Origin of the sequence: Microbacterium sp. Root166 (assembly GCF_001427145.1) — a bacterium.
Classification (GTDB): Bacteria; Actinomycetota; Actinomycetes; order Actinomycetales; family Microbacteriaceae; genus Microbacterium.
Window position 1 is genome coordinate 286,503 of sequence record NZ_LMGL01000002.1, and the last position, 56,658, is coordinate 343,160.

Annotated in this window: 54 protein-coding genes, 3 tRNA genes and 1 other RNA gene (2 of these 58 running past the window's edge); 37 read left to right on the forward strand and 21 right to left on the reverse strand. The window is 69.9% G+C overall.

The window, feature by feature from the left end; translation table 11 throughout:
• From leuS to holA, 4 genes are all read left to right on the forward strand, one after another.
• On the forward strand, window positions 1-627 hold the end of the coding sequence (gene leuS / locus ASD56_RS09105) for a leucine--tRNA ligase (RefSeq protein ID WP_055964560.1). The gene continues 1,965 nt to the left of window position 1, outside the view; 627 of the gene's 2,592 nt are visible here — the last part of the coding sequence; the start codon falls outside the window, past its left edge; its stop codon occupies window positions 625-627.
• 102 nt (window positions 628-729) lie between these two features.
• Entirely contained in the window at window positions 730-1,347 is a 618-nt protein-coding gene (locus ASD56_RS09110) for a ComEA family DNA-binding protein (RefSeq protein ID WP_055964562.1), read from the forward strand.
• Between the two features lie 15 nt (window positions 1,348-1,362).
• On the forward strand, window positions 1,363-3,684 hold the full coding sequence (locus tag ASD56_RS09115; protein ID WP_055964565.1) for a ComEC/Rec2 family competence protein: 2,322 nt from the start codon (window positions 1,363-1,365) through the stop codon (window positions 3,682-3,684).
• Window positions 3,685-3,711: 27 nt separating this feature from the next.
• Entirely contained in the window at window positions 3,712-4,749 is a 1,038-nt protein-coding gene (gene holA, locus ASD56_RS09120) for a DNA polymerase III subunit delta (RefSeq protein WP_055964568.1), read from the forward strand.
• A 63-nt stretch (window positions 4,750-4,812) separates the two neighbouring features.
• On the opposite strand, the gene rpsT is transcribed toward holA, so the two are convergent.
• Window positions 4,813-5,073, reverse strand: a complete 261-nt coding sequence (gene rpsT, locus ASD56_RS09125) for a 30S ribosomal protein S20 (RefSeq protein ID WP_055964571.1) — start codon at window positions 5,071-5,073, stop codon at window positions 4,813-4,815.
• A 113-nt stretch (window positions 5,074-5,186) separates the two neighbouring features.
• Window positions 5,187-5,906, reverse strand: coding sequence for an alpha/beta fold hydrolase (locus ASD56_RS09130; protein WP_055964575.1), 720 nt, complete (start codon window positions 5,904-5,906; stop codon window positions 5,187-5,189).
• 84 nt (window positions 5,907-5,990) lie between these two features.
• On the opposite strand from ASD56_RS09130, the gene lepA reads away from it, so the two are divergent.
• From lepA to era, 11 genes are all read left to right on the forward strand, one after another.
• Entirely contained in the window at window positions 5,991-7,844 is a 1,854-nt protein-coding gene (gene lepA, locus ASD56_RS09135) for a translation elongation factor 4 (RefSeq protein ID WP_055964578.1), read from the forward strand.
• A 10-nt stretch (window positions 7,845-7,854) separates the two neighbouring features.
• Window positions 7,855-8,505 (forward strand): DUF1990 family protein, encoded by a 651-nt coding sequence (locus ASD56_RS09140; RefSeq protein WP_055964582.1) that lies wholly within the window; start codon window positions 7,855-7,857, stop codon window positions 8,503-8,505.
• 7 nt (window positions 8,506-8,512) lie between these two features.
• The gene (hemW, locus tag ASD56_RS09145; protein ID WP_055964584.1) at window positions 8,513-9,730 is read left to right on the forward strand and encodes a radical SAM family heme chaperone HemW; all 1,218 of its coding nucleotides are present in this window, start codon (window positions 8,513-8,515) and stop codon (window positions 9,728-9,730) included.
• 119 nt (window positions 9,731-9,849) lie between these two features.
• Window positions 9,850-10,890, forward strand: a complete 1,041-nt coding sequence (hrcA, locus tag ASD56_RS09150) for a heat-inducible transcriptional repressor HrcA (protein WP_055964586.1) — start codon at window positions 9,850-9,852, stop codon at window positions 10,888-10,890.
• Between the two features lie 48 nt (window positions 10,891-10,938).
• Complete coding sequence (gene dnaJ / locus ASD56_RS09155) at window positions 10,939-12,051, forward strand: molecular chaperone DnaJ (protein WP_055964589.1); 1,113 nt, start codon at window positions 10,939-10,941, stop codon at window positions 12,049-12,051.
• Window positions 12,052-12,053: 2 nt separating this feature from the next.
• Complete coding sequence (locus ASD56_RS09160) at window positions 12,054-12,788, forward strand: 16S rRNA (uracil(1498)-N(3))-methyltransferase (RefSeq protein WP_055964592.1); 735 nt, start codon at window positions 12,054-12,056, stop codon at window positions 12,786-12,788.
• Between the two features lie 58 nt (window positions 12,789-12,846).
• A complete protein-coding gene (locus ASD56_RS09165; RefSeq protein WP_055964595.1) occupies window positions 12,847-13,194 on the forward strand; it encodes an HIT domain-containing protein in 348 nt (115 codons plus the stop codon).
• A 52-nt stretch (window positions 13,195-13,246) separates the two neighbouring features.
• On the forward strand, window positions 13,247-14,275 hold the full coding sequence (locus tag ASD56_RS09170) for a PhoH family protein (protein ID WP_235565676.1): 1,029 nt from the start codon (window positions 13,247-13,249) through the stop codon (window positions 14,273-14,275).
• Complete coding sequence (ybeY, locus tag ASD56_RS09175) at window positions 14,272-14,742, forward strand: rRNA maturation RNase YbeY (protein ID WP_055964600.1); 471 nt, start codon at window positions 14,272-14,274, stop codon at window positions 14,740-14,742. Before ASD56_RS09170 ends, ybeY begins: the two co-directional genes overlap by 4 nt.
• Window positions 14,739-16,103 carry a hemolysin family protein gene (locus ASD56_RS09180; RefSeq protein ID WP_055964606.1) on the forward strand — a complete coding sequence of 455 codons (1,365 nt, stop codon included), beginning with the start codon at window positions 14,739-14,741 and terminating at the stop codon, window positions 16,101-16,103. Before ybeY ends, ASD56_RS09180 begins: the two co-directional genes overlap by 4 nt.
• Window positions 16,100-16,996 carry a GTPase Era gene (gene era / locus ASD56_RS09185; protein WP_055964609.1) on the forward strand — a complete coding sequence of 299 codons (897 nt, stop codon included), beginning with the start codon at window positions 16,100-16,102 and terminating at the stop codon, window positions 16,994-16,996. Before ASD56_RS09180 ends, era begins: the two co-directional genes overlap by 4 nt.
• A 5-nt stretch (window positions 16,997-17,001) precedes the next feature.
• Here era and ASD56_RS09190 read toward each other — a convergent pair whose 3' ends face one another.
• Complete coding sequence (locus tag ASD56_RS09190) at window positions 17,002-17,649, reverse strand: hypothetical protein (protein ID WP_055964612.1); 648 nt, start codon at window positions 17,647-17,649, stop codon at window positions 17,002-17,004.
• 205 nt (window positions 17,650-17,854) lie between these two features.
• Here ASD56_RS09190 and leuA point away from each other — a divergent pair, with 205 nt between their 5' ends.
• Window positions 17,855-19,615, forward strand: coding sequence for a 2-isopropylmalate synthase (leuA, locus tag ASD56_RS09195; protein WP_055964615.1), 1,761 nt, complete (start codon window positions 17,855-17,857; stop codon window positions 19,613-19,615).
• A 231-nt stretch (window positions 19,616-19,846) separates the two neighbouring features.
• Here the strand turns inward: leuA and ASD56_RS09200 are convergent, their stop codons facing one another.
• The 3 genes from ASD56_RS09200 to ASD56_RS09210 are packed head-to-tail and all read right to left on the reverse strand — an operon-like array spanning window position 19,847 to window position 21,650.
• On the reverse strand, window positions 19,847-20,533 hold the full coding sequence (locus ASD56_RS09200; RefSeq protein ID WP_055964617.1) for a trimeric intracellular cation channel family protein: 687 nt from the start codon (window positions 20,531-20,533) through the stop codon (window positions 19,847-19,849).
• Window positions 20,534-20,553: 20 nt separating this feature from the next.
• Window positions 20,554-21,186 (reverse strand): hypothetical protein, encoded by a 633-nt coding sequence (locus ASD56_RS09205; protein ID WP_055964620.1) that lies wholly within the window; start codon window positions 21,184-21,186, stop codon window positions 20,554-20,556.
• Window positions 21,183-21,650, reverse strand: coding sequence for a MarR family transcriptional regulator (locus ASD56_RS09210; protein ID WP_082541432.1), 468 nt, complete (start codon window positions 21,648-21,650; stop codon window positions 21,183-21,185). Before ASD56_RS09210 ends, ASD56_RS09205 begins: the two co-directional genes overlap by 4 nt.
• 101 nt (window positions 21,651-21,751) lie before the next feature.
• Here ASD56_RS09210 and recO point away from each other — a divergent pair, with 101 nt between their 5' ends.
• The 3 genes from recO (at window position 21,752) to ASD56_RS09225 (ending at window position 24,032) form a co-directional block, all read left to right on the forward strand.
• The gene (gene recO / locus ASD56_RS09215; RefSeq protein WP_055964626.1) at window positions 21,752-22,489 is read left to right on the forward strand and encodes a DNA repair protein RecO; all 738 of its coding nucleotides are present in this window, start codon (window positions 21,752-21,754) and stop codon (window positions 22,487-22,489) included.
• Window positions 22,486-23,289: an isoprenyl transferase gene (locus ASD56_RS09220; RefSeq protein WP_055964630.1), complete on the forward strand. Its 804-nt coding sequence runs from the start codon at window positions 22,486-22,488 to the stop codon at window positions 23,287-23,289. The genes recO and ASD56_RS09220 overlap by 4 nt, the downstream gene beginning before the upstream one ends.
• A 62-nt stretch (window positions 23,290-23,351) precedes the next feature.
• Window positions 23,352-24,032, forward strand: a complete 681-nt coding sequence (locus tag ASD56_RS09225) for a DsbA family oxidoreductase (protein WP_055964633.1) — start codon at window positions 23,352-23,354, stop codon at window positions 24,030-24,032.
• Between the two features lie 60 nt (window positions 24,033-24,092).
• Here ASD56_RS09225 and ASD56_RS09230 read toward each other — a convergent pair whose 3' ends face one another.
• Window positions 24,093-24,596 (reverse strand): glutathione peroxidase, encoded by a 504-nt coding sequence (locus ASD56_RS09230; RefSeq protein ID WP_055964636.1) that lies wholly within the window; start codon window positions 24,594-24,596, stop codon window positions 24,093-24,095.
• 86 nt (window positions 24,597-24,682) lie between these two features.
• On the opposite strand from ASD56_RS09230, the gene dusB reads away from it, so the two are divergent.
• The 9 genes from dusB (at window position 24,683) to ASD56_RS09275 (ending at window position 34,131) form a co-directional block, all read left to right on the forward strand.
• A complete protein-coding gene (dusB, locus tag ASD56_RS09235; protein ID WP_200947492.1) occupies window positions 24,683-25,858 on the forward strand; it encodes a tRNA dihydrouridine synthase DusB in 1,176 nt (391 codons plus the stop codon).
• A 13-nt stretch (window positions 25,859-25,871) separates the two neighbouring features.
• Complete coding sequence (locus tag ASD56_RS09240; RefSeq protein WP_082541433.1) at window positions 25,872-27,188, forward strand: deoxyguanosinetriphosphate triphosphohydrolase; 1,317 nt, start codon at window positions 25,872-25,874, stop codon at window positions 27,186-27,188.
• The gene (gene dnaG / locus ASD56_RS09245; RefSeq protein ID WP_055964642.1) at window positions 27,188-29,044 is read left to right on the forward strand and encodes a DNA primase; all 1,857 of its coding nucleotides are present in this window, start codon (window positions 27,188-27,190) and stop codon (window positions 29,042-29,044) included. The genes ASD56_RS09240 and dnaG overlap by 1 nt, the downstream gene beginning before the upstream one ends.
• Before the next feature lie 59 nt (window positions 29,045-29,103).
• Window positions 29,104-29,892, forward strand: a complete 789-nt coding sequence (locus tag ASD56_RS09250) for an ATP-binding cassette domain-containing protein (protein ID WP_055964645.1) — start codon at window positions 29,104-29,106, stop codon at window positions 29,890-29,892.
• A 63-nt stretch (window positions 29,893-29,955) separates the two neighbouring features.
• Window positions 29,956-30,028: transfer RNA gene (locus ASD56_RS09255), tRNA-Asn, on the forward strand.
• A 184-nt stretch (window positions 30,029-30,212) separates the two neighbouring features.
• Window positions 30,213-31,133: a hypothetical protein gene (locus tag ASD56_RS09260; RefSeq protein WP_055964648.1), complete on the forward strand. Its 921-nt coding sequence runs from the start codon at window positions 30,213-30,215 to the stop codon at window positions 31,131-31,133.
• A 40-nt stretch (window positions 31,134-31,173) separates the two neighbouring features.
• The gene (locus ASD56_RS09265) at window positions 31,174-32,133 is read left to right on the forward strand and encodes a hypothetical protein (RefSeq protein WP_055964650.1); all 960 of its coding nucleotides are present in this window, start codon (window positions 31,174-31,176) and stop codon (window positions 32,131-32,133) included.
• Window positions 32,134-32,146: 13 nt separating this feature from the next.
• Entirely contained in the window at window positions 32,147-33,505 is a 1,359-nt protein-coding gene (locus tag ASD56_RS09270) for an adenylosuccinate synthetase (protein ID WP_055964653.1), read from the forward strand.
• Window positions 33,502-34,131, forward strand: coding sequence for an NUDIX hydrolase (locus ASD56_RS09275; RefSeq protein ID WP_055964656.1), 630 nt, complete (start codon window positions 33,502-33,504; stop codon window positions 34,129-34,131). The genes ASD56_RS09270 and ASD56_RS09275 overlap by 4 nt, the downstream gene beginning before the upstream one ends.
• A gap of 19 nt (window positions 34,132-34,150) precedes the next feature.
• Here ASD56_RS09275 and def read toward each other — a convergent pair whose 3' ends face one another.
• Window positions 34,151-34,717, reverse strand: coding sequence for a peptide deformylase (def, locus tag ASD56_RS09280; protein ID WP_082541399.1), 567 nt, complete (start codon window positions 34,715-34,717; stop codon window positions 34,151-34,153).
• Window positions 34,718-34,759: 42 nt separating this feature from the next.
• Here def and ASD56_RS09285 point away from each other — a divergent pair, with 42 nt between their 5' ends.
• Window positions 34,760-35,842: a DMT family transporter gene (locus ASD56_RS09285; RefSeq protein WP_082541400.1), complete on the forward strand. Its 1,083-nt coding sequence runs from the start codon at window positions 34,760-34,762 to the stop codon at window positions 35,840-35,842.
• On the opposite strand, the gene ASD56_RS09290 is transcribed toward ASD56_RS09285, so the two are convergent.
• The 3 genes from ASD56_RS09290 to ASD56_RS09300 form a co-directional block, all read right to left on the reverse strand.
• Window positions 35,843-36,136, reverse strand: a complete 294-nt coding sequence (locus ASD56_RS09290) for a hypothetical protein (RefSeq protein ID WP_055964663.1) — start codon at window positions 36,134-36,136, stop codon at window positions 35,843-35,845.
• A 71-nt stretch (window positions 36,137-36,207) separates the two neighbouring features.
• Window positions 36,208-36,281: transfer RNA gene (locus ASD56_RS09295), tRNA-Ile, on the reverse strand.
• Between the two features lie 35 nt (window positions 36,282-36,316).
• Window positions 36,317-38,362: a DUF262 domain-containing protein gene (locus ASD56_RS09300; protein WP_235565634.1), complete on the reverse strand. Its 2,046-nt coding sequence runs from the start codon at window positions 38,360-38,362 to the stop codon at window positions 36,317-36,319.
• Between the two features lie 132 nt (window positions 38,363-38,494).
• Here ASD56_RS09300 and ASD56_RS09305 point away from each other — a divergent pair, with 132 nt between their 5' ends.
• On the forward strand, window positions 38,495-39,268 hold the full coding sequence (locus ASD56_RS09305; RefSeq protein WP_055965833.1) for a hypothetical protein: 774 nt from the start codon (window positions 38,495-38,497) through the stop codon (window positions 39,266-39,268).
• Window positions 39,269-39,456: 188 nt separating this feature from the next.
• A complete protein-coding gene (locus ASD56_RS09310) occupies window positions 39,457-39,960 on the forward strand; it encodes a DUF3145 domain-containing protein (protein ID WP_055964669.1) in 504 nt (167 codons plus the stop codon).
• Window positions 39,961-40,139: 179 nt separating this feature from the next.
• Here the strand turns inward: ASD56_RS09310 and ASD56_RS09315 are convergent, their stop codons facing one another.
• From ASD56_RS09315 to aceE, 6 genes are all read right to left on the reverse strand, one after another.
• The gene (locus ASD56_RS09315; RefSeq protein ID WP_055964672.1) at window positions 40,140-41,378 is read right to left on the reverse strand and encodes a beta-ketoacyl-[acyl-carrier-protein] synthase family protein; all 1,239 of its coding nucleotides are present in this window, start codon (window positions 41,376-41,378) and stop codon (window positions 40,140-40,142) included.
• A 60-nt stretch (window positions 41,379-41,438) separates the two neighbouring features.
• Window positions 41,439-41,687, reverse strand: coding sequence for an acyl carrier protein (locus tag ASD56_RS09320; RefSeq protein WP_055964675.1), 249 nt, complete (start codon window positions 41,685-41,687; stop codon window positions 41,439-41,441).
• A gap of 76 nt (window positions 41,688-41,763) precedes the next feature.
• Window positions 41,764-42,765 (reverse strand): beta-ketoacyl-ACP synthase III, encoded by a 1,002-nt coding sequence (locus ASD56_RS09325; RefSeq protein WP_055964678.1) that lies wholly within the window; start codon window positions 42,763-42,765, stop codon window positions 41,764-41,766.
• Between the two features lie 12 nt (window positions 42,766-42,777).
• Window positions 42,778-43,695: an ACP S-malonyltransferase gene (locus ASD56_RS09330; protein WP_055964681.1), complete on the reverse strand. Its 918-nt coding sequence runs from the start codon at window positions 43,693-43,695 to the stop codon at window positions 42,778-42,780.
• An 84-nt stretch (window positions 43,696-43,779) separates the two neighbouring features.
• The gene (locus ASD56_RS09335) at window positions 43,780-44,994 is read right to left on the reverse strand and encodes a PucR family transcriptional regulator (RefSeq protein ID WP_055964685.1); all 1,215 of its coding nucleotides are present in this window, start codon (window positions 44,992-44,994) and stop codon (window positions 43,780-43,782) included.
• A gap of 8 nt (window positions 44,995-45,002) precedes the next feature.
• Entirely contained in the window at window positions 45,003-47,729 is a 2,727-nt protein-coding gene (aceE, locus tag ASD56_RS09340; protein WP_055964687.1) for a pyruvate dehydrogenase (acetyl-transferring), homodimeric type, read from the reverse strand.
• A 176-nt stretch (window positions 47,730-47,905) separates the two neighbouring features.
• Here aceE and ASD56_RS09345 point away from each other — a divergent pair.
• A tRNA-Val gene (locus ASD56_RS09345) sits at window positions 47,906-47,978 on the forward strand.
• 65 nt (window positions 47,979-48,043) lie between these two features.
• Here ASD56_RS09345 and ASD56_RS09350 read toward each other — a convergent pair.
• Window positions 48,044-49,567, reverse strand: a complete 1,524-nt coding sequence (locus tag ASD56_RS09350; RefSeq protein WP_055964690.1) for an amino acid permease — start codon at window positions 49,565-49,567, stop codon at window positions 48,044-48,046.
• An 83-nt stretch (window positions 49,568-49,650) separates the two neighbouring features.
• Between ASD56_RS09350 and ASD56_RS09355 the strand changes: the two genes are divergently transcribed.
• Both ASD56_RS09355 and ASD56_RS09360 read left to right on the forward strand, forming a co-directional pair.
• Entirely contained in the window at window positions 49,651-50,382 is a 732-nt protein-coding gene (locus ASD56_RS09355) for a zinc ribbon domain-containing protein (RefSeq protein WP_055964694.1), read from the forward strand.
• A 63-nt stretch (window positions 50,383-50,445) separates the two neighbouring features.
• The gene (locus ASD56_RS09360) at window positions 50,446-52,188 is read left to right on the forward strand and encodes a bifunctional 3'-5' exonuclease/DNA polymerase (protein WP_055964697.1); all 1,743 of its coding nucleotides are present in this window, start codon (window positions 50,446-50,448) and stop codon (window positions 52,186-52,188) included.
• Between the two features lies 1 nt (window position 52,189).
• Here the strand turns inward: ASD56_RS09360 and ASD56_RS09365 are convergent, their stop codons facing one another.
• On the reverse strand, window positions 52,190-53,908 hold the full coding sequence (locus tag ASD56_RS09365) for a DUF4012 domain-containing protein (RefSeq protein ID WP_055964701.1): 1,719 nt from the start codon (window positions 53,906-53,908) through the stop codon (window positions 52,190-52,192).
• Between the two features lie 48 nt (window positions 53,909-53,956).
• On the reverse strand, window positions 53,957-54,607 hold the full coding sequence (locus ASD56_RS09370; RefSeq protein ID WP_157535942.1) for an LPXTG cell wall anchor domain-containing protein: 651 nt from the start codon (window positions 54,605-54,607) through the stop codon (window positions 53,957-53,959).
• 228 nt (window positions 54,608-54,835) lie between these two features.
• Between ASD56_RS09370 and rnpB the strand changes: the two genes are divergently transcribed.
• Window positions 54,836-55,205: RNase P RNA component class A (rnpB, locus tag ASD56_RS11775), an RNA gene on the forward strand.
• 26 nt (window positions 55,206-55,231) lie between these two features.
• On the opposite strand, the gene ppgK is transcribed toward rnpB, so the two are convergent.
• Window positions 55,232-55,990 carry a polyphosphate--glucose phosphotransferase gene (ppgK, locus tag ASD56_RS09375; protein ID WP_055964704.1) on the reverse strand — a complete coding sequence of 253 codons (759 nt, stop codon included), beginning with the start codon at window positions 55,988-55,990 and terminating at the stop codon, window positions 55,232-55,234.
• Window positions 55,991-56,086: 96 nt separating this feature from the next.
• On the opposite strand from ppgK, the gene ASD56_RS09380 reads away from it, so the two are divergent.
• Window positions 56,087-56,311, forward strand: a complete 225-nt coding sequence (locus tag ASD56_RS09380; RefSeq protein ID WP_055964709.1) for a hypothetical protein — start codon at window positions 56,087-56,089, stop codon at window positions 56,309-56,311.
• 38 nt (window positions 56,312-56,349) lie between these two features.
• On the forward strand, window positions 56,350-56,658 hold the 5' end (the start) of the coding sequence (gene glnA, locus ASD56_RS09385) for a type I glutamate--ammonia ligase (protein ID WP_055964711.1). The gene runs 1,029 nt beyond the window's last position; 309 of the gene's 1,338 nt are visible here — the first part of the coding sequence; it begins with the start codon at window positions 56,350-56,352; its stop codon lies beyond the right edge, outside the window.

The following is a 56,658-nucleotide window of genomic DNA, read 5'->3' on the forward strand; positions in this document are numbered from 1 at the left end:
GCCTTCGCGGGCCCGGTCGAGGACGACATCAACTGGGAGGACGTGTCGACGACCGGCGCCCAGAAGTTCCTGGCGCGAGCGTGGCGCGTGGCGACCGACGTCACCAGCAGTCCCGATGTGATCTGGGCCGAGGGCGACACCGCCCTGCGCCGCGTGACGCACCGCCTGCTCGCGGACGCCCCGGGCCTGGTCGAGCAGACCAAGTTCAACGTCGTGGTCGCCCGCCTGATGGAGCTCGTCAACGCCACGCGCAAGGTGATCGACACCGGAGCGGGTCCGGCGGATCCGGCGGTGCGCGAGGCGGCGGAAGCGGTCGCGATGATCCTCGATCTCTTCGCGCCGCACACGGCCGAGGAGATGTGGGAGATCCTCGGCTACGAGGGCTTCGTCGGCCTCGTGCCGTGGCGGAACGCAGACCCGACCCTGCTCGTCGAGGAGACCGTCACCACGGTCGTGCAGATCGACGGGAAGGTGCGCGCGACGCTGCAGGTGTCTGCGCGCATCGACGCGGCCGAGCTCGAGCGCCTCGCGCGCAGTGACGACCGCGTGGTGAAGTCGCTCGCCGGGCGCGAGATCACCCGGGCCGTGGTACGGCCGCCGAAGGTCGTCAGCTTCAGCACCCACTGACACGGCTCGGCGGCTCCTCCCCGGACCGCCGTGCCGCCTCGCCTCCCCACAGCCTGCACGGGGCGGCCCGCGTCGCCCGCAGCCCGCTCCTAGCGTGAGGGGGTGACAGCCGAGCACGCGCCCGAGCGGTCCTCGCCGGGGCGCCGCCTGGGCCTGGGCGCGGCCGTGGTGGTCGTGATCCTCGCCCTCGCGGTGACGGTGGTGATCGGCATCCTGCGCGGCGCGTCGGCGCCCGTCGAGCAGGTCTCGGTGGAGGCGTCGACGGCCGGAACGGATGCCGCGGCCCCGCCGCTGCTGTACGTGCACGTCTCCGGCGCCGTCGCCGCGCCGGGGCTGTACGTGCTCGACGAGCACGCCCGGGTCGTCGATGCGATCGCCGCGGCCGGCGGCTTCGCCGACGGAGCCGATGAGGGCGCGGTCAATCTCGCGCGGCCGCTGTCGGACGGCGAGCAGCTGCATGTCGGCCGGGTCGGCGAGGCGCCCGCCGACCTCGGGGCGGGAGGCGCCAGGGGGCCCGTCGGCGGCGACGGCCGCGTCAACCTGAATACGGCAGACACGACCGAGCTCGATACGCTGCCGCGCATCGGTCCCGCCATGGCGCAGCGCATCATCGAGTGGCGCGACGCGAACGGTCGCTTCACGAGCGTCGAGGATCTGCTGGCCGTCCCGGGGATCGGCGACAAGATGCTCGAGGCGCTGCGCGACCTCGTGACGGTGTGAGCAGTGCCGTTGCGCATGACACTCCGTTTGGTCCCCGTCGCGGGCGCCGCCTGGGCTGTCGCTCTCCTCGCCACGATCCTTCCCGGCACCGCGGGCGTGATGGCGCTCGGCCTCTGGGCGGCGGCGCTCGGCTGCCTGGCGTGGACTGCCCGACGCGGGCGGCCGGCGGCACGACGTGGTCACCGACGGGTCATCGTGACCCTGGCGCTCTGCGCCGCCGCGGCCGCGGCATCCCATGTCGCGGTGGCCCAGCCCGCTCGACAGGAGGCTCTCGAGCTCGACATCACCGGCGGGCGCGCCGTCGAGGTGCACGCGACCGTCGTCGGCAAGGTCGAGCGCCGGGCCGACGGGGCGCTGGCGTTCGACGCCGTCGCCACGCGAATCGACGCGGGCACGGTGTCGCACGCCCTCCGGGTCGAGATCGTGGTGCGCGTCGATCCCGCCAACGTCGCGGACCGGAACGCGCTCGATGTGGGCGCCGTGGTCTCGGCTCGGGGGACGGCAGCCGCGTCGCACGCGGGGGAGCGCGCCGTCCTGGTGATCCGCGCGACGCGCGGGCTCGACGTCACGGCCGCTCCGTCGGGACCCGGCGCTGCTACGGCCGGCCTCCGCCAGGGTCTCGTGGCGACGGCGGCGCGACTCCCGGGCAGCGGGGCTGGGCTGGTGCCGGGGCTCGCGGTCGGCGACACGTCGGCGGTCTCGATCGAGCTCGACGCCGCCATGAAGGAGTCGTCGCTGGCGCATCTGACGGCGGTCTCGGGGGCGAACTGCGCTCTCGTCGTCGGGCTCGTCTACGCGGCGGCGGCCCTGGCGGGTCTGCGCAGGCCGACGCGCGTGGCATGCGGGCTCGTGGCGCTGGGCGGCTTCGTCCTGCTCGTCACGCCCGAGCCCAGCGTCGTGCGTGCGGGGGTGATGGCGGCGATCGCGATGCTCGGGGTGGTGCTCGGGCGACCGGGCGCGGGCATGGCCATCCTCTCGCTGGCCGTCACGTTTCTGCTGGTCGCCGATCCATGGCTCGCCGGGTCGCTCGGCTTCGCGCTCTCCGCCGCGGCGACGGCCTCGCTGCTGCTGTTCGCGCGGTCGCTCGCCGACGGGATGTCCCGCGTCCTGCCCCGCATGCTCGCGCTGGCACTGGCCGTGCCCACGGCGGCACAGCTCGCATGCGGTCCGCTTCTCGTGCTCATCGCTCCGCAGGTGCCGCTGTTCGGCGTGCTCGCGAATCTGCTGGCGGCTCCCGCTGCGCCGCTGGCCACCACCCTCGGTCTCGCGGCATGCCTCGCCGCGCCGGTGCCCGTGCTGCAGGAGGGGCTCGCGGCTCTCGCGTGGCTGCCCGCATCATGGATCGCCGCGACAGCCACCACTGTCGCCGGTCTTCCGGGCGGCCTGCTGCCCTGGGGCGAGGGGTGGGCCGGCGCGGTGAGCCTCGCGGCCCTGGGCCTCGCCGTGGGGCTGGTCATCGGACTGCGGGGCAGCTCACCGAGCCGACGTCGGGTACGCGCGGTGTCGGCGCTGATCGTGGCGACCACGGTCGGCATCGTGGGAGGTACCGGTCTGCTCGACTCGGTCGCCGGACGGTGGACGCTGCCGGCGACGTGGAGCATCCTCGCGTGCGACATCGGCCAGGGTGATGCCGTGCTCCTGAGGTCCGCGGGGGCCGTTGCCCTGGTGGACACCGGTCCTGAACCGGATGCTGTCGCGGACTGCCTGGCGCGCGCCGGGATCGACCGGGTGGACCTGCTCGTGCTCACGCACTTCGACCTCGACCACGTCGGGGGCGTTTCCGCGCTCGTCGGACGCGTCGGCACCGTGGTCCACGGACCGGCCGATCCCGACGGCGCCCGGATCCTGGCGCAGCTCGAGGCGGCCGGTGCTGAGGTCGTCGAAGCCGATGCGGGACTCGCCGGCCGGCTCGGCGAGGCGCACTGGCGGGTGTTGTGGCCGCTGGCCGACAACCGCGCCTTCCCGGTCGGCAACGACACCAGCGCCGTGCTGGACGTGAGGGGCGGCGGCATTCCGCCCACCCTCCTGCTGGGCGACCTGGCGGCCTCGCCGCAGCGGGCGATCGCGGCATCCGGCGCGCTCGATCCGCCGTACGCGGTCGTCAAAGTCGCCCACCACGGCAGCGCCGACCAGGATGCCGGGCTCTACCGCTCGGCGGAGCCGTCGATCGCGCTGGTGACCGTCGGAGCCGACAACGACTACGGCCACCCGCGCACCGAGATCCTCGAGGTGCTCGTCGCCGAAGGCGCGCGCATCGCCCGCACCGACACGCAGGGCGTGATCGCGCTATGGCAGGCCGCGGGCGGTGTCGCGATCTGGCGTGAGCGCGGCGGGTGAGTCGGAGCCGCTCGGTAGGCTGGCTGCATGGCAACGACCGCGCGGCGCACTCCGACCAAGGCAGCGCGCAGCGCGATCCCGCAGGTGTCGTGGCGGGCACCCCAACCGGCGCCGATCGTGCTCGTCTCGGGCCCCGAAGACGTCTGTGCCGAGCGCGCGATCGCCGGCCTCCGCGACTATCTCCGGGCCGAAGACGCGAGCCTCGAGGTCTCCGACCTTCGCGCCGACGACTATGCGCCGGGCTCGCTGCTGGGTCTCACGTCACCCTCGCTGTTCGGCGAGCCGCGGCTGGTCCGCGTCACGGGCGTCGAGAAGTGCTCCGACGCCTTCCTCAATGAGGCCGTGTCGTACCTCGCCGCCCCGCAGGACGGCGCGACGGTGGTGCTGCGCCACACCGGCGCGAGCGTGCGCGGCAAGAAGCTCCTCGACGCGATTCGCGCCGGGCAGGGCGGGGGAGTCGAGATCCCGTGCGCCGCCGTCAAGCGCGACTCCGACCGCTTCGACTTCGCGGCCGGCGAGTTCCAGGCGGCGAAGAAGCGCATCGCGCCGCCGGCGCTGCGCGCACTGGTCTCCGCCTTCGCCGACGACCTCACCGAGCTCGCCGCAGCCTGCCAGCAGCTCATCGCCGACGTGCCCGGCGACATCACCGAGCAGGTCGTCGAGCGGTACTACGGCGGCCGGGTCGAGACGTCGGCGTTCACCGTGGCCGATACGGCGATCGCGGGCCGCTACGGCGATGCGCTCGTCGCGCTGCGGCACGCGCTGGCCTCCGGTGCCGACCCGGTGCCGCTGGTCGCCGCGATCGCGTCCAAGCTGCGCACGATGGCGCGCGTGGCCGGCAGCCGTGAGCCGGCGGCGGTGCTGGCGGGGCGGCTCGGCCTCAAGGACTGGCAGGTCGACCGCGCCCGGCGCGATCTGACCGGCTGGAACGAGGCCTCCCTCGGTGGCGCCATCCAGGCCGCTGCGCGGGCGGATGCCGAGGTCAAGGGCGGCTCGCGTGACTCGGTGTTCGCGCTGGAGCGCCTCATCACCGTCATCGCGACGCGCGCGCCGTTCGGAGCCTGACGCTCCAACGCCGAAGGCCCGCCCCCGGAGGGACGGGCCTTCAGACGGATTCCGGAGGACGGATCAGAGCGCTGCGACCTGCTTGGCGATAGCCGACTTGCGGTTCGCGGCCTGGTTCTCGTGGATGACGCCCTTGCTCACGGCCTTGTCGAGCTTCTTGGTCGCCTTCTGAAGGGCCTTCTCAGCGGCAGCCTTGTCGCCCGTGGCGATGGCCTCGCGGGTGCGACGCACCTCGGTCTTCAGCTCGCTCTTGACGGCCTTGTTGCGCTCGCGCGCCTTCTCGTTGGTCTTGTTGCGCTTGATCTGCGACTTGATGTTCGCCACGTGTCGACGTTCTTTCGTTCGGAGTGAAATGGAGAGAGCCGCTCAGCAGAAGAGGGCTGCGTTGCGGCGGTCGTGAGGGTGGCAACCCACACGCAAGCCAATCACCGAGTCTATCAGGTCTGCTCGAGGGTCGTGATCGCCAGGTCGAGGACGGCGTTGAAGACCCGTGGCCGCATCACGGTGACGTGGTGAGTGGTGCGGGGGACGACGATCAGTTCGGCGTGCTGCGCGATCTTCATGAACAGCTTCTCGTTGATGCGGAGCTGGTCGTACTGCCCGTTGACGAACCACAGCGGCACGTCGATGCGGTGGAGCGCAGCGAGGAGGTCGAGCACCGAGAGGCTCCGCAGCGCGACGTCCTGTGTGTCCAGCGCGTAGCCGCCGGCACCGAAGTCGGCTCGGGTCTCGTCGGGCAGGATACGATCCAGCATCCGGTTGGTCAGCCACATGCCGCGATCGGGCAGCGAGTCGAAGCCGCGAGTCAGCACCCGGTAGGCGGCGAGCCCCATGCCGCGCGGAATCGAGGTGCACGACGCCGCGATGAAGCCGGCGACCGGCGGCGGGTTCTCGCGGCCGACGTACTCGATGCACAGGAGGCCGCCCATCGAGTGCCCCGAGAGGAGCACCGGACCGCGGGTCGCGGCATCCCGCACCGCATCGTCGATGGTCGCGAACGCGCCGTCGAGGGTGAACTCCTCGGTCATGCGCGAGCCGTGTCCGGGAAGGTCGACCGCGACCACCGGATTGCCCCGCTCGCGAAGGTGGTCGACCTGCGCGCGCCACATCGTCGCAGACGTACGGATGCCGTGCACGAGGACGACCTGCACGACCATCGCCCCAGGCTATCGGCAGGCCGCGGGAGGCGCTCGGGGCGTGCGCAGGGTGAGAGGCCGCCTCACCCGTAGAATCGACGGGATATGTCACCCCGCGCCCTGAAGCCCCTCGAGCCGTCCGCGACTCCGCCCGAGCTGATCCGCAACTTCTGCATCATCGCCCACATCGACCACGGCAAGTCGACGCTGGCCGATCGGATGCTGCAGATCACCGGCGTCGTCTCGGACCGCGACATGCGCGCCCAGTACCTCGACCGCATGGACATCGAGCGCGAGCGCGGCATCACGATCAAGTCGCAGGCCGTGCGGATGCCGTGGGCCACGCCCGACGGCACTTTCGCGCTGAACATGATCGACACGCCGGGGCACGTCGACTTCACCTACGAGGTGAGCCGCTCGCTCGCCGCGTGCGAGGGCGCGATCCTGCTGGTGGACGCGGCGCAGGGCATCGAGGCCCAGACGCTCGCGAACCTCTACCTCGCACTCGAGAACGATCTGCAGATCATCCCGGTGCTCAACAAGATCGACCTGCCGGCCGCCGACCCCGAGAAGTACGCCAAGGAGCTCGCAAGCCTCATCGGCGGCAAGCCCGAAGACGTCCTGCGCGTCAGCGGCAAGACCGGCATGGGCGTCGAGGAGCTGCTCGACCACGTCGTCGCGCAGATCCCGGCGCCGAAGGGCGACCCGAACGCGCCGACCCGCGCCATGATCTTCGACTCGGTGTACGACTCCTACCGAGGCGTCATCACCTACGTCCGCATGATCGACGGGCAGCTGAACCCGCGTGAGCGCATCCAGATGATGTCGACGCGCGCCGTGCACGAGCTGCTCGAGATCGGCGTCTCGTCGCCCGAGCCGTCCCCGACCAAGGGACTCGGAGTCGGCGAGGTGGGCTACCTCATCACCGGCGTGAAGGACGTCCGCCAGTCCAAGGTCGGCGACACCGTCACGAGCGCCACGAAGCCCTCGAAGGAAGCGCTGCCGGGTTACACCGACCCGAAGCCCATGGTCTTCTCGGGCCTGTATCCGATCGACGGCAGCGACTACCCGGTGCTGCGCGAGGCGCTCGACAAGCTGAAGCTCTCGGACGCCTCGCTCAACTACGAGCCCGAGACCTCGGTCGCGCTGGGCTTCGGCTTCCGCTGCGGCTTCCTCGGCCTCCTGCATCTCGAGATCGTCACCGAGCGCCTCGAGCGCGAGTTCGGCCTCGACCTCATCTCGACCGCGCCGTCGGTGACGTACGAGGTCGTGACGGACGACAAGAAGACCTTCACGGTCACCAACCCGAGCGAGTTCCCGTCGGGCACCAAGATCGCCAGCGTCACCGAGCCGATGGTCAAGGCGGCGATCCTCGCTCCGAAGGACTACGTCGGTACGATCATGGAGCTGTGCCAGTCGCGTCGCGGGACGCTCATGGGCATGGAGTACCTCGGCGAGGACCGGGTCGAGATCCGCTACACGATGCCGCTGGGCGAGATCGTGTTCGACTTCTTCGACCACCTGAAGTCCAAGACCGCCGGCTACGCCTCGCTCGACTACGAGCCCAGCGGCGACCAGGAGGCCGACCTGGTGAAGGTCGACATCCTCCTGCAGGGAGAGCCGGTCGACGCGTTCAGCGCCATCGTGCACCGCGACAAGGCCTACGCCTACGGGGTGCTGATGACCGAGCGCCTCAAGAAGCTCATCCCGCGCCAGCAGTTCGAGGTGCCGATCCAGGCCGCGATCGGCGCCCGCATCATCGCGCGCGAGTCCATCCGGGCGATGCGCAAGGACGTCCTCGCCAAGTGCTACGGCGGCGACATCAGCCGTAAGCGCAAGCTGCTGGAGAAGCAGAAGGAGGGCAAGAAGCGCATGAAGATGGTCGGTCGCGTGGAAGTCCCCCAGGAGGCGTTCATCGCCGCGCTCTCCGGCGACACCGAGAAGAAGGACGCCAAGTAGGCTTTCCGTCATGCGTCGAGGAACCTTCCGGGACGACACCGTCGACTACGCCGCCGTCGGCGCCACGCAGGCTGCCGACCTCATGCAGTATCCGCCGGAGCGCAGCATCCCTGCCGAGCAGTCGTGGCGGCTCGGCAGCGGCGAGGCGCGCTTCCAGACCGCGAGCGACGCGCTGATGTCGTGGACCGCGCAGCGCGGGGCCGGCCTCACGCTGAAAGACGTGCGCCCGGCATCCGGGCCGATGTACTCCGGCGTGAGCTTCGACGCCGACGGCACACCGCTGGCGCCGAGCAAGTCCGAGTCGGACCTCCGCTACGACGCCGACGGCACACCCTATGTGGGGGCGGGCACGACCATCCGCCTCGAAGGCCGGATCAAGGGACTGCGGGCGGATGCCGAGCTCCGCGTGATCTTCGCCATCGAAGAGCCTCGGCGCGTGGGCTTCGCGCTGGGAACCGTCGGTGATTCGGTCGTGAGCGGCGAGGAGTCGTTCATGGTCGAGTGGCACGACAATGACGAGGTCTGGTTCACGGTGCGCGCCTTCGACGCGCCGGCCGCGCTCACGTACAAGGTCTTCCCGGGACTCACGCGGCGCCGGCGCCGCGAGCTGTTCACCCGGTACCTGCGCGCGATCTCGCCGCTGTACACGACACCCGCGTGAGGCGCTGATGGGCTCCGCGCTTCCCCTGGGCGAGCCGGTCCCCGCCGACGGCTCGCTGCCGGCCGGCACGACGATCGATCAGGCCGGCGCCTTCGGCGTCTACCTCCACGTGCCGTTCTGCCGCGTGCGGTGCGGCTACTGCGACTTCAACACCTACACGTCCGACGAGCTGCAGGGCGCCCGGCAGGATCAGTACGCCGACACGCTGCTGCACGAGGTGACGCTGGCCCGCGGCGTGCTCGAAGGACTTGGCCCGCTGCGCCCGGCATCGACGGTGTTCTTCGGCGGCGGCACGCCCACGCTCCTTCCGCCGGGCGACCTCGGACGCATGCTCGACGGCGTGCGCGAGGCTTTCGGCATGGCCGAGGGCGCCGAGATCACGGTCGAGGCCAATCCCGACACGGTGACGGATGCCGTCATGGCCGAGCTGGCGGCATCCGGAGTCACCCGGGTGTCGATCGGCATGCAGTCGGTCGTCCCGCACGTGCTCGCGGCGCTGGACCGGACGCATAACCCTGCGAACGTGCGCACCGCGGTCGCCGCGGCCAGGGCCGCCGGCCTCGACGTCAGCGTGGACCTCATCTACGGCGCACCGGGTGAGTCGCTCGAGGACTGGCGCGCCTCGGTCGAGACGGCGATCGACCTCGCACCCGACCACATCTCGGCCTACGCGCTCATCGTCGAGGACGGCACCAAGCTCGCCCGTCAGATCCGCCGTGGCGAGGTGCCCGCGCCCGACGACGACCTGCAGGCCGACATGTACGAGCTCGTCGACGACCGCCTCGCCGCCGCCGGGTTCGACTGGTACGAGGTGTCGAACTGGGCGCGCTCGCACGACCAGCGATCCCGGCACAACCTGGCGTACTGGCAGGGCACGGACTGGTGGGGATTCGGCCCGGGCGCGCACAGCCACATCGGGGGAGTGCGGTTCTGGAACGTCAAGCACCCGTCGGCCTACGCGCAGCGGCTCGCCGGGGGAGCGTCACCGGGAGCCGGGCGCGAGATCCCGGACGCCGAAGCCCGCGCGCTCGAGCAGGTGCTGCTGCGCACGCGGATCCGCGAGGGGCTGCCGGTGGCCGAGCTCGCTCCCGACGCGCGCCGGGCGGTGGCCGGGCTGATCGCCGACGACCTGATCGACGGGGCATCGGCGGTGCGGGGGAGCGTGGTGCTCACCCGCCGGGGCCGACTGCTCGCCGACGCCGTCGTAAGGGCGCTGACGTCCTGACCGCACGACCGGGCGCCGCGTTCGGTCACCATGGGCGTCGCAGGGCGGTTCGTGCGGCGGCATCCGGTAGAATTGGCACTCCAGTCATGCGAGTGCCAGACGCGGCGTGAGGAGGCGGGATGGTCAGCGAACGAGGGCTTCAGGTTCTGCGCGCGATCGTCGAGGACTACGTCGACACGCGCGAGCCCGTCGGCAGCAAGGCGATCGTCGAGCGCCACGCGTTCGGCGTGTCGGCCGCGACCATCCGCAACGACATGGCGCTGCTCGAGGACGAAGAGCTCATCGCCGCCCCGCACACCTCGTCCGGGCGCGTGCCCACCGACAAGGGCTACCGCGTCTTCGTCGACCATCTCGCCGAGGTGCGACCGCTCAGTTCGGCTCAGCGCACGGCGATCTCGTCGTTCCTCGAGGGTCCTGGCGACCTGGACGACGTGCTGGCGCGCACCGTGCGCGCGCTGACGCAGCTGACCGGTCAGGTCGCGATCGTGCAGTACCCGTCGTTCGCCCGCGCGAACGTGACGCACGTCGAGCTGGTCCAGCTCGGCGGCGGCCGGATGCTGGTGATCGTGGTCACCGATACCGGGCGCGTGTCGCAGCGCATGGCGTTCGTGCGCGACGAGTTCGACGAGAGCGACCTCGCGCGCATCCGCGCCGAGCTCGGCACCCTGCTGGTCGGCCGCTCCGTGCGCGACGGCCTGCAGCGGATCGCGGACCGGCTGCAGAACGAGGCGCTGATGACGGCGCCGCACCAGGCCGCGACCGCGCAGATCGTGCGCGTCGTCGCCGAAGAGCTGGACGAGTTCCGTCAGGACAAGCTCGTGATGGCGGGCAGCGCGACGCTGGCGCGACGCGAGGGCGACTTCCGCGGCAGCATCTACCCCCTGCTCGAGGCCATCGAGGAGCAGGTCACGATCCTCCGGCTCATGGGCGAGATGGTCGCCGACGAGAAGGGCCTCGCTTCGAGCATCGGGCGGGAGAACGAGCCGTTCGGCCTCGCCGAGGCCTCGATCGTCGCCAGCGACTACGACGCGACCGGCGCCCGCGCCCGCGTCGGCGTCATGGGCCCGACTCGCATGGACTACCCCACGAACCTCGCGGCGGTACGCGCCGTCGCGCGATACCTCACGCGGATGCTCGAAGAAGACGAGAGCAGCCGCTGACGCGGACATACACGAACCCTGCGGCTCGCCGCGGGCAGGAAGGCGAAAGTGGCTGACCACTACGAGGTCCTCGGCGTCTCACGCGACGCCTCGCTCGATGAGATCAAGAAGGCGTACCGCCGCCTGGCGCGCGAACTCCACCCCGACGTCAACCCGGGCGAGGAGGCGTCGGAGCGGTTCAAGCTCGTCACGCACGCCTACGACGTGCTGAGCGACTCGGATCAGCGGGCCCGGTACGACATGGGCGGTGACGGCAGCGCCTTCGGCGGCGCGAACGGCTTCACCGGCTTCAACGACATCTTCGAGACGTTCTTCGGCGGCGGCGGTGGCGGCGCCCGGGCCGGGCGGCCCCGGTCGCGCCGCGAACGCGGTCAGGATGCGCTCGTGCGCGTCACGCTCGACCTCGGCGATGTCGTCTTCGGCGTCCACCGCGACATCGAGGTCGACACCGCCGTGGGCTGCGACACCTGTCAGGGCTCCTGCTGCCAGCCCGGCACCTCGCCCGTGACGTGCGACATCTGCCACGGCACCGGACACGTCCAGCGCCAGGTGCGGAGCCTACTGGGCAACGTCATCACGAACCAGCCCTGCAACATCTGCCAGGGCTACGGCACGACGATCCCGTACCCCTGCGCCACGTGCCAGGGGCAGGGCCGCGTGCGCGCCCGCCGCACGGTCTCGCTCGACATCCCCGCCGGCGTCGAGACCGGCCTGCGCCTGCAGCTGCCCGGTTCCGGCGAGGTCGGCCCCGCCGGCGGACCCAACGGCGATCTGTACATCGAGGTCACCGTGACGCCGCACGAGGTGTTCAGCCGCGACGGCGACGACCTCCTCGCCACACTCGAGGTGTCGATGCCCGACGCCATCCTCGGCACCACGACCACGATCCAGTCCCTCGACGGACCGGTCGACCTCGAGCTCCGCCCCGGCGTGCAGGGCGGGGATGTGCTGACGATCAAGGGCCGCGGCATCACGCCGCTGCGCGGCACCCAGCGCGGCGACCTGCGGGTGGGCGTGCACGTGGTCACCCCGACCAGGCTCGACGCCAAGGAGCGCGCGCTGATCGAGGACTTCGCCAAGCGCACCAAGGCCCCGAGCCCGCGCCTCGCCGAGTTCCACCAGGGTCTGTTCGCCAAGCTGCGCGACCGCTTCCGCGCCTGACGATGGCCCTTCACTTCGTCCTCGACGAGCCCGCCCTCGCGCAGGCCGGCGATGTCGTCACGCTCACCGGAGCAGAGGCCCATCACGCTGCGTCGGTGCGCCGCGTGCGCGTGGGCGAAGAGGTGACGGTGGGCGACGGCCGCGGAGCGTGGCTCGCCGGAGTGTGCGAGTCCGTCTCGCCGCGCGAGGTCGTCGTGCGGGTGAGCACCCGAACGGATGCCGCGGCCCCGCGTCCGCGCATCGTGCTGGTCCAGGCGCTGGCCAAGGGCGACCGCGACGAGCTCGCGGTGCAGGCCGCCACCGAGCTGGGCATCGACGAGATCGTGCCCTGGCAGTCCGCGCGCAGCGTCTCTCGCTGGGATGCCGCGAAGGCGGAGAAGGGCCGGGTGCGCTGGGCGTCCATCGTGCGCGAGGCGGCCAAGCAGGCCCACCGCATGTGGATCCCCGAGGTCGCTCCGCTGGCCACGACCCGCGAGATCGCGACGCGAACGGCGTCGTCGCGCACGCTCGTGCTCGAGCCGACCGGCTCGGCGCGGCTCGCCGGCCTCGAACTCACCGGCGAGGAGCGCGACATCCTGCTCGTCGTGGGGCCCGAGGGCGGGATCGCGCCCGACGAGCTCGCATTGTTCCAGGATGCCGGTGCGTCGCTGGTGCGACTGGGGGAGAGCGTGCTGCGCACCTCGACCGCGGGTCCCGCCGCCCTTGCGGTGATCAGCGCCGCGCTCGGCCGCTGGTGACCGCCCTGTGGTCGGCCCGGTCCGGCCGTGCGCGGGGGCTCATCGGTAGACTTGCGGGATGAGCGAGCCATCGATCTTCACGCGGATTCTGAAGGGTGAGATCCCCTCCGAGATCATCGCCGAGACCGAGAACGTGTTCGCGATCCGCGACATCTCTCCGCAGGCGCCCGTCCACCTGCTCGTGATCCCCAAGTCGGAGGACTACCGCAACGTCGTCGAGCTGGCCGCGGGCGATCCCGACCTTCTCGCCGAGATCATCGGCCTGGCCAACAGTCTCGCCGCCGAGCACGGCGACGGCGACTTCCGCCTGGTCTTCAACACCGGCCCGAACGCGGGCCAGACCGTCTTCCACGTGCACGCCCATGTGCTCGCCGGAAGGCTCGAGGAGAAGAGCGTCGGTGCCTGACGAATCAGCCCAAGACCGTGTGATCGATCGGGTGTACGCCGACGGCGTCGCGATGGTGCAGCTACTCGGCCCGCAGGACCGCCTCCTGCGTGTCATCGAGAAGGAGCACCCCGACGTCGACGTCCACGTGCGCGGCAACGAGATCACCCTCACGGGAGAAGCGGATGCCGTGGCCGCCGCGCGCTCGCTCGTCGACGAGCTGCTCGCGATGACGAAGGCGGGGCACGCTCTGGGCGAGTCCGATGTCTCGTCCTCGAGCAAGATCCTGCGCACCGAGGGCGGACCGCGCCCGTCGGAGGTCCTCGGCGAGGCGATCCTTTCCTCCCGCGGCAAGATCATCCGGCCGAAGACGCTGGGCCAGAAGGCCTACGTCGACGCGATCGAGGAGAACACGATCGTCTTCGGCATCGGCCCGGCCGGCACCGGCAAGACCTACCTGGCGATGGCCAAGGCGGTCCAGGCGCTCCAGCGCAAGGAGGTCAGCCGGATCATCCTGACCCGTCCGGCGGTGGAGGCGGGCGAGCGGCTCGGCTTCCTTCCGGGCACGCTCACCGACAAGATCGATCCCTACCTCCGTCCGCTGTACGACGCGCTCAACGAGATGATGGACCCGGATCTCGTGCCGAAGCTCATGGCGACGGGCACGATCGAGGTCGCGCCACTGGCGTACATGCGCGGGCGCACGCTCAACGACTCGTTCGTCGTGCTCGACGAGGCGCAGAACACCACGCCCGAGCAGATGAAGATGTTCCTCACGCGACTGGGCTTCGGAACGCGCATGGTCGTCACCGGCGACATCACCCAGATCGACCTGCCTCAGGGCGCGTCGGGGCTGCGGCTGGTGACGCGGGTGCTCAACGAGATCGACGACATCCACTTCTCGTACCTGACGAGTGACGACGTCGTACGCCACACCCTGGTCGGACGCATCGTGGACGCCTACACCGAGTACGACGAGCGCCGGCTGGTCGCCCGCCGCGAGCGGGACGAGGCATCCGAGTTCGCCAGCCGTGCCGAGCGACGTGCCGGCATGCGCCCGCAGAACCCGCGCGATCACCTTCCCAAGCGAGGACGCTCATGACCATCGAGATCAGCAACGAGTCCGGCATCGAGGTCGACGAGACCGTCCTCCTCCGCCTGATGGAGAACAACCTCTCCGAGCTGCACGTCAGCGCCGACGCCGATGTCGCCATCCTGCTCGTCGACGAGGGTGCCATGGAGGCCCTTCACGTGCAGTGGATGGACGAGCCGGGACCGACGGACGTGCTCAGCTTCCCGATGGACGAGCTGCGGCCCGGCACCGACGACATGCCCACGCCCGCGGGGCTGCTCGGCGACATCGTGCTCTGCCCGCAGGTCGCCGAGACCCAGGCCGTCGCCGCGAAGCACTCGACCATGGACGAGCTCGTGATGCTCACCACGCACGGGCTTCTCCACCTTCTGGGCTTCGACCACGCCGAGCCCGAGGAGGAGCGCGAGATGTTCGGGCTCCAGCGCGAGCTCATCACGGCCTTCCAGGCCGTCGAGCGTCGCCGAAATCGCGCATGACCGCTGCTCTGCTGCTCGTCGTCGCCGTCCTGCTCCTCGCGTTCGGCGCCCTGATGGTCGCGATCGACGCTGCGCTCGGCGTCACCTCCCGCGCGGACCTCGCCGAACTGGGCGCCGGCGGTCGCAGCGCTGCGGCGCTGCGCAAGATCGCCGACGACCCCGAGGCGCACGCAAACGCGGTGATCTTCATCCGCGTCCTCGCCGAGACCACCGCCGCGGTGCTCGTCACGGTCGCCTTCACGCTCCTCTTCGACAGCATCGGCTGGGCGATGCTCGCCGCAGCCCTCCTGATGACGGCGGTGTCGTACGTCGTCGTCGGCGCCAGCCCGCGAAACGTCGGACGCCAGCACGCCAGGGGCCTGCTGCGCGCGGCCGCGCCGGTGGTGCGGGGCGTGCGCATCCTGCTCGGTCCGCTCGCGCACGGTCTCGTCGCCCTCGGCAGCCGCATCACTCCCGGCGCGTCGCGCGGATCGAGCTTCGCGTCCGAGGAGCAGCTGCTCAGCATCATCGACGAGGCCGCCGAGAACGAGCTCATCGAGCAGGACGACCGCGAGCTCATCCACTCCGTCTTCGACTTCACCGACACGTTCGTCCGCGCCGTCATGGTGCCCCGCACCGACATGGTGACGGTGGATGCCTCGGCCTCGACCCGCGAGGCGATGGCGATCTTCCTCGACCGCGGCATCTCGCGGGTGCCGATCGTCGACGACGATGCCGACGACGTGGTCGGGGTGCTCTACCTCAAGGACCTCGTGCAGTTCGGCTTCCGCGACGAGTCCGGCTGGCGGGATGCCCCGATCAGCCGCATCGCACGGCCCGCGGTGTTCGTGCCCGAGTCGATGAAGGCCGAGACGCTGCTGCAGCAGATGAAGCGCGACGCCGTCCACGTGTGCCTGGTGATCGACGAGTACGGCGGAGTCTCAGGGCTGGTGACGCTCGAGGACCTCATCGAGGAGCTCGTGGGCGAGATCGCCGACGAGTACGACCCTCGCGCCGACGAGGTGACGGAGCTCGAGCCGGGCCATTTCCGCGTCAGCGCCCGTCTCGGACTGGACGAGGTCGGCGACCTGTTCGGCATCGAGCTCGAGGACGAGGACGTCGATTCCATCGGCGGTCTGCTGGGCAAGGCGCTGGGCCGCGTGCCTCAGCCGGGAGCCACCGCCGAGTACGGTGGACTCGTCCTCACCGGCGGCGCCTCGCGCGGGCGGGGCCGCGGAATCTCCACCGTCTTCGTCGAGCGCGGCGACACACCCGAGCCTGCCGAGGCATCGAACGGACGCGCTCCGCGCACCGGCGAGGTCAGAATCGTCTCCCCGCGCACCGGTGAGGTGCGCTCATCCAAGAAAGGGGATCGCCCATGACCGAGTCGACCCGTTCCGGTTTCGTCACCTTCGTCGGGCGCCCCAACGTGGGCAAGTCCACGCTCACGAACGCTCTGGTGGGTGAGAAGGTCGCCATCACGAGCGACAAGCCGCAGACGACGCGCCGCGCGATCCGCGGCATCCTGAACCGCCCCGCCGGTCAGCTCGTGATCGTCGACACTCCCGGCATCCACAAACCCCGCACGCTTCTCGGCGAGCGGCTCAACAGTCTTGTGGACCAAGTGCTCGGCGACGTCGACGTCATCGGATTCTGCGTGCCGGCCAACGAGAAGGTCGGCCCCGGCGACCGGCGAATCGCGGAGTCCCTCGACGGCTACGGCCGTGCGAAGAAGGTCGCCATCGTGACGAAGACCGACACGTCCTCGCGCGACCAGATCACCGAGCGGCTCATGGAGGTCGACGGCCTCCGCGAGGACTGGGCTGCCGTCATCCCGCTGTCCGCGCTGACGCGCGAGCAGCTGGACGTGCTGACCGACGAGCTGCTGTCGCTCATGCCCGTGGGGCCTGCGCTGTACGACCTGGGTGTCGTCACCGACGAGTCGATCGAGGATCGCGTCGCCGAGATCATCCGCGAGGCCGCACTCGAGGGCGTGCGCGACGAGCTGCCGCACTCGATCGCCGTCACCATCGAGCAGATGGCGCCGCGCGAGAACTCCGATCTCACCGACATCTTCGCCAACATCGTCGTCGAGCGCGACAGCCAGAAGGCGATCATCATCGGCCACAAGGGCTCGCGCCTGGCCGATGTGGGCAAGCGCGCCCGCGCCGGTATCGAGCCTCTCGTGGGCACGCGCGTGTTCCTGTCGCTGCACGTGCGCGTCGCCAAGGAATGGCAGCGCGACCCGAAGCAGCTCGGCCGTCTCGGTTTCTGACCGGCTCAGCCCTCGATCGGGCGCAGGGCCGGGGTGATGATCACGACGTCGTCGCCGTAGTCGTCGTCCGCGGCATCCTGCCAGGTGCCGTCGTCCCAGACGACGTCGACGCGAAGCCAGCCGTTGTCGGGGTACGAGCCGAGGTAGGCGTCGCCGAGGCTGTCGGGCAGCTCCTCCTGGATCGCGAGGAGCGTGCCCTCGTCACCGGCGCCCGGCTCGCCGCCGGTCGGGTCCTCGATCATCATCGGGTCGTAGAGCGCCAGCATGATCGGCGGCTGAGTGACGCTGAAGGCGTCGCCGTCGTACGTGCCCTGCACGGCGTACGCGCCCCACGTCACGTCGCCGGAAGTCTCCGACCCATCGACGCCGTCCCACGTCCAGTTCGTCACCGGGATGCCGCTGCACTGCGGGGGATAGGACTCCATGATCGGGCCGAGACACAGCTCAACTGTGCCTGCGACGTCCATCACGGTGCCCTGCGCGATCACCTCGCCCTCGGGCGGCGCGGGCGACAGCGATCCGAGCGAGGCGCCCGGAGGAGCATCGGCAGCGCTCGAGGGCGCGCCCGATCCGGCGGGCGTGGCGCAGCCCGAGAGGGCCAGGACGGATGCCGCGCCCAGCGCGAGCAGCAGGTGCCGACGACGGTGTCTCATATGCGTTCAGTGTCGGCGGGAGGCCGATCGTCTCAGCCGGAATGTGTCGGTCCGTTCGCGCCGCCGCCGGGGACGGGTGTAACCTGGGCCCATGCGTGCAGGCTCGCTGCTTCTCCTTAGCCGCCGCGACGAGGCCTCGATCTAGGGCCCTCCTCGTCGCGGAGCTTGTCGTCGGCCCGCCACTCGACGAGAAAAGAACGACATCATGGAGAACAACCAGAATCCCTCGGGGATGCCGATCCACAAGTATCGGCCGTACCACGAGCAGATCGCCGTCCACCTGCCGGACCGCACCTGGCCCTCGAAGCGGATCACCGCCGCGCCGCGCTGGTGCGCGGTCGACCTCCGGGACGGCAACCAGGCCCTCATCGATCCGATGAGCCCCGAGCGCAAGCGCATCATGTTCGACCTGCTCGTGCGCATGGGCTACAAGGAGATCGAGGTCGGCTTCCCGTCGGCCAGCCAGACTGACTTCGACTTCGTCCGGCACCTCATCGAAGACGACGTCATCCCGGACGACGTGACGATCCAGGTCCTGACCCAGGCGCGCGAGCATCTCATCGAGCGCACGTACGAGTCGATCGCGGGTGCCAAGCAGGCCATCGTGCACCTGTACAACTCGACCAGCGTGCTGCAGCGCGAGGTCGTGTTCCGCACCGACAAGCAGGGCATCATCGACATCGCCCTCGAGGGCGCGCGGCTGTGCCGCGAGTTCGAGAAGCGGATCCCCGAGACCAAGGTCTTCTACGAGTACTCGCCCGAGAGCTACACGGGCACAGAGCTCGAGTTCGCCGTCGACGTCTGCAACCAGGTTCTCGAGGTCTTCGAGCCGACCCCCGACCGCAAGGTGATCATCAACCTGCCGGCCACGGTCGAGATGGCGACGCCGAACGTCTACGCCGACTCCATCGAGTGGATGAGCCGCAACCTGGCCCACCGCGAGAACGTGCTCCTCTCGCTGCATCCGCACAACGACCGCGGCACCGCGATCGCCGCCGCCGAGCTCGGCTACATGGCCGGCGCCGACCGCATCGAGGGATGCCTGTTCGGCAACGGCGAGCGCACGGGCAACGTCGACCTGGTCGCGCTGGGGATCAACCTGCTCACGCAGGGCATCGACCCGCAGATCGATTTCAGCGACGTGGACCAGGTCAAGCGCACCGCCGAGTACTGCAACCAGCTGCCCGTTCACGAGCGCAGCCCGTGGGCCGGCGACCTGGTCTTCACGGCGTTCAGCGGTTCGCACCAGGACGCCATCAAGAAGGGCTTCGAGGCGATGGCCGCCCGTGCCGACGCCGAGGGCGTCTCGGTCGACGAGATCGAGTGGGCCGTTCCCTACCTGCCGATCGATCCCAAGGATCTCGGTCGCTCGTACGAGGCGGTCATCCGGGTCAACTCGCAGTCCGGCAAGGGCGGCGTCGCCTATCTGCTGAAGACGGACCACGCGATCGACCTCCCGCGCAAGCTGCAGATCGAGTTCTCGGGCGTCGTGCAGGCCAAGACGGATGCCGACGGCGGCGAGGTGACCAGCGACCAGATCTGGGCGATCTTCACCGACGAGTACCTCCCGTCGCAGGTCGACGAGCACCGCTGGGGACGATTCGAGCTCCTGGCCACGAGCACGCGCAGCGACATGTCCGGCGATGTCTCGCTCGACGTCACCCTGCGCGACGGCGACGAGACGTACGACGCCTCAGGACAGGGCAACGGCCCGGTCGCGGCGTTCCTCGAGATCGTGCGCGAGCGCGGCTTCGACGTCACGCTCTACGACTACGTCGAGCACGCGCTCAGCGCGGGCGGGGACGCGCAGGCCGCGGCGTACGTCGAGCTGCAGGTCGACAGCGAGCGCCTGTGGGGCGTGGGCGTCGACGGCGACATCTCGACGGCGTCGCTCAAGGCGATCGTGTCGGGCGTCAACCGGGCGATCCGCACACGCGAGAAGACCGGCGCCCTCGCGAGCGTCTGACCTGCTGTTCGGCCGTACTGCACGCCGAAGCAGAGGATTCGCGTCGAACCCGAGGGTGTCGCCCTCGGGTTCGGCCGGATTCCCCGGGTTCGCCGGACGACGGGGTTCGCCGGGCGGCGGGGTGCGCCCGGCCGCGCGTCCCGTCGTTCGGGGCGCGCTCGCGTGACGACACGCGAGTGACCTCGGCGCGCCGTCGACGCTTCCCGCCCCGAACCGGCGGAGGCGGCAACGTCAGGACTTGACGATCGGGATCGTCGAGGTCTCGACCGCGACCTTGCGGCGGTAGAGCGCGCGCTGCTCGGGCAGCGAGATGTCGAAGATCACGGCGAGGAGCCGGATCACAGCCGTGACGACGACGCCGATGATCGCTGCAGCGACGAGGTCGACCCCGAGCGCGTTGGCCCCGGCGAGGACGAGGCAGCCGGCGCCGGCCGCGACGGCGTACAGCGATCCGACGTGCATGATCGCCACCGGCAGCCCCATGATCATGTCGCGCAGGATGCCGCCGCCCACGGCTGCGCAGACGCCGACGAAGACCGCCGGAACGAGCGGCAGACCGAGTGCGAGGGCCTTGCTGGTGCCGAAGGCGCCGAACAACCCGATGACCAGGGCGTCGAGGCCGACGATCACGGCGTTGAGCCGGTGGAAGAGGCCTGCCAGCAGCATCCCGATCAGTGCCGCACCGGTGGCGGTCAGCAGGTACCAGTTGCTCTGCAGCGTGACCGGGGTGACGTTGAGGAGCAGGTCGCGGATGAGGCCGCCGCCCATGCCCATCACGATCCCGATGATCGCCACACCCAGCAGGTCGAGTCGTCGCTGGCCGCGGAATCCGGACGCGAACAGCGCCCCCTGGATGCCGCCCAGGCCGACGGCGATGAGGTCGGCCCACAGCGGGATCACGAAGACGGGCTCGTTCACCCCTCCATTGTCGTGCGGGCTCAGGGAATGTGCGTGCGCACCGCCGACATGAAGCCGTCGAGGTCGTCGACCCACAGGCGGACCGCATCGATCTCGACCGTGTCGTCGCGCAGCTTCGTGCGCACCGGGTGCTCGAGGGTGATCAGCACGTTGGTCTCGTTGCCGATGCGCAGCGCGAGCGTGCGGCCGTGCTCGTCCTCCTGGATCTTGGGAGCCTTCTCCTGCACGTCCTTCGACTTCTCGACCGAGGCCACGGCCTCCCAGGGAAGATCGACGTCCACGTGGGCTCCGTCCCGTGCGCGGATGCCCTCAGGGCCGACGGCGTGCGGGCGGGTGAGGAAGCTCAGGAGCAGCCCGACCATCCAGGTGACGCCCCAGATGCCGGCGATCAGCAGCGGGATGCGCACCCAGTCCCAGCGGTGCACGATCAGGTCGATGACCGGGATCTCGATGGCCGACAGGACGATGAAGATCACGAGGATCGTGAGGATGGGGGAGTGATAGCTGAACCCTGAGGCGCCGTTCGGCACCCGCGGGCGGCGGAAGATCCAGCGGTAGAAGCTCTGCCAGATGCCGACCTCGGCCCGCCAGGCGGCGCGGCCGACCTTGACGATGCGCGAGGTGAGGGTGGGCGCCGGCGCGGTGGTGGTCATCGGTGGGGGTCCTCGTCGTGAAGGCGCTGCTCGTGCTCGGCGATGAGCTGCGCGAGGCGGGTGTGCACGTGGTCCAGGGCATGCTGCGCGGCGCTGACGGTCGCGGCGTCGAGGCCGTCGATCAGTGCGGCCCCCAGCTCGGTGTGCTCCCGATCCATCGACTCCATGATCGCGACGCCCCGTTCGGTGAGGTGCACGAGAACGGCGCGGCGATCGGTCGGGTGGGGCTCGCGGCGCGCGAAGCCGGTGGCCTCGAGCGCGTCGACCAGGGTCGTCACGTTGCGCGGCGTCACGGCGAGCGCCTCTGCGAGCTGCACCTGCGTCGCGGGCCCGTCGTGGAAGAGCACCCATAGCAGATGTGTACGCGGGCCGGTGAGGCCGCGCCGGTCGAGCTCCCGCTCCTGATCGCTCTGCAGGACCATCGTGATGGCCAGCAGCGTATCCAGTATTTTGGTTCCCGACATAGTGAACAGCATACATTATGTTGCCTGGGCGCTTGCCGAGGGTCCGCGGGCGCCCGAGCGGCGAACGCCGTTCGCAGGCCGCCCGGCTCCATAATTGACTGGTGCCCACCTACCGCGATGAAGTCGTGGTCCTGCGCACCCACAAGCTGGGTGAGGCCGACAGGATCGTGACGATGCTCAGCCGCCGTCACGGCAAGCTGCGCGCGGTCGCCAAGGGCGTGCGTCGCACGTCGTCCCGGTTCGGCTCGCGACTCGAGCCGTTCATGGTGGCCGACGTCCAGCTGTATCAGGGCCGTTCGCTCGACATCGTCCAGCAGGCCGAGTCGCTCGGCTCCTATGGCGCCGACATCGCCGCGCACTACGACCGCTACACCTCCGCGCACGCGATGGTCGAAGCCGCCGATCGCCTGAACGAGGCCGAGGCGACGGGCCAGCAGTACCTGCTCCTCGTGGGCGGCCTGCGCGCCTTGTCGCGCGGCGAGCACGCGTCGCGCAGCGTCCTGGACTCCTACCTCCTGCGCGCCATGGCGCTGTCCGGCTGGGCTCCGGGGCTCACCGAGTGCGCCCGATGCGGCGCGCCGGGACCCCACGACACCTTCGTCGCTCAGCTGGGCGGGATGATCTGCCGCAGCTGCGCCCCGACGGGCGCCGCGCGGGTGCATCCCGAGACGGCCGCGCTGCTCCAGTCCCTGATGGCAGGCGAATGGGAGTTGGTGGATGCCGCATCCGTCGCATCGAGCGCGGCGGCGTCGGGCCTCATCGCGGCGTACGCGCAGTGGCACCTCGAGCGCGGCATCCGCTCGCTCTCGCACGTGCCGGCGGCCGGAGGAGACCGATGACGCCGAAGCCGTACACGCATCGGGATGCCGTCGCGTTCCGCCCTCTCGACTGGACCGGCGTCTACCCGCCCGCCTTCCCGAAGGGCGCGGTGCCCGCACATGTCGCGGTGGTGATGGACGGCAACGGCCGATGGGCCAACCGCCGCGGACTGACGAGGGTCGAGGGGCACAAGGCCGGGGAGGCCGCGCTGCTGGACGTTGTGGCGGGAGCCATCCAGGCCGGCGTCAAGCACCTCTCGGTCTACGCGTTCTCCACGGAGAACTGGTCGCGCTCGCCCGACGAGGTGCGCTTCCTGATGGGCTTCAACCGTGACGTGCTCCACCGCCGCCGTGATCAGCTCAACGAATGGGGCGTGCGCGTGCGCTGGGCCGGTCGCAAGCCGCGGCTGTGGTCGAGCGTCATTAAGGAGCTGCAGTACGCGGAGCGCCTGACCGCGGGCAACGACACCCTGACCCTCACGATGTGCGTGAACTACGGCGGCCGCGTCGAGCTCGTCGATGCGATGCGCTCCATCGGGGACGACATCGCCGCCGGGCGGCTGAAGCCTTCGGCGGTCACCGAGAAGCTGATCCAGCGGCGCCTGTACCAGCCCGACATGCCGGACGTCGACCTGTTCATACGCTCCAGCGGCGAGCAGCGCACCTCCAACTTCCTGCTGTGGGAGTCCGCCTATGCCGAGTTCGTGTTCCTGGACACGCTGTGGCCGGACTTCTCGCGCGCCGACCTGTGGCGCGCCATCGGGCTCTACCTCGATCGCGACCGCCGCTTCGGCGGCGCGGTGGATGCGCCGACCGAATAGCGCCGCACGCCTCTCAGCGCATTCGCCGGAATAGAAGCCGTCGAGGCGCGTTGTCCTTGAGCATGACGGATGCCATCAAGATCGACGTGTGGAGTGACATCGCCTGCCCCTGGTGCTACATCGGCAAGCGGAATCTCGAGAAGGGACTGGCCGAGGCATCGGGCGATCCCGATGGTCCGGCCGTCGAGGTGGTCTTCCACTCCTTCGAGCTCTCGCCCGACACCCCGGTCGACTTCGAGGGTGGCGAAGCCGATTACCTCGCCACGCACAAGGGCGTCTCGACCGCCCAGGCGCAGGAGATGCTCGACCGTGTCACCGGCGTCGCCGCGCAGGCGGGTCTCGAGTACCGCTTCGACCTGCTCCAGCACACGAACACGGTCAAGGCGCACGAGCTGCTGCACTTCGCGAAGGATCATGGTCGCCAGCACGAGCTGGCCGAGCGCCTGATGTCGGCGTACTTCACCGAGGGTCGCCACCTCGGCCAGGAGGACGAGCTCGTCGCCCTGGCCGCCGATGTCGGACTCGACGCCGACGCCGCGCGCGAGGCGCTGCGCAGCGGCCGCTACCTCGACGCGGTGCGCGCCGACCAGGCTCAGGCCACGGCGTACGGCATCAACGGCGTGCCGTTCTTCGTGATCGACGGGAAGTACGGCGTCTCGGGCGCCCAGCCCGCAGACGCCTTCGCGCAGATCGTCCGGCAGGTCTGGGCCGAGCGCAGCGAGTCCGCCGTCGTCAGCGCCTGACATCCCCTGACGCAAGAGAGACCCGTCGCGCGAGCGACGGGTCTCTTCTCGTTCTGCGGGTCAGCGGGGGAGGCTGCCCTCGATGACCTCGACGATGGCGGGGTCGTCCGGCTTCGTGTTCGGCCGGAACCGGTGCACCTCGCCTTCGGGCGTGATCACGAACTTCTCGAAGTTCCACTGGATGCGTCCGGTGTTGCCCTCGACGTCATCGGCCTGCTTGAGCGCCTTGTAGAGCGGGGCGGCCTTGCCCCCGTTGACCTTCACCTTGTCGAAGACCGGGAAGGACACGCCCCACGTGACCGAGCAGTACTCGAGGATCTCGTCCATCGAGCCGGGCTCCTGCCCCATGAACTGGTTGCAGGGGAACCCCAGCACGGTGAAGCCGCGATCGGCATAGGCCCGCTGCAGCTGCTCGAGCTGCTCGTACTGCGGCGTGAGGCCGCACTTCGACGCCACGTTCACGACGAGCACGACCTTGTCGGCGTAGTCGGCGAGTGTGGCGGAGCCGCCGTCGGCGGTCTGGAACGGGATGCTGCGCAGATCGATCGCGGTGGCCTCAGTCATTCCCCCAGGCTAATCGCTGGCGCATGGGCGAAGGCTGATCCACACACTTCCGACGTGCTGCGCTCGCTCAGCCCGAGTCTGGGACAATGGACGACGTGACCACCGCCCCCGTCCTCTCGCGCGCGCTGCGCATCGGACCCATCGAGCTCGATGCCCCGGTCGTGCTCGCGCCCATGGCGGGCATCACCAACACCGCCTTCCGCCGGCTCTGCCGCGAATACGGCGCCGGCCTGTACGTCAGCGAGATGATCACGTCGCGCGCACTCGTCGAGCGCAACGCCACCACGATGCGCCTGATCACGCACCACGAGTCCGAGACTCCGCGGTCGATCCAGCTCTACGGCGTCGACCCCGCCACCGTCGAGGGTGCCGTGCGCGTCCTCGTCGAAGAGGACCGGGCCGATCACATCGATCTGAACTTCGGATGCCCCGTCCCCAAGGTCACCCGCAAGGGCGGCGGCGCCGCATTGCCGTGGAAGCTCGAGCTGTTCCGCGAGATCGTCACACGCGCCGCCCGAGCCGCCGGCGACATCCCGTTGACGGTCAAGATGCGCAAGGGCATCGACGTCGACCACCTCACCTACCTCGATGCCGGCCGCATCGCCGAGGATGCCGGCGTCGCCGCCGTGGCGCTCCACGCCCGCACCGCGGCCGAGTTCTACTCCGGTCACGCCGATTGGGACGCCATCGCGCAGCTCAAGCAGGCGGTCACGAGCGTGCCCGTGCTGGGCAACGGCGACATCTGGTCGGCCGAGGACGCAGTGCGCATGATGGCCGAGACGGGCTGCGACGGCGTGGTCGTCGGACGCGGATGCCTCGGCCGCCCGTGGCTGTTCGGCGACCTGGCCCGTGCCCTGGGCGGCCCGGACGCGGCATCCGGTCCGCCCGTCGACGCGACGCTCGGCTTCGTCGCCCAGGCGTTCCGCCGTCACGCCGAGCTGCTCATCGAGTTCTTCGAGGACGAAGTCCGCGGCTGCCGCGACATCCGCAAGCACGTCGCCTGGTACTTCAAGGGCTACCCGGTCGGCGGCGACACGCGCGCGCGACTGGCGACCGTGTCGAGCCTGGCCGAGATCGACGAACTGCTGGCCACCCTCGAGCTGGATGCGCCGTACCCCGGCGCTGCCGCCGAGGGCCAGCGGGGCCGTGCCGGCACGCCCAAGCGACCGGCTCTGCCCGACGGCTGGCTGGAATCCCGGGATCTCGGAGCCGAGGCATCCTGCGCCCTCGCCGAAGCGGAACTGGACCACAGTGGCGGCTGAAGGCGCCGTGGCGATGGGCTTCGCCTCGGATCGCCCATCCGGCTATGACGACGCGGATGCCGCGCGCTGGCACTCCGAGCACCACAGGTCCACTCGTGACGACTTCGCCCGCGACCGTGCGCGCGTGCTTCACTCGGCGGCGCTGCGGCGGCTGGCGGCCAAGACCCAGGTCCTGAGCCCCGCGAGCCCGGCGGACTTCGCCCGCAACCGGCTCACCCACTCGCTCGAGGTCGCGCAGGTGGGCCGCGAGCTCGCCACCGCGCTGCGCCTCGCCCCCGACGTGGTCGACACCGCGTGCCTCAGCCACGACCTCGGGCACCCGCCGTTCGGCCACAACGGCGAGCGCGCGATGAACGAATGGGCCGAAGACATCGGCGGGTTCGAGGGCAACGCCCAGACTCTGCGCATCATCAGCCGACTCGAGCCGAAGGTCGTCGGCGACGACGGCCGGAGCTTCGGGCTGAACCTCACCCGCGCGAGCCTCGATGCCACCTGCAAGTACCCCTGGACCGCGGCGCATCCGTTGCCGGACCCGGGGGGCCGGCTCAAGTTCGGGGTGTACCCCGACGACGAAGAGGTCTTCCACTGGATGCGCGCCGGCGCTCCGGGCCGGGTCCGCTGCATCGAGGCGGAGGTCATGGACCTCTCGGACGACATCGCGTACTCGGTGCACGACTTCGAGGACGCCGTGGTCAACGGCTATCTCGACCCTGCTCGGCTGGCCGACGTCGGCGAGCATCAGGCGCTGCTGACGGCGATCCAGTCCTGGGTCGGGTTCGACTTCGCCCGGGACGAGCTCGAGGACGCGCTGTACCGGCTCATGCGGATGCCGGAATGGATCCAGTCCTTCGACGGTACGCGCGCCTCGCTCGCCCGTCTCAAGAACCTCACGTCCGATCTCATCGGCCGCTTCGCGCGCGCGGCGACGACGGCGACGCGCGAGGCGTACGCTACGTCGGTGCTCACCCGCTACCGCGCCCACGTCGTCGTGCCCCGCGTGGTCGAAGCCGAGATGGCGGTGCTCAAGGGCATCATCGGCGCGACCGTCGTCTCCATCGAAGGGCGCAAGGATCTCTACAAGGAGCAGCGCCGGGTGCTCAAGCGCCTGGCGACGGCCCTGTGGGAGCGCCCGGAGGCACTCGACGCCCTCCACGCCGAGGATTTCGCGGCAGCAGAGACCTACGCCGCGCGCCGGCGCGTCGTCGTCGATCAGGTCGCGAGCCTGACCGACCAGCATGCGATCGCCTGGCACGGGCGCCTCGTGGGCGAGCTGGATGCCGCGTCCCTCGGGATCTGGACTCCGGGCGCGCGCCTGCGCGAGGCCCTCTGATGGCGGGGCGCATCCGGCAGGCGGACGTCGAAGAGGTCAAGGCTCGGACGAACATCGCCGACATCATCGGCGAGCGCGTGGCGCTGAAGAACGCCGGAGTCGGCGCGATGAAGGGGCTGTGCCCGTTCCACGACGAGCGCAGCCCGAGCTTCAACGTCCGGGCCCAGGCGGGTTTCTACCACTGCTTCGGCTGCGGCGAGTCGGGCGACGTGTACTCGTTCCTCACCAAGATGGACCACGTCTCGTTCACCGAGGCCGTCGAGAAGCTCGCCGGGCGCATCGGCTTCACCCTGCACTACGAAGACGGGGGAGCTGCCCCCGAGCACACCGGTCGCACCCGCTTGTTCGCCGCCAACGCCGCCGCCGCCGAGTTCTTCCGCAGTCAGCTCGCGAGCGGCGAGGCCGACATCGCGCGACGGTTCCTGGGGGAGCGCGGGTTCGATGCCGGCGCGGCCGCGCACTTCGGCGTCGGCTACGCCCCGAAGGGCTGGTCGGGGATGCACGAGGCCCTCAAGGCGCAGGGGTTCACCGACGAAGAGCTGACGACATCGGGCCTGGTGTCGCAGGGCCAGCGTGGCGTGTACGACCGCTTCCGCGGCCGGGTCGTCTGGCCGATCCGCGACGTCACGGGGCAGGTCATCGGCTTCGGCGCGCGGCGCCTCTTCGAGGACGACAAGGGCCCGAAGTACCTCAACACCCCCGAGACCACGATCTACAAGAAGGCGCAGGTGCTGTACGGCCTCGACCTGGCCAAGCGCGACATCTCGCGCGAGCACCGCGTCGTCGTCGTCGAGGGGTACACCGACGTCATGGCGTGCCACCTGGCCGGGATCACGACCGCCATCGCGACGTGCGGTACGGCATTCGGCTCGGACCACATCACCGTGCTGCGACGCGTCATGGGCGACGATTCGACCGCCGGCGAGGTGGTCTTCACCTTCGATCCGGATGCCGCGGGCCAGAAGGCCGCGCTCCGCGCCTTCGCCGATGCCAAGCGGTTCAACGCGCAGACCTACGTCGCCACCGGGCCCGAAGGCCTCGATCCCTGCGATCTGCGCCTGAAGCGCGGGGACAACGCGGTGCGCGCACTGATGGAGGCCAAGGTGCCGATGGTCGAGTTCGTCCTCGACCAGCGCATCGCGGGCTACGACCTCGCCAGCGTCGAAGGCCGCGTCGGCGCCCTGCGCGCCTCGGCGCCCGTCGTCGCCGAGCTCCGCGACGCACTCCTTCAGCCGGAGTACGTGCGCGTGCTGGCACGCCGGCTCGGCATGGACACCGAGGACGTCCGTCGCGAGGTCGAGCGTGCGGGCCGCGCGGGGGCGGGCAAGCGCGAGGGCACTCCGGCACCCGCCGCGCCCGATCTCTCGGAGGGCGAGCCGCTCGTCCGAGTGACGATCTCGTCGCTTCCGCGCACCGCCGAAGTGACCCTCGAGCGCGACGCCCTCATGGGATTCCTCCAGTTCGGTCACCGACTGGATGCCGCGCTCGTCGCGCGCGCGGTGGAGCTTCCGTTCCGCCATCCCGCCCTCGAGGCGGTTCGGGCGGCGGTGCAGCAGGCTCCCGACATGCAGCGACCCGGCTGGGCGATGGATGCGGTGGGGACCGTGCGCGAGCCGTACCGGTCTCTGGCGGCGGAGCTGCTCGCGGCGGACTTCCCGGCGCTCGGCGATGCCGAGGCGCTCTCGTCGACGACAGACCTGGCGCGGCGGCTCGTCGTCCGGGCCCTGGACAACCAGAAGAACGAGCTGCTCGGCGCGATCCAGCGCGTGCCGGCGGCGTCGGAAGAGGGCCGGACGATCCGGCTGCGGCTGCGCGAGCTCGACGCGGAGCGCCAGCGACAGAGCTCCGACGCCTGAGGCATCGAACAGGTCGGTCGTCGCTGGCGGCTGAGGCGCCGGCACGGCAGGATGAGGTCATGGCTCGACGAAGAGACGCCGACGTGGCGATCCGCTGCACCGACCTCTCCCTCTCACGCGCGGGACGGAGCGGTCATCCGCAGCGCGTCGTCGACGGCGTCTCGTTCACGCTCGCCCATGGCTCTGCCCTCGCGGTCATGGGACCGACCGGATCGGGCAAGTCGAGCCTCGCGGCGATTCTGGCAGCTGCCGATGACGACGGTCTGTCGGTCATCGGCGGCGACGCGCTGGTCGAAGGCATCAGTGTCCGGCATCCGGGCCGCCGCCGGCGCGAGCTGGTCTACATGACCGGTCACCTCAGCCAGACCGCCGGGGCGAACCTTCCCGCGCGCATGACGGTGTCGGAGGTGATCGGCGAGCCGATCACGAGCCGCGACCGCCGGGTGAGCGCACGTGCACTCTCCGTTCGCGTCGCGACGCTGCTCGACGAGCTGATGCTGCCGCTCGGCTCGGCGGCCAAGTACCCCTACGAGCTCAGCGCGGGCATGCGTCAGCGTGTCGCGCTCGCGCGCGCGCTCATGCTGCAGCCGCGACTGCTGGTCGGCGACGAGCCGTTCGCGAAGATGGACATCGAGGTGCGCAAGGCGGCGCTTGAGGCCATCCTGCGGCGCCAGCGCGAGTACGGGATGTCGGCGCTCATCGTGACGAACCAGCCGGAGGTCGTCCGGGAGTTCGACGCCGATGTGCTGATCCTCCGCGGCGGGCACGCGATCGCGTACGGCCACGGCACGAACGACCTGCTCTGGACCCCGGGGGCCGAGGCCGACCGCCGTCTGGTCGCCACCTGAGGTCACGAGCACACCTCACCGTTTGCTAATATGGTGTGGTTGCCTGCGCGAGCGGGACAGCATTCCTCCATAGCTCAATTGGCAGAGCAATCGGCTGTTAACCGATAGGTTCTTGGTTCGAGTCCAAGTGGGGGAGCTGAACGGCCTCTGGGCTCCACCCCGGGGCCGTTCTTCATTTCCCGGGAATGCCGTCTTCCACGATCCGGATGCACACGGGCCCCACGCCGAGAGACCGACACTTTCGTGTCGGTCTCTTTCGCTGTGCCCGAAAAGCAGTGGAAGGTCTTCCCCTCGCTTAATTACTCAACTAGAGTAAAAGCATGACCCCGATCACCGCAGCCGCAGCGATCCGAGCGATACGAGCCGCTCGCACCGCGCGCGATCTCTTCGACGGACGCCTCGGGGATGCTGCCGCTGCGCGCCGCAGCTACCGCGCTCTGGTCGCCCTGATCCATCCTGATCTCGCCGCGGCGAATCGCATCGATCCGGCGGACGCGGTCGATGCGACCGCCCGATTGAACCAGCTCTTCGAGCAGTGGCGAGATCAGGATGCCAAGCCGCAGCCTGCCGAGCCGCACGTGGTGGGCGATCACGGCACGTACGTCCTGCGTACGCGCGTACGCAGGGCTGATCGGATCAGCACCTACGGCACCGACCGTCGCGACATCAGCGTGGCCGTCTCCCGTGCCCAGCCCCGCGCCACCGATGCCGTGTTGCAGGCGGCGCGGGCGCTGGGTGCGCAGGGACTCGGCGCTTTCGGACCCGACATCGTCGACCGCGGTCAGGTCGACGGCCGCGCATGGGTGGCGTACCGGATCCCGGCCGGGCTGCACAGTCTCCGCGAGGTCCGAGCGGCGTACCCCCGCGGCCTGGACGGACGTGACTGGGCATGGATGGTCCGCCGGATCCTCATGGCAGTGGCCGCCGCGGACGGCGCGCACGCCGACGTCGGGCTCGACACCGTCCTCATTCAGCCGGAGCAGCACGGCGTGATGCTCACCGGATGGGGCGGTGCCGGCATCCCACCCCTCCTCGCCCACGGTGAGCCAGCGCTCAACGGTCCCGACATCGCCGGGCTCTTCGACGCGATGCTCCACCCGGGCGAAACCCGCCAGCGCGAGTTCGCCGCTTCTGCGGTGACACTGCCACCCCGGCGCTGGCTCGCCGAATACGACCTCCTGCTGCGCCACCTGTACGGCGCCCGCAGGCATCGTCCGTTCTCACTCCCGAGGACGGCGTAAAACACGGGCCGTGGAGCGGCCCCGACGAGAGGAGCCCATCATGGGCGGAGGATACTGGGACACCAGCGCGTACACCCACGCAGCGAACGCGCGACGAGCCGCGGGTCAGGCCGACTTCGGCCACACCGCGCGCATGCGCGGACTGCCCCGCGACCAGCGCACGGCGGCCGACAGCCTCAACGCGTTCGGCGCGAAGGCCCGAGAGGCGCGTGACAGCAGCGAGCACCCGAACTCGACGCCGATCGCCGTGCTGTTCGACGTGACCGGGTCGATGGGCAACGTCCCGGTGACGCTTCAGAAGCGCCTGCCGGATCTGCTGGGGCTCCTCACCCGGGGCGGCTACGCACAGGATCCGCAGATCCTCGTGGGAGCGATCGGCGACGACCAGTACGACAGCGTTCCGCTGCAGGTCGGCCAGTTCGAGAGCGACAACCGCATCGATCAGCAGCTGCGCGACCTGTACCTGGAGGGCGGGGGAGGAGGGGATCGCTGCGAAGGCTATGCTCTCGCCGCACACTTCCTCGCCACCCGCGTCCAACTGGACAGCCTCGACAGACGCGGCCGCAAGGGCTACCTCTTCCTCATCGGCGACGAGGCGAACAAGGCCCGGCTGTACGCGCGGTCGGTGCAGCAGTTCATCGGGGACGACCAGACGGAGGATCTGGACGTCCGCGACGTGTACCGCCGCCTGGAGGAGAAGTTCCACGTCTACTTCATCGTCCCGAAGCTGACCTCGTACTACGACGAGCCATGGCTCGAGGAGCACTGGCGGGCGATCGTCGGCGAGCGATTCCTCAAGCTCGAAGATCCCGAGGCGGTGTGCGACCTGATCGCCCTCACCATCGGGATCATGGAGGACTCCATCACCCTCGATGAGGGGCTCGACGACCTCGCCAAGCTGGGATCCGTCTCCGGGGCCGCCGTCGGCAAGGCGCTCGCGAGTGTCGGAATCGCCGGCACCGCCGTCGCCACCGGGGGCGTGCTCCCGGCCGATCTGTAGGAGACGACCCGCAATGACCCTCACTACCGCACCTCACCAGGCGATCGTCGTCGTCGGCCTCGGCTACGGCGACGAGTCGAAAGGGGCGACCGTCGACTTCCTGACGGCGAGCATCCCCGACACCGTCGCCGTGGTGCGGTGGTCCGGGGGAGCGCAGGCCGCCCACAACGTGCGTCACGGCTTCCGGCACCACACGTTCAGCCAGTTCGGGTCGGGGACGTTCCTCGATGTGCGCACCATCCTGCGCGCGCCGATGCTCGTGAACCCCATCCTGCTCGCCGCGGAGGCGGCGGCTCTCGAGAGGCAGGCGGTCCGCGATCCGCTCGGCCTCATCGTTGCGGACGCACGGTGCCTGGTCACGACGCCGATCCACATCGCGATGAACCGCGCTCGCGAGATCGTCCGGGGCGCCGCTCGGCACGGGTCGACGGGGCTCGGCATCGGCGAGACCGTCGCCTTCGACCTCGCCGTCCGCGCCGGAGCCCGCCGCGGTGACGTCATCGGCAACTTCGTCGTCCCCGCCGACGCGCCACACGATGCCGCCCCGACGCTCGGCACGCTGCGCAGCCGGCCCGACACCCTCAGGGCGCTCGACGCGATGGCGAGGTATGCCGAGCCGCTGCTCGCCATGATCGACGACGGCGACGCCCAGCACGAGCCGGTGGAGCAGATGGCGACCGAGCTGTGCGCGATCGCCGAGCACCTGTCGATCGCCGACGACATCGATCACGTGCTGAGGTCGGCGATGGATGCCGGAACCGTCGTCTTCGAGGGCAGCCAGGGCATGCTGCTGGACGAGTGGCACGGCTTCCATCCCCACACGACGTGGGCCACGCTGACGCCGCGGCATCTGGTGGCCGGGCTCGCCGCCGCCAGCCGCGACCCCTACGTGCTCGGGCTCACCCGTCCTTACGCCACGCGCCACGGCGACGGCCCCATGCCCACGGAGGACGCCTCGCTCGTCCTCGCCGAGCCCGACAACCGCGAGGGCCGCTACCAGGGCGGGTGGCGCAGCGGTCACCTCGACCTTCCGGCGCTGCGCTACGCCGCAGAGGTCGCGGGGCGCATCGACGGCGTCGCCGTCAGTCATCTCGACATGCTCGGCACAGCCCCGCTGCAGGTCGCGGACTCCTGGGCCGGGCACCGCGAGCCGCTCGCCTTCGCGGCATCCCACGACCTCGGCCGGCTGGACGCCCTCACGCAGGTCGCGCGGGGCGCCCGCCCCGATCTGCGCGAACTGCCGGTGGATCCGGATGCCGTGACCGCCCTCATCGCGGAGACTGTAGGTGCGCCCGTCGTGCTGACCGCAACCGGACCGCACCGCTCCGACCGCAGCCTGCGGGCGGAGGCCGCCCAGAGGAGAACCGCGTGACCGACACCATCTTCAGCGTCGTGACGGTGGATGTGCTCCCGCTCACCTATGACCCGGACGGCCAGGTCGTCCGGTACGGGCTGCACCGGCGCCCCGCTCCGCCCTTCGAGGGCGAGCTCGCGCTGCCGGGCGTCGTCGTCCACAGCGGCGAACGGCTCGAGGCGGCGGCGCGCCGGGCAGTGGACAAGCTCCACCTCCGAGCGGATCCGGTCGCACTCGGCCAGCTGCGGACCTTCGACGAGCCGTCGCGCGATCCCCGCGGGCCCTCGCTGTCGGTCGCGATGTGGGCGGCCTACCCGTCGTTGCGCATGGGCGAGGACACGGGCGACTCGCTGTGGCCGGAGATCGCCGATCTGCCGGCCCTGGCGTTCGACCACACCGCCATCGTCGCGACGACCCGGGAGCTCCTGCCGGCGCTGCTGTGGCAGGACATGCCGTTCACCCGCGCGATCACGGGCGAGCGGTTCACCGCGACGGACGCTGTCGCGATCACGCGTCAGCTGACCCGGCACGACGTGCACCGCGCGAATCTCAACCGGGCTCTCGCCCGGATCCCGGGCTTGGCCCAGGCCGGAACCGCTCCGGCAGCGGGGGGACGTCCGCCGAAGGTGTGGGCCTGGGCGTAGCAGTCCCGCCAGGGGCTCGTCAGGCGTCGATGTCGTCGACGCCCGGCGTCCAGGAGTGCCCGGGACGGCCCCAGCCGCGCTTCCGCGCGATCTTCTGCGCGGTCTTCCAGTCGCCGTCGCCCAGTCGGTCGACGTAGAGCGTGCCGTCGAGGTGGTCGAACTCGTGCTGCATGATGCGCGCCCGCCAGCCGTCCACCTCGATGCGCACGGGGCCGCCCTCGAGATCGATGCCGGTGACGAGCACGGCTTCCGAACGACGCAGCGGGAATCGTTCGCCCGGGAACGACAGGCAGCCCTCCGACTCCTCGTCGGGGTCGGGATCGCCCGGCTCCATCGGCCGCATCCACAGCTCGGGGTTGATGATCACGCCGCGCCAGGGATTCCCGTCGTCGTCGGCGTAGGAGTACGTGAAGATGCGCAGCGGGACGCCGACCTGCGGACCCGCGAGGCCGACGCCGGGCGCGGCATCCATCGTCTCGAACATGTCGGCGACGAGAGTGCGGACCTCGTCCGTGATCTCTTCGACGGGAGAGGCGGGGGCGTGAAGGACGGGATCGCCCATGATTCGAATCGGCAGAACGGCCACGCCTTGAGCCTACCGAGACACGACGGCGGCTAGTGTCGTCGTGTGGTGTGGACGGCGAACGAGCTTCAGGACGTGGGCGAGACACTCGTCGGCGTATTCCAGAACCCCGGTCTGCTCATCGGAATCCCACTGGCGCTGCTCGGCGCGGTGTTCATGTCTTTCGGAGCGCAGTACCAGCACCGCGGAGTCACGAAGGTCGAGAAGCTCAGCGGTGGCGCCTCCACCGGCGGTCTCAGCGGCGGCCAGCTGTGGCGCCTCGTGCGACGGCCCTCGTGGGTCGTCGGCACCGTCATGCTGGGCCTCGCCATCGTCTGCCAGCTCGCCGCCCTGTCGTACGCGCCGCTCATCGTCGTCCAGCCTCTCGGCGCGATCGCCCTGGTCATCACGACGCTGCTCAACGCCCAGATCAGCGGGCACAAGCCGACCAGACGCTCACTGATCGCGATCGCGGCGTGCGTCGGAGGCATCTTCGTCTTCGTCACCATCGCCGCCCTGTACGCCACCGATGCTCCGGTCTCGAACCAGCAGCTCGTCACGATCCTGATCCTGCTCGGCGTCGTCACCGTGGTGTTCGGCGGATTGTGGATCTGGAAGCGCCACCACGTCGGCGCGCTGTTCTACATCACCGCCGCCGGCGTCATCTACGGCTTCGTCGCGACCCTGGCGAAGGTCGTCATCACACGCATACAGAACGATGACTTCGAGTGGCTGACGCTGACGTGCCTCGCCGCCCTCATCATCACCGCGATCGTCGGCGCGTACTTCGTGCAGACCGCGTACTCGTCCGGACCGCCGGACCTCGTGATCGCCGGGCTCACGGTCATCGACCCCATCGTCGCCATTCTGATCGGCCTGATCGTCCTCAATGAAGCCGCCGGTGCGCCGCTGTGGGTGTACATCGCCTTCGCGATCGTGGGCGCGATCGCGGTATGGGGAGTCTTCCAGCTCGCCCGCTACCATCCGCAGGTGCTCAGCGACAGCAAGGAGATCCCGATCCAGCGCGGCAGCAGCGGCGGCGGCGATGTGGCGCATCCGAGCACGGGTTCGCTGCGCGTCACCGAGGCCGTCGCGAAGGTGTGGCCGGACCCGCCGGTCAAAGACAAGGGCGACGGCTCGCAGCCCTGATCACTTCGGCTGATCTACCTCGATGACCAGCCTGCCCTCGTCGACGCTGCCCTTGTCGCCGGGTGCCGGAGCCGGCGCGGGCATCTCGACCTGAGCCTCCCACTGGGCGTGGGCGTCTTCCGCCGATGGGCGCCAGACCGCATCGAACCCGGCGCCGACGCCGGACAGTGAGCCGCCGGCCTCGCCGTCCAGCTGCTTGCGCAGGTGGTCGCGCTTGAGTCGCGGAGCCAGGGCGATCAGCACGACGGTGGCCGCGCACACCACGCCCATCACCGCCCAGCCGATCGCATCCACGGGACGATTGTGCCACGCGCCCCCGAACGAAAGATGAGGAGCGGCCGAGACGGCCGCTCCTCATCGGACGGTAGGGCGGGTGGGACTTGAACCCACGATCGTCGGGTTATGAGCCCGCTGCCTTGACCAGCTTGGCCACCGCCCCCTGCGAACATCGAGCCTAACGCCCGGTGACGCGAGCTACATCACCGCGCCGATGTAGGAGTACTTGACGAACACCTCGGGCGCGAGGCCGGCCTCTTCGAGGACACCCTGCACTGCGCTGAGCATATAGCTGGAGTCCCAGCCCATATAGAGGAAGTGGTCGTCGTCGAGCTGGTCCCACTGACCGTTCCACGACCGGGCCTCGTAGACGGGTCCGCCGCGACGTTCGCTGTACGAGACGACATCGGTACGGGAATCCGCCCACAGCCGCTTGAAGACGCGGTTGAAGAGATACTTCACATCGGGAACCTCCCAATGCTCGCCGCGGTACTCGACGTAGTCCCACTCGCGCTCCCACCCGGGCGGCCAGCCACGTCGGCGAACCGCGTCGAGGACGGGTGTGAGCCCGTCGTCGTCGATCCCCGGCGATCCCGGCCGTGCCCACACCTGGACGAAGCGGTCGGACAGCGCACTCGAGCGCTCGGCGATGGCCCGTGTGCTCCACTCGCCGAGATCCGCGAGGTCACGGGTGGAAGCGACGGCGCTCCGGGCGAACGCGGCGCGCTTGGCGGGGAAGCTGCGATCGAAGACGCGCTCGGCGAGCTCCTGCTCGAGAAGGGCGAGGTTGCCGAGGGTCTGCGCGAGCGCACGATGACTGTTCTGCTCGTCCTCGGTGTACTCGGCCCACTCGCGTGTGCCGTCACCGCTCCAGGACTCACCCGGCGTGAGCGGGACGATGTGGTCGACCTCGAAGCCGTGGGTGTCGGAAACGCCCGCCAGCCGGCCGAGTACGTAGACCGGGTGGGGGAGATCGGAGTACTTGAGGGCCACCCGCACCCGCTCATCGGACGGCGTGATGCGTCCGATGGCGTGGGCGAGAGCATCCGCCCCCTCCTCCCGCGCACGGCACAGGCGCGCCACAAGACGATCCGTGCTGGTCCCCACGATCGCGCGCCGCATCAGCAGCGCCTGCACCATCTCGAGGGTTTCGATGAGCTCCTCGCGATCGATCACGCCGCGGAGGAAGTCGTCGTACGCGCGCATCACGAGGGGATACAGGCCCGAGCCGAAGGTGTTGACGTATCCGAGCTGTCGGCCGATCTCGGCATCCGGAGCCGCCGAGGGGTCGCGCAGGACCCGGTAGATCTCGGCGTGCGCCCGCCACCGGGCTGCGTGAGCGCGCAGGTCGTCGATCTCCAGACGCGGGAACGTGTGGCGGAAGGCGTCGTACACGCCTCGGCCGCCGGCGCCCCCGGTGATCTCGCGGCCGGTCGCCATGATCAGGTAATGGCGCCAGAACTCCGCGATCGCGTCGCCGGTGTTCAGCTCGATGGGCAGCCAGAAGTCCGCTTCGATCTCGCGCTGTTCGGCGTGCGAAAGGCCCATCAGCACGTAGTTGTGGATGAGCTCGTGATCGCGCAGCGGCTCGCCCGTCGAGTTCAGGCTCTCGAAGATCTGCTGGGCGTTCGCACCGCTGCCGAGCGTGATGGCCACGTGCTCGAGCTTCTGCAGTCCGCGCCAGATGCGGGGTGCCTCGTCGAGGCTGATCTGACTGCGGAAGAAGGCGTAGTTGTCGTCGAACCGGGAGTCGCGCGCGCCGGTGGCGCCGCCGGGTGCGAGGACCACGCGCTCGAAGACCTCGGCCCAGGCCCGGTGCGGACGCAGCTTCGTGCGCTCCGGGTCGTGGGACGCGACCAGGACGCGCTGCAGCTGCGGCGTCACCTCGCTGTCTTCAGCCATCAGGGTGTGGTGGAGCGCGGCTACGAGCAGCATGAGCGTCGTGATCCGCTGCTGCCCGTCGATGAGGACGAGTTCGGCGCCCTCGCCGTCGGCGCGATCGGACGACAGGATCGACCCGATGAAGTGCATGTGCCGGTCGTTGAGGTCGGCGACGGCCCGGATGTCGGCCAGGAGCTGCTCGCAGGCTCCGATGTCCCACCGATACTGCCGTTGGTAGACCGGGACGACGATCGTCACGTCGGCGGTGGACAGCCAGTCGATGGTGTTGACCGCGGTCGCGTCGACGTTCGTGGCGGTGACCATCGTGGCGTGGGGCTCCTCGGGAGTTCGGGTCTCGATCAAGTCTATGGGCCGTCCGAGCGACCTCGATGATTGCCGCCGCGACTCCCCGGGACCACTCGAGAGCCCGATGTAGGCTTGCCTAAGTTGGGCCTGTTAAAACGTGCTGGCCCCCTACGAAAGGTGATCCACCTCATGGGTTACATCAAGTCCGCTGCGCTCGAAGAGACCGGCTACGTGGTCCTCGATCGCTACAACCAGGAGCTCGACCCGAAGGAATGGCTCGACATCGAGTATGTCGACTGGAAGTCCTCGGGCGACACCCGTTTCGCGCCGCTCGCCAGCGCCTTCGGCGACATCGAGTGCAACGGGTTCTGGAACCACAAGCCGCCGCGCACCGACAAGGACGGCGTCTTCATCCCCTCGCAGGTCGAGAAGGCCCCGAACCTGACGCGCCGCGCTCAGGAGCCGGGAGCCAACATCGGCCGCTGCCGAGTGATCGAGCTGCAGCCGAACACCTACGGCGACTGCCTCTACAACCTGCACCAGGACGACAACAACCGTCTCAACCCGGACGGCACCGGCTGGGTCGTCCGCGGGTTCTTCAACCTCACCGACGACAAGGACAGCTTCTTCGTCCTGCGCGAGAACCGGACCGACCCCGCAGGCGAGACGCGCATCGCGCTCCCCGCCGGCGCGCAGCTCATCATCGACACCCAGCGCCTGTGGCACGCCGCGACCCACGTCGGCAGCGAGCCCCGGTACAACCTCATCACGTCGTGGACGTCGGGCCCCGAGCTGGACGCCTACATCGCCAAGTACAACGGCGTGAACCGGGTCGAGAGCGTCGAGGTCCCGCAGGACGTCCTCGAGGCCGGCCAGGTCGAGCAGGCCCGCCGCGATGCGGCCCGTGCCGCGTACTACGCGGCCAAGGGTCAGGCCGCGAAGATCGCGATGAGCGAGGCCTGAGTCCGTCTGCTGTGCGCTGAGGCCCCGGTCCCGCTGGACCGGGGCCTCAGTCGTCCTCGCGACACGGTAATCACAGCCTTGTCATTCAGCGCTCGCATGGGCGATAATCGCAGGAGCACAACCGAATAGCCCGCCAGATAGCCCGTTCAGGTCGTTGGGGAAGACGCACCTGATGAAACGGAGAGATCATGGCGACACCACAGGCGCGTGGAGTGATCTATATTCACTCTGCGCCACGAGCGTTGTGCCCCCACCTCGAGTGGGCTGTCGGTCGTGCGCTCGGACGCGCGGTCAGCTTCGACTGGTCTGACCAGCCCGTGCTGTCCGGCAGCCGGCGCACCGAGTTCTACTGGGAGGGCACCGCCGGTACCGGCGCCGCCCTGGCCACAGCCATCCGCGGCTGGGAGCACCTGCGGTTCGAAGTGACCGAGGATCCCACTCCGCGCAGCGACGGCGGCCGCTGGCTGCACACGCCGGGGCTCGGCATCCACTATGCGCAGACCGACACCGCGGGCAACGTCGTCATCGGCGAGGACCGCATCCGGTACGCGATGGAGGTCGCGGCCGGCAATGCCGTCGAGCTGCACCACGAGCTGCAGGTCGCGCTCGGCGCCGCGTGGGACGAAGAGCTCGAGGCGTTCCGTCACGCCAGCGACGACGCCCCTGTCGTCTGGCTCCACAAGGTCGGCTGAGAGGCCCTCGGCCGACCTGTCCGCGCCCGGCGCGGCATCCACAACTCCACAGACTCAGGCGCGCGAGGCGTGACTACCGATGCTCGGAGACCGAAGTCCCGGACCGCGGGAAATCGAATCGCCGCCTGAAACGACAGACGCCCCCGGTGGCTTCCCGGGGGCGTCTTCGTGTGCGTCGGTCAGAGCGAGCGGAACGCGACCACCGCGTTGTGCCCGCCGAAGCCGAACGAGTTGCTGATCGCGAGCTGGGGGCCGTCGCCGAGCGGCTGCGTCTCGCCCGACACGCGCAGCGGGATCTCGGGGTCCTGCTCCGAGATGTTGATCGTCGGGGGAGCGACGCGGTCGCGGATCGCCAGCACCGAGAAGATCGCCTCGAGAGCGCCGGTGCCGCCGAGCAGATGTCCGGTGGACGCCTTCGTGGCCGACACCGGGATCTCGTGCAGGCGGTCGCCGAAGACGCTGAGAAGCGCCTTGTACTCGGCGATGTCGCCGGTGGGCGTCGACGTCGCATGCGCGTTGATGTGGGTGACGTCATCGGGTGTCGCGCCGGCGGCTTCGAGCGCGAGCCGAACCGCCCGGGACGCGCCCAGGCCCTCGGGCTCGGGTGCGGTGATGTGGTACGAGTCCGCCGTGACGCCGCCGCCGACGACCTCGGCGTAGATCTTCGCGCCGCGAGCCTGAGCGTGCTCGAGGGTCTCGAGCACGAGACAGGCGGCGCCTTCCCCCATGACGAAGCCGTCGCGGTCGACGCTGTAGGGGCGCGAAGCCGTCTCGGGGGAGTCGTTGCGCTTGGAGAGCGCCTGCATCGAGGCGAACGCGGCCAACGTGAGCGGGTGGATGACGGCCTCGGAGCCACCGGCGATGATGACGTCGGCGTGGCCGGCGCGGAGCGCGTCGTAGGCGTTCACCAGCGACTCGGTGCTCGACGCGCACGCCGAGGCGACGGTGCGGGCGTACGCACGGGCGCCGAGGTGCATCGAGACGGCCGCAGCCGGCGCGTTCGGCATGAGCATCGGAACACTCATCGGCATGACCCGCCGCGGGCCCTTCTCCTTCAGCGTGTCCCACGCCGCGAGGGTGGTCTGGAGCCCGCCGATGCCCGTCGCGAAGTCGACGCCGAAGCGCTCCGGCTCGACGTCGGGCTCACCCGCATCCGCCCACGCCTCTTTGGCGGCGACGAGCGCGAACTGAGCGGAGGGGTCGAGGCGATTGGCCACCGGGCGGTCCAGCACGGAGTCGGGCCGGACGGCCGCCTGCGCGGCGAACGTCACCGGGATCTGGTACTCGCCCACCCAGTCGTACTCGAGCGTGTGGGTGCCGGACGTCCCGCCCAGAAGGGCGGCCCAGCTCTCGGGCGCGGTGCCCCCGAGAGGGGTGGACGCTCCGATGCCGGTGACGACGATGCGGGGTTTGGTCATTGAGATCAGGATCCTCGGTGCTGGGCCGGTGGGGGCCTGAGGCCCCCACCGGGATGTTCCTTACGCCTGGTTCGACGTGATGTAGCTGACGGCGTCGCCGACGGTCTTGAGGTTCTTGACCTCGTCGTCGGGGATGGTGACGCCGAACTTCTCCTCGGCGTTGACGACGATCGTCATCATCGAGATCGAGTCGATGTCGAGGTCGTCGGTGAACGACTTCTCGAGGGCGACCTCGTCGGCAGAGATGCCGGTCTCGTCGGTGATGAGCTCGGCGAGCCCTGCGAGGACCTCGTCGCTGGTGAATGCCATGGTTTCTCCTGTTTTTCTTCGGGGGATGTCGGACCGGGGCGGTCCGCGTCAAGTCTAGGGTCGGGCCGGATGGGCCTCAGGGCAGGACGACGACCTGTGCGCCGAAGACGAGGCCGGCGCCGAAGCCGATCTGCAGGGCGAGCCCGCCGCTGAGTTCCGGGTGCTCCTCGAGCAGGCGATGGGTCGCGAGCGGGATGGAGGCGGCCGAGGTGTTGCCGGTCGTCTCGATGTCGCGGCCGATCACCACGGTCTCCGGAAGGCCGAGCTGCTTGGCGAATTCGTCGATGATGCGCATGTTCGCCTGGTGGGGCACGAAGGCGGCCAGATCGGACGCCTCGATGCCGGCTGCCTCAAGGGCCTGGCGTGCGACCTTCACCATCTCCCAGACGGCCCAGCGGAAGACGGTGGGGCCCTCCTGGCGCAGTGTCGGCCACGGCGCCTTGCCGTCACGGAAGTCGGTGAGGGTGTGGTTCATCCCCACCGCCTCTGCCTTGGAGCCGTCGGAGCCCCACACCGTGGGTCCGATTCCGGGGGTGTCGCTCGGGCCGATGACCACGGCGCCCGCGCCGTCGCCGAGGAGGAACGAGATCGAGCGGTCGGCGGGATCGACGATGTCGCTGAGCTTCTCCGTGCCGATCACGAGAGCGTAGGTCGCGGCCCCGGCGCGCACCAGTGCGTCGGCCTGGGCCACGCCGTACGCGAAGCCGGCACATGCCGCGTTGACGTCGTACGCGGCCGCGGGGTTCGACCCGACACGGTCGGCGACGATCGCGGCCACCGATGGCGTCTGCTTGGGGTTGCTGACCGTCGCCACGATGACGGCGTCGATCTTCGACGCCTCGACGCCGGAGCGCTCGATGGCCTCGCGCCCGGCATCCGTGGCCAGGTCGATCGCGTCCGTCTCGGGCACCGCGCGCGTACGCGTGATGATGCCGGTGCGCTGGCGGATCCACTCGTCGCTCGAGTCGATCGGGCCGATCAGGTCGTCGTTGGGAACCGACAGCTCGCCGCGCGCCGCACCGTACGAGTAGATGCGGGTATGGGCAGCGCCGGTGGGCTGGATGAGCGTGGGGGACATGCGGTTCTCCGGTCAGGCTTCGACGGCGGCGCTGAGCAGCGTCGTGGCAGCGGCGAGGTCGTCGGGGGTCTTGACGGCGACGCTGGGGACGCCGCGCAGCGCCCGCTTGGCGAGCCCCGCGAGCGTACCGGCGGGGGTGAGCTCGATGAGGCCCGACACTCCCGCAGCGGCGAAAGCGGCCATGCACAGGTCCCAGCGCACCGGCGAGGCGACCTGGTCGACGAGCAGGTCCACGAAGCGTGCTCCGGACTCGACCGTCGAGCCGTCGCGGTTGGTCCAGATCGTGACGCGCGGATCTGCGGCCGTGACGGATGCCGCGGCGGTGCGCAGCGTCTGGACCGCCGGTGCCATGTAGCGCGTGTGGAACGCGCCGGCGACCTGCAGCGTGATGACCCGGGTGCCGGCCGGCGGCTCGGCGCTGAGCGCTTGGAGGCCGTCGAGCGCACCCGCGGCGACGAGCTGGCCGCCGCCGTTGTAGTTGGCGGGGGTGAGTGCGAGCTCTTCGAGGCGCGCCACGACGGCTGCCTCGTCCCCGCCGATGACGGCGCTCATGCCGGTGCGCTCTGCCGCAGCAGCCTCGGCCATGGCCCGGCCGCGGATGCCGACGAGCCGGAGGGCGTCTTCCTCGCTGAGGATCCCGGCCGCGGCCGCGGCGGCGAACTCGCCGACCGAGTGGCCGGCGACCCCGGCGACGTCGTCGCGCGATTCCAGGGCGTTCCACGACAGCAGGCTCGCCGCGACGATGAGCGGCTGCGCCACCTGCGTGTCGCGGATGCGGTCGGCATCCCACTCCGTTCCCGCAGCGATCAGGTCGACGCCGGACCACTCCGAGTATTCGGCGAGGCGGTCGGCGGAGCCGTCGAGGGCGAGCCAGGGGGACAGGAAGCCGGGGGACTGGGAGCCCTGACCGGGGAAGACCGCGATTCTCACCTGTTCATCCTTTCAAGGAACGACGGGGTGTTTCTGACGATCACGACACAAGAAAGCGGGAAGCCTTTGTCTGGATCGGACAGATCAGTGGGGTCCGCGGCGCACCGGCGGCCGGCGCCTCGTGGCATCGGTGCCGATGGAGCCGAGGATGAGGGCCGTCTGCAGGATCAGCGCCTCGCGGGGACCCGTGGCGTCCCAGCCGATCACCTCGGTGACGCGCTTCAGCCGATACCGGACGGTGTTGGGGTGCACGAAGAGCTCGCGGGCCGTCGCTTCGAGGGAGCGCCCGTTGTCGAGGTAACTCCACAGCGTCGCGACGAGGTCGGTGCTGTGGGCCTGCAGCGGACGGTAGATGCGCTCCACCAGCGTCTGCTTCGCGAGCGGGTCGCCGGCCAGGGCGCGCTCGGGCAGCAGATCGTCCGCCTCCACCGGGCGCGGTGCGTGGCGCCAGGCGCGCGCGACGGCGAAGCCCGCGAGAGCGGCCCGTGCGCTGAGGCCGGCGTCGACGAGGGCGGGCACGGCGGGTCCGAGCACGAGGAAGCCCGGGCCGAACCCGGGTTCCAGCTGACGCGCGATGTCGGTGAAGGGCAGCTCGCCCGGAACGTCGTCGGGGCGCGTGGGCGGCTCGGCCCGGCCGAGCACCAGCACGAGGCGGGACCCCTGCACGCCGATGAGCACGTCGACGCCGAGCTTGCGGGCGGTGCGGCGCAGCTGGTCGATGTCGAACTGCGGCGGCGTCGTGCCGACGAGCACCGACACCTCGCCGTGGCCGTGCCAGCCCAGGGCCGCGATGCGGCTGGGCAGCTCTTCGTCCGCCTCGCCGGTCAGGATCGAGTCGACGACGAGCGCCTCGAGGCGGGCATCCCACAGTCCACGTGCCTCGGCCGCGCGCGCGTACACGTCCGCCGCGGCGAAGGCGACCTCGCGCGAGTAGAGCAGGATCGCCTCACGCAGGTGCTCGCCCTTGCCCGCGACGCGCTCCTCGGTGACCTCCACCGTGACCCGGATGAGCTGCAGCGTCTGAGTCAGGCTCACGCTGCGGAGCAGCTCGCGCGGAGCGGCCAGGAAGATGTCGGCCGCGATCCACGGGGTGGAGGCGGGGTCGTCGTACCACGAGATGAACGACGTGATTCCGGCCTGCGCGACCAGCCCAACGGCGGATCGCCGCGCCGGCGGCATCTCCGCGTACCAGGGGAGCGTGTCCTCCAGCCGCTGGATGGTCGCCGTCGCGAGGTCGCCCGAGATGCGCCGGAGCCAGACGAGTGTCTCGGGCTTGTCCATCGTGGCGGGGCCGGACATGGCGCCGGTCAGCTCTCGCCGCCGGCGTTCCCGCTCGTTCCGGCCGTCACATCGTGCAGACGGTACTTCTCGATCGCCTGACCCGCGAGCGAGGCGTCCACGATTCCGTCGGCGGCGAGCGCCTGGAGCGTGCGGACGACGATCGAAGGCCCGTCGATCTTGAAGTAGCGCCGGGCGGCCGCGCGGGTGTCGGAGAAGCCGAAGCCGTCCGCACCCAGGGTCACGAAGCGGTGCTGCACCCAGGGCCGGATCTGGTCCTGCACGGCGTGCATGAAGTCGCTCACGGCCACCACCGGTCCTGGAGCATCCCTCAGCTTCTCGGTCACGTACGCGGTGCGCGGTGCCTCACCCGGGTGGAGGAAGTTGTGCTCGTCGGCGGCCAGGCCGTCGCGTCGCAGCTCGTTCCAGGACGTCACCGACCAGATGTCCGCATGCACGCCCCAGTCGTCCCGCAGCAGCTGCTGCGCCTCGAGTGCCCACTGCACACCGACGCCCGACGCGAGGATCTGGGCGCGCGCGCCTTCGCCCTCGGGGGAGGAGATGCGGTGGATGCCGCGCACGATGCCGTCGACGTCCACGTTCTCCGGCTCGGCCGGCTGCACGTACGGCTCGTTGTAGACCGTCATGTAGTACATGACGTTGGGGTCGGGGTGGTTGCCGCCGTACATGCGCTCGATGCCCGAGCGCACGATGTGGGCGATCTCGTACCCGTACGCCGGGTCGTACGACACCGTGGCCGGGTTCGTCGACGCGAGCAGGTGCGAGTGGCCGTCGGCGTGCTGGAGGCCCTCGCCGGTCAGGGTGGTGCGACCGGCGGTGGCGCCGATGATGAAGCCGCGCGCCATCTGGTCACCGGCCGCCCACTGGGCGTCGCCGGTGCGCTGGAACCCGAACATCGAGTAGAAGACGTAGACCGGGATGAGCGGCTCGCCGTGGGTCGAGTACGACGTTCCCGCCGCAGTGAAGGCGGCCACGGCGCCGGCCTCGTTGATGCCGACGTGGATGATCTGGCCCTGCGGGCTCTCCTTGTACGCCAGGAGCAGCTCGCGGTCGACCGAGGTGTAGTGCTGTCCCTTGGGGTTGTAGATCTTGGCCGTGGGGAAGTACGCGTCCATGCCGAACGTGCGTGCCTCGTCGGGGATGATCGGCACGATGCGGTGACCGAAGTCCTTGGCGCGCAGCAGATCCTTCAGCAGACGGACGAACGCCATCGTGGTGGCGATCTCCTGAGTGCCCGAGCCCTTCTTGGGGAGCGCGTACGCCGAGTCGTCCGGAAGCGTCAGTCCGACGTGGTGCGTGCGACGCTCCGGAACGAAGCCGCCCAGATCGCGGCGGCGCTCCAGCAGGTACTGGATCGTCTCGTCCTGGGGTCCGGGGTTGTAGTACGGCGGCTGGTACGGGTTCTCTTCGAGCTGCGCATCGGTGACCGGGATGTGCATCGAGTCACGGAACTGCTTCAGGTCGTCGAGCGTCATCTTCTTCATCTGGTGCGTCGCGTTGCGCCCCTCGAAGTGCGGACCGAGGCCGTAGCCCTTGATGGTCTTGGCGATGATGACCGTGGGCTGGCCCTTGTGCTCCATCGCGGCCTTGTACGCCGCGTAGACCTTGCGGTAGTCGTGGCCTCCGCGCTTGAGGCCCCAGATCTGGTCGTCGGAGTAGTCCTTGACCAGCTCGAGAGCGCGCTCGTCGCGACCGAAGAAGTTCTCGCGGACGTAGGCGCCGCTCTCGGTCTTGAAGGTCTGGTAGTCGCCGTCCGGGGTGACGTTCATGAGGTTGCGCAGGGCACCGTCGGTGTCGCGGGCGAGGAGGTCGTCCCACTCGCGGCCCCACACCACCTTGATGACGTTCCAGCCGGCACCGCGGAAGAAGCTCTCGAGTTCCTGGATGATCTTGCCGTTTCCGCGCACCGGGCCGTCGAGACGCTGGAGGTTCGCGTTCACGACGAAGGTGAGGTTGTCCAGGCCCTCGTTCGCGGCGACCTGAAGCTGACCGCGGCTCTCGACCTCGTCCATCTCGCCGTCGCCCAGGAAGGCCCACACGTGCGAGTCGGCGACGTCCTTGATGCCGCGGTTGGCGAGGTACTTGTTGCTCATCGCCTGGTAGATCGCGTTGATCGGGCCGAGGCCCATCGACACGGTCGGGAACTGCCAGAAGTCCGGCATCAGACGCGGGTGCGGGTACGAGGGGATGCCGTTGGGCGAGGCCGACTTCTCCTGGCGGAAGCCGTCGAGCTGCGCCTCGGTCAGACGGCCCTCGAGGAACGCGCGGGCGTACGTGCCGGGGGAGGCGTGGCCCTGGACGAAGATCTGGTCTCCGCCGGACGGGTGGTCCTGGCCGCGGAAGAAGTGGTTGAAGCCGACCTCGTAGAGGGCTGCAGACGACGCGTAGGTCGAGATGTGGCCGCCCACCCCGATGCCGGGGCGCTGTGCGCGGTGCACCGTGATCGCGGCGTTCCACCGGACCCAGGCGCGGTAGCGCCGCTCGATCTCCTCGTCACCGGGGAACTCGGCCTCGTTCTCGGGCGCGATCGTGTTGATGTAGTCCGTCGTCGGAACCATCGGCACGCCCAGGTGCAGGTCGTGCGAGGTCTTCAGCAGGCTCAGCATGATCTCGCGACCGCGGCCGTGGCCCTTGGCCTGGACGAGCTGCTGCAGGGACTCCTGCCACTCGGAGGTCTCGTCGGGATCGCTGTCGAGGGAGTCCTGCGAATACGGATCCTGATCGTTGACAGTCACAGAAGACCTTTCGTCGTCTGGCAGATCGTGCCAGAGAATGGCTACCGGAGCGTGGAGGGTTTGTTCACCGTGCACAACGCACCGTCCATAAGCCTACCGATTCGGACGAGCACTCGGTGCCGTGTGAAGCGCCCGCACGGCCGACATCGGCCGCGACCTTCTAGACTGCTCGGCGAGGGCCTTTAGCTCAGCTGGTAGAGCGCCACGTTTACACCGTGGATGTCGTCGGTTCGATCCCGGCAGGGCCCACGGACAGCAGAGGGCGTGGCACCGGATTCCGGCACCATGCCCTCTGCGTCTTCTGCGAGTCGCCGCTATGCCCGCGGGTCGTCGTCGCTGTCGTCACGACGGTGGGAGACGACCTCCGGCCGCGTGATGTCCATGTATCCGGGCTGTCCGATGCGCGACCGCTGCCGCGAGTAGGCGAAGTAGATGATGAAGCCGATCGCCAGCCACACCAGGAACCGCAGCCACGTCTCGACCGTCAGGTTGAGCATCAGGTAGATGCAGATCGCCGCCGACAGTGCGGGCAGCCACGGGCTGAACGGCACCCGGAAGGCGCGCGGGAGATCGGGCCGCTTGCGACGCAGCACGATCACTCCGACCGCGACGAGCACGAACGCCGACAGCGTGCCGATGTTGACCATCTCCTCGAGGAGGCCGATCGGCGTGAAGCCGGCGACGACCGCGACGATCGCCGTGACGACGATCGAGATGACCCACGGCGTGCGGAACCTCGGGTGCACCTTGGCGAGACCCACCGGCAGGAGCGCGTCGCGCGACATCGCGAAGATGATGCGGGTCGCGCCGATCAGCAGCGTCAGGACGACCGTGGTCAGGCCCGCCACGGCGCCCGCGGAGATCAGCGTCGCCATCCAGTCCGCGCCGTGGAAGACGAACGCGTTGGCGAGGGCCGCCGCCGGGTCGAGGTCCTCGTAGGGCACCATCCCCGTCACGACCAGCGCCACCGCGCAGTAGAGCAGCGTGCAGATGATGAGCGAGGCGATGATGCCGATGGGCAGGTCGCGCTGCGGGTTTTTGGTCTCTTCGGCGGTGGTCGCGACCACGTCGAAGCCGATGTAGGCGAAGAACACCAGCGCCGCGCCGGCGAAGATGCCGCCGACCCCGAAGGCTGTGGGCTCGATGCCGGAGAGGAACTGCAGCAGCGGCTGGGTGAGGCCGTTCGCGGTCTCGCGCGGCGCAGCCTCGGGGATGAACGGCGACCAGTTCGCCGGGTTGATGAACATGATCCCGGCGATGATGACGAACAGGACGATGAACAGCTTCACGCCCACGAGCACCATGTTGACCCGCAGGGACTCCTTGATGCCGAAGGTCATCAGCCCGCCGAGCACCACGACCAGCAGGATCGCCATGAGATCGACGGTGCCCCCGTAACCGATGGCCTCGGGGATCGGCATCCCTAGCTGCGCCATCAGCGTGCCGAGATACGCGCTCCACCCCTGCGCCACCACGCTGGCGCCGAGGAACATCTCGAGGATGAGGTCCCAGCCGATGATCCAGGCGAAAAGCTCGCCGAGCGACGAGTACGAGAACGTGTAGGCGGATCCTGCGACGGGGACGGTCGAGGCGAACTCGGCGTAGCAAAGTGCCGCGAGCGCGCAGGCGATGGCCGCCACGGCGAAGCTGATCACGATGGCGGGGCCGGCCACATCGTGGGCGGCGCGGCCGGTGAGCGTGAAGATGCCGGCGCCGATGACGACGCCGATCCCGAAGACCGTGAGGTCGACGGCGCTCAGCGACTTCTTGAGCCGGAACTCCGGCTCATCGGTGTCGGCGATCGACTGCTCGACGGATTTGGTGCGGAGGACGCTCATCTATCGCTGCTTTCGTCGGAAAGGGGACCGTTGAATGCTAATCCGCACCCGATCGGGCGTCGACGGCCGGGTAGGTTGGAGGCGTGAACGCCAGCCCCGCCGACCAGCGCCGCCTCGTCGAGGTCGCCGAGCTCGATGCCCGCATCCGCCACTCCGACCTCGCCCGCAAGAACCCGCCTCAGAGTGCCCGGGTGCAGGAACTGCTGGCGCATCGCCAGACCCTGTCGCAGGAGCTGACGACGCGCCTCGGCGCACGTGATGACCTGCGCACCGAGCTCTCCCGCATCGAATCCGATGTCGCGGTCGTCGACGCGCGCAGTGCGCGCGATGCTCAGCGTCTCGCGGCGTCGAGCAATTCGAAGGAGGCCCAGGGTCTCGAGAGCGAACTGGCGTCGCTGGCGCGCCGCAAGAGCGATCTGGAGGATGCCGAGCTCGAGCTGATGGAGAAGCTCGAGCTGGCCGATGCGTCGGTCGCGGAGCAGGAGGCGCTCATCGCCGAGACCAACGCGCAGGGTGCCGAGCTGAGCGCCGAGGGAAAGCGCGTGGTCGCCGAGGCCACCGCGGCGTTCGACGCCGCGTCCCGGGACCGCGCCGCGATCGCGGCCACCGTGCCGGCGGACCTTCTCGCGCTGTACGAAAAGCTCGCCGCCCGCGGCAACGGGGCGGCGCTGCTGCGTGCGCGCACATGCGAGGGCTGTCAGATGGTCCTGTCCGGATCCGATCTGAACATCCTCCGTCAGGCGCCGGACGACCTCGTGGTCAATTGCCCCGAGTGCGGGTGCATCCTCGTGCGCACCGACGAATCCGGGTTGTGAGCCCGCCCCTCGTCGCGCAGGCGGCGGGACACGAAGGGTTCGGCCGCAGGAAGGGGCGCGGTCGTGGTCTCACCCGAGGACGCCGCTAGGGCGCCTGCATGGATCGTGCTCGGCCGCGATGAGGCCGCCGTCTTCGCCGCGCTGCTGGATGGCGACGGGGTGGAATCGGAGCGGGTGCGGCTGGAGGCATCGGCGTTCCCGCGGTGGGCCGCTGTGCAGGAGGCCTCGGGCTCGCCTCGCTGGGTGTGGAACGACGCGCCGCAGTGGTACCCGCAGCTCCTGGCCGCCGGCGTTCGGCTCGCGCGGTGCCACGACCTTCGCCTCGTCCACGCGATCCTGAGCCGTTCAGAACTGGTGACGAACGGTGAGGCGCTCCGTGCCGCGGTGGAGTGGGATGCCCCACCGTTCGTCGCGGAAACGGTCCAGGCTCCGACCCTCTTCGATCTCGACGCCACCGGCGCGGCCAGTGGGCCTCCCGCCTCGCTCGACGCCGCGCTCGGCGAGTGGATACGTCAGCGCGACGCCGTCGCGAGTTCGCGCGTCCCCGGCCGGCTACGGCTGCTGGTCGCTGCGGAGTCCGCGGGCGCACTGATCGCCGAGGAGTTGCGCGCGGCCGGCCTGCCCTGGGACGCGCGCGCGCACGACCGGATTCTCACCGAGACCCTGGGTGAGCGTCCACTCGGCGGGGGACAGCCGGCGCTGCTGGCCGCAGCGGCGGCCCGGGTTCGCGAGGCGCTCGGCGACCCGACGGTGAGCCTCGATTCGCAGCCCAAGCTGTTGCGGGCTCTTCACCGCGCCGGCGTCCTGGTCGAGTCCACGAGCCGCTGGGAGCTGGCCGAGCAGCGGCATCCGGTGATCGAGCCGCTGCTCGAGTACAAGAAGCTGTCCCGGCTGCTCTCGGCCAACGGCTGGGCGTGGCTGGACGAGTGGGTCGCCGACGGACGCTTCCGGCCGGTGTTCGTGCCGGGCGGCGTGGTCACCGGGCGCTGGGCGTCGTCCGGCGGGGGAGCCCTGCAGCTGCCGAGGCAGCTGCGACCCGCCGTGCACGCCGACCCGGGGTGGAAGCTGATCGTCGCCGACGTCGCTCAGCTCGAACCACGGGTGCTCGCGGCGATGGCGAGCGACACCGCACTGGCCGCGGCCGCGCGCGGTCGCGACCTGTACGCCGGCATCGTCGAGAGCGGCGCGGTCGCGTCGCGTCAGGATGCCAAGATCGCCCTGCTCGGCGCGATGTACGGCGCCACCACTGGCGAGTCGGGGCGTCTCGTGCCGCGACTGCGCCGGATCTATCCGCGCGCCATGGGGCTGGTCGACGACGCCGCGCAGACGGGCGAGGACGGCGGGATCGTCTCGACCTGGCTGGGCCGCAGCGCGCCGCCGCCGTCGGAGACGTGGGACGCGGCGCAGTCGCGCGCGACAGAGGCCGAGGCATCCGGGGCCGACGAGTCCCGCGCCCGCCGATGGGCTCGCGATCGCGGCCGGTTCACCCGCAACTTCATCGTGCAGGGCACCGCGGCCGAATGGGCGCTGGCGTGGATGGCCGACCTCCGGGCACGCCTCTTCGCGCTGCCGCCAGTGCCTCCGGCCGAGGGCAGCGAGAGGTCCGGCCCGGTCTTCGCGCGGCATCCGCATCTCGCGTTCTTCCTCCACGACGAGGTGATCGTCCACGCACCCGAAGCGCTGGCCGAGACTGCGGCGCAGTGCGTGACGGATGCCGCGACCGCCGCCGGCAGGCTGCTCTTCGGCGATTTCTCCGTGGACTTCCTTCTGGACGTCCGCGTCTCCGACAGCGCCGGCAAGGACTGACTCAGCGGCAGGTCACCGCTGCCGAGGTGACGTCAGGCTTGCTCAGCAGAGGCGTGTGGAGGATCACCGGGCTGACCTCTCCCGGATCTGCCGCCACGAACCGGAACTCGACCGTGACCGTCTCACCCGGTGACAGATCGACCCGCACAGCGGTCACCGGGAATCCGGCGTCCTCGACTTCGACGGCGGGAACCAGCTCACCGCCGATCGCGACTCCGCCGAAGAACGAGCCGAGGGGCGCCGACACCGAGACATTCGTCGCGATATCGCCGACGGCCGTGCCGAAGTGGCCGCCGCCGGTCATACTGGCGGGGAATCCGGCGGCGTCCGCGGGTGCGTCGCTGGCGAGGGTCACGGCGACGACGACATCGCGATGGCCATCCGGGCGACACTCTTCGCTTCCGGATGTGATCGTGACGTCGAGGAAGCTGTCCATCTTGCCGCCGGTCGCATCGTTGAGGTAGATCGCGAACGCGTCCGGGCCGGCCAGCCGCTGTCTGGCCGAGGGGCCGGCGAGGAGAGTCGACGCGATGATCTCCTGCTCCTGCGACACGGCACTCCAGAGCGCGATCCGGCCTTCTTCGGCCGGCTGGGCGAGCGCCGCAGCCAGGGTCGTCACGTCCACCTCGCCCTGCGTGAGCCGTGCGAACACGGACGTCGCCACCTCGCGGAAGTGCACGTTCTGATCGGCTTGATCGAGTGCGAGGTATGGGTCCACGAGCAGCTTCTGCTGGAGTTCGCCCGCGGAGAGCTCGCCCTGGCCTGTCGACACCGGCCCGGTGACATCGAGTATCGCCTCCAGCACCATCGGGTCGACCGAGAGCAGGACGTCGGGCCTCACTCCGGAATGCCGCTCCCACCAGGTCGAGACGAGCTGAGCGGTGAGCGGGAACTCCGCGGACATCGAGGCGTTCTGCACGAATCTCCCGACGCGATCGCCGTAGAGCCGTGTGGTCGACGCCGGAACCGGCAGGAGCTCCGTCGGCGAAGACTTGAATTCAGAGGAGTCCGCCTGGGACACCAGCGTCAGCGCGCCGTCCTCAGCTGCGAGTTCGACGAAGGACCCCGTGATCCCGCCGCCGGTCCGCAGCTCCGCGTTGTTCTGCAGCATGATCAGAATCGTGCGGCGGCCGTCCGAGCCGAGGATCGGCGGAAGGATCCGAGCGGCGTCCTCGACGGCGGAGACGATCGGGACGAACTGCGCGACCGTCTCGTTCACCTCGCTGAAGCCATCGCGCACCGGAGGCAGCAGACGCGCCGCCTCGACGTCTTCGAGGTGCTCGGCCGCCTGCTCGAGAGCCGCGCTCGCCTGAGTGATCGGCTCCTGTTGCGCAACGATCGGAGCGAGGTCGATACGCCCGCCGGCTGCCGCGGTCGCGGAGATGCTCCGCGCTGCGCTCAGCAGCGGAACGACCGCCTCGGAGAGGACGGAGTCCAATTCCTGTGCGACGACGCGCACGGCCGCGAAGTTCGGACCGAGCCACGGGACGTACTCGGCGGCCCGCCACACGGGGTCCGAGGTGAGCTCCGCAGCGCGCGCCGCATGCAGCGCCATCTCATCAGCTGCAGAGCCGGCGGCATCGGCATCCATCGCCGCGGCGGACGCCTTCAGCTCCGAGGTGAGAGCCTTCGCTGCATTCAGCTCGCCGTACGCCATCCAGCCGCGCACGCCGAGCCACGCCAAGGCGGCCACGGCGACCGCGAGGAGGGCGAAGCCCACTCTCGCGGCGCGCCGAGGCCCGGCTGCCGCCCGTTCGACCCGCACCTTTCAGGACCGGGTGGTGCGCCGCCGCAGCATGACTGCCGCGCCGCCGGCGACGAGCAGCGCCGCGCCGACCGCTACCGCGATGATCGGCACGTCTTCTCCCGTGACGGCCAAGCCGGGAGCTTCGCTCGCAGCGCCGCCCCCGCCCGAGCCCTGAGGCGGTGCGGCAGCGCACTGCGGCGTGGCCGGCGGGTAGCTCAGCGCGACGACCAGATCCGGGTTGACCCGGATCTTCGCCGAGATCGCACCCCGCGTCCACGCGAAGTTGCCGCTCGTCTCGACCCACTCGCCGTTCACGAACGCCCATCCGGGCCAGCCCGTCGGGTTTCCGGACCCGTCGACCGATGCGCCAGGCCAGAGGATCCGACCGGACAACGAGTTGCCGACGAGCGTGCCGAGCGGGATCTCCGCGGTGTTCGCGCCGTCCGTGAGGATGAGAGTCGCCGTATCGCTGGTCGCCTGCTCATCCGGATCCGTCAGCGTGACGTTGTAGTTGATCCACGGGACGTCTCGCTGACATTCCCCATAGGCAACCGATCCGGCAAGCGTCGCGCTTTCCGGAATCGTCGGCGTGTATTCCTCGTCGCCTTCGATGGCGTTCGCCGCCGCAGGAGCGGAGATCGCAATGATCCCCGCGATCGCGACGATTGACATGATTTTTCGCAACACTTCAGCCCCCCAGTGGCCATCGCTCGAATACGCCCGACAATGCGGACGCCTCGAACGTCTTCCCCAGATGCCCGCACCCCAGCGCGAGCCGCTCGTACCCCAAGTACAAGCACAATCATGCTAGCCCAATCGTTCGTTCTTCGGGCGATGAACACCGCGCGAGCCGGAAACCGGTGGCCATTCAGGCCGCACCGGTAGACTTCGGCGTGCGAATGGGTCGGCTGGACGGTCGCGTCGCGCACGGTACTCCGTGTCGCGCCGAGGAACGTCCGGGCTCCGCAGGGCAGGGCGGTGGGTAACACCCACCCGGAGTGATCCGCGAGACAGTGCCACAGAGAGCAGACCGCCGGGGCTTCGGTCCCGGTAAGGGTGAAAGGGTGGTGTAAGAGACCACCGGGGTCGCGGTGACGCGACCCGCAAGGTAAACCTCGCCCGGAGCAAGGCCAGACAGGGGATGTTGACGCGGCTCGCCGAGTCCCCGGGTAGGCCGCTTGAGCGGCACGGCAACGTGTCGCCGAGAGAGATGACCGTCCACGGGGCTTCGGCCCCCGGACAGAACCCGGCGTACAGGCCGGCCCATTCGCCCTCTCGAGTGCCTTCCGGCTGCGCTCAGCCGAGAGCCAGGGCCGCTGCCCCGATGATGCCCGCGTTGTTGCGATGCACGGCGGGGACGATCGGCGTCTTCAGCTCGAGCAGGTGCAGGAACTTGTCGGCGTGCTTCGAGACCCCGCCGCCCACGATGAACAGATCCGGGCTGAAGAGGGACTCGACGTAGCTGTAGTACCACTGCAGCCGCTCGGCCCACTGCTCCCAGCTGAGCTCCTCGCGCTCCATCGCCGAATAGGCTGCGTAGGCCTCGGCATCCTTCCCGTGCCCTGCGCGCTGAAGGTGACCCAGCTCGGAATTCGGCATGAGCACGCCGTTGTAGAGCATCGCGGAGCCGATGCCGGTGCCCAGCGTCGTGAGGATCGTGAGGCCGTGCTGATCGCGGGCCGCGCCGTACCGATGCTCGGCGATCCCGGCGACATCCGCGTCGTTGGCGAAATGGATCTCGCGCTCGAGGCCCTCTTCGAAGAACTTCTCGGCCTCGAACCCGATCCACTTCTCCGACACGTTCGCCGCCGAGAGCGTCCGGCCGTGCTTCACGATCGCGGGGAACGCCACGCCGAGCGGGATCGAATCGGTCACCTCGAGGGTGGACAGCACCTCGGTGACCGCGGCGAGGACGTCCTTCGGCTCGGCGCCCGGGGGAGTCGCCACCTTCACGCGGCGGCTCTCGAGGACGCCCTTCTCGAGGTCCACGACTCCCGCCTTGATGCCGGTGCCGCCGATGTCCACGCCGACGGCGCGAGTCGCGTGTGATGCCATGCGCTCAGCCTAGCCAGCGGGCGAGCGGGGCATCGGGCCCGATCGCTAGGATCGTGCCCAAGCCGCCGAGGGGCGACGCGATCCGAGGAGCGAACCATGACGAGCGACAGCGAGAAGTACTGGTACAACCTCAAGACCGGCGAGGTCGAGAAGGGCTATGAGTCGCCCTCCGTCGATCGCGCCGGCCCGTTCGACACCCCCGAGGAGGCCGCGGACGCGCCCGAAGTCATCCGGCGCCGATCCCGCGCCTGGGCCGAAGAAGAGGCGAGAGAGGACGGCTGGAGCGGCGCTGCGTCGGGAGAGCCGCGCGGCGACCAGTAGTCTGGCATCGGCCGCATCGGGCACCCGGAGAGGATGCGATGGACAAGCAGCGTGACTTCGTTCTGAGGACGATCGAGGAGCGGGGCGTCAAGTTCGTCCGCCTCTGGTTCACGGATGTGATCGGAACCCTGAAGTCGGTGGCGATCGCCCCGGCCGAGGTCGAGGGTGCATTCAGCGAGGGCCTGGGTTTCGACGGCTCCGCGATCGAGGGCCTGACCCGCTCGTACGAGTCGGATCTTCTCGCCCATCCCGATCCCACGACGTTCCAGATCCTGCCCTGGCGGGGTGAGATCGACCCGACCGCGCGCATGTTCTGCGACATCACGACGCCGGACGGGCAGCCGGCC

Bases quoted from the DNA above. Each gene is read 5' to 3' on its own strand.
- ASD56_RS09115 (WP_055964565.1), top strand. From the start codon at position 1,363: ATGACACTCCGTTTGGTCCCCGTCGCGGGCGCCGCCTGGGCTGTCGCT.
- holA (WP_055964568.1), top strand. From the start codon at position 3,712: ATGGCAACGACCGCGCGGCGCACTCCGACCAAGGCAGCGCGCAGCGCG.
- ASD56_RS09130 (WP_055964575.1), bottom strand. From the start codon at position 5,906: ATGGTCGTGCAGGTCGTCCTCGTGCACGGCATCCGTACGTCTGCGACG.
- lepA (WP_055964578.1), top strand. From the start codon at position 5,991: ATGTCACCCCGCGCCCTGAAGCCCCTCGAGCCGTCCGCGACTCCGCCC.
- ASD56_RS09140 (WP_055964582.1), top strand. From the start codon at position 7,855: ATGCGTCGAGGAACCTTCCGGGACGACACCGTCGACTACGCCGCCGTC.
- hemW (WP_055964584.1), top strand. From the start codon at position 8,513: ATGGGCTCCGCGCTTCCCCTGGGCGAGCCGGTCCCCGCCGACGGCTCG.
- hrcA (WP_055964586.1), top strand. From the start codon at position 9,850: ATGGTCAGCGAACGAGGGCTTCAGGTTCTGCGCGCGATCGTCGAGGAC.
- ASD56_RS09160 (WP_055964592.1), top strand. From the start codon at position 12,054: ATGGCCCTTCACTTCGTCCTCGACGAGCCCGCCCTCGCGCAGGCCGGC.
- ASD56_RS09165 (WP_055964595.1), top strand. From the start codon at position 12,847: ATGAGCGAGCCATCGATCTTCACGCGGATTCTGAAGGGTGAGATCCCC.
- ASD56_RS09170 (WP_235565676.1), top strand. From the start codon at position 13,247: ATGGTGCAGCTACTCGGCCCGCAGGACCGCCTCCTGCGTGTCATCGAG.
- ybeY (WP_055964600.1), top strand. From the start codon at position 14,272: ATGACCATCGAGATCAGCAACGAGTCCGGCATCGAGGTCGACGAGACC.
- ASD56_RS09180 (WP_055964606.1), top strand. From the start codon at position 14,739: ATGACCGCTGCTCTGCTGCTCGTCGTCGCCGTCCTGCTCCTCGCGTTC.
- era (WP_055964609.1), top strand. From the start codon at position 16,100: ATGACCGAGTCGACCCGTTCCGGTTTCGTCACCTTCGTCGGGCGCCCC.
- ASD56_RS09190 (WP_055964612.1), bottom strand. From the start codon at position 17,649: ATGAGACACCGTCGTCGGCACCTGCTGCTCGCGCTGGGCGCGGCATCC.
- leuA (WP_055964615.1), top strand. From the start codon at position 17,855: ATGGAGAACAACCAGAATCCCTCGGGGATGCCGATCCACAAGTATCGG.
- ASD56_RS09205 (WP_055964620.1), bottom strand. From the start codon at position 21,186: ATGACCACCACCGCGCCGGCGCCCACCCTCACCTCGCGCATCGTCAAG.
- ASD56_RS09210 (WP_082541432.1), bottom strand. From the start codon at position 21,650: ATGTCGGGAACCAAAATACTGGATACGCTGCTGGCCATCACGATGGTC.
- ASD56_RS09220 (WP_055964630.1), top strand. From the start codon at position 22,486: ATGACGCCGAAGCCGTACACGCATCGGGATGCCGTCGCGTTCCGCCCT.
- ASD56_RS09225 (WP_055964633.1), top strand. From the start codon at position 23,352: ATGACGGATGCCATCAAGATCGACGTGTGGAGTGACATCGCCTGCCCC.
- ASD56_RS09230 (WP_055964636.1), bottom strand. From the start codon at position 24,596: ATGACTGAGGCCACCGCGATCGATCTGCGCAGCATCCCGTTCCAGACC.
- dusB (WP_200947492.1), top strand. From the start codon at position 24,683: ATGGACGACGTGACCACCGCCCCCGTCCTCTCGCGCGCGCTGCGCATC.
- ASD56_RS09240 (WP_082541433.1), top strand. From the start codon at position 25,872: ATGGGCTTCGCCTCGGATCGCCCATCCGGCTATGACGACGCGGATGCC.
- dnaG (WP_055964642.1), top strand. From the start codon at position 27,188: ATGGCGGGGCGCATCCGGCAGGCGGACGTCGAAGAGGTCAAGGCTCGG.
- ASD56_RS09250 (WP_055964645.1), top strand. From the start codon at position 29,104: ATGGCTCGACGAAGAGACGCCGACGTGGCGATCCGCTGCACCGACCTC.
- ASD56_RS09260 (WP_055964648.1), top strand. From the start codon at position 30,213: ATGACCCCGATCACCGCAGCCGCAGCGATCCGAGCGATACGAGCCGCT.
- ASD56_RS09265 (WP_055964650.1), top strand. From the start codon at position 31,174: ATGGGCGGAGGATACTGGGACACCAGCGCGTACACCCACGCAGCGAAC.
- ASD56_RS09270 (WP_055964653.1), top strand. From the start codon at position 32,147: ATGACCCTCACTACCGCACCTCACCAGGCGATCGTCGTCGTCGGCCTC.
- ASD56_RS09305 (WP_055965833.1), top strand. From the start codon at position 38,495: ATGGGTTACATCAAGTCCGCTGCGCTCGAAGAGACCGGCTACGTGGTC.
- ASD56_RS09310 (WP_055964669.1), top strand. From the start codon at position 39,457: ATGGCGACACCACAGGCGCGTGGAGTGATCTATATTCACTCTGCGCCA.
- ASD56_RS09315 (WP_055964672.1), bottom strand. From the start codon at position 41,378: ATGACCAAACCCCGCATCGTCGTCACCGGCATCGGAGCGTCCACCCCT.
- ASD56_RS09320 (WP_055964675.1), bottom strand. From the start codon at position 41,687: ATGGCATTCACCAGCGACGAGGTCCTCGCAGGGCTCGCCGAGCTCATC.
- ASD56_RS09325 (WP_055964678.1), bottom strand. From the start codon at position 42,765: ATGTCCCCCACGCTCATCCAGCCCACCGGCGCTGCCCATACCCGCATC.
- ASD56_RS09335 (WP_055964685.1), bottom strand. From the start codon at position 44,994: ATGTCCGGCCCCGCCACGATGGACAAGCCCGAGACACTCGTCTGGCTC.
- ASD56_RS09350 (WP_055964690.1), bottom strand. From the start codon at position 49,567: ATGAGCGTCCTCCGCACCAAATCCGTCGAGCAGTCGATCGCCGACACC.
- ASD56_RS09370 (WP_157535942.1), bottom strand. From the start codon at position 54,607: ATGTCAATCGTCGCGATCGCGGGGATCATTGCGATCTCCGCTCCTGCG.
- ppgK (WP_055964704.1), bottom strand. From the start codon at position 55,990: ATGGCATCACACGCGACTCGCGCCGTCGGCGTGGACATCGGCGGCACC.
- ASD56_RS09380 (WP_055964709.1), top strand. From the start codon at position 56,087: ATGACGAGCGACAGCGAGAAGTACTGGTACAACCTCAAGACCGGCGAG.